This window comes from Kitasatospora sp. NPDC088160, assembly GCF_044741445.1.
GTDB lineage: Bacteria > Actinomycetota > Actinomycetes > Streptomycetales > Streptomycetaceae > Kitasatospora.
On record NZ_JBIUSS010000030.1, the window covers coordinates 1 to 56,974 of the forward strand.

Here is a 56,974-nt window from a genome sequence, read left to right on the forward strand (position 1 = left end):
TCACAGCACACGACTACCGGGACCAACCCTCCAACGGCAGGCGAACGCTACTGCTTCACCCATCCGAGCGACATCACGAATTCAACTTCAGTAGCCGAGCTCACGACCGGACGTGAGCTGGTTGTTTCCACCATCAGCCAGGCACCCAAACCGTCAAGGATGACCTTCCAGGTCAGTGTGCGTGATGGTGCAGCTGAGACCTCCGTCGACCGACAGGGGCACGGCTTCCAACGAGCCTTGATCATTGCTGCCCTCAAGCTGCTTGCCAAGCGGAAGAGCCCTAACAGCGGGGCGAAGACACTCTGTCTGGCAATCGAGGAGCCCGAGCTATTTCAGCACCCTCCACAGGCCCGGACGTTCGCTGAGGTTTTGCGAAAGCTCGTGACCGCATCAACGGGAGGTCGGACACAGGTGATGTACGCAACCCACAGCCCTGTCTTTATTGATCCGCGAAACTACCACCAGATCCGTCGTCTCAGCCGCGACGGTGGCACAGGACACCCTGTCACGCGGGTATGCCAAGTGTCCGAGGGCGACCTACGCGAGGCGCTGGCCGGTATCGTCAAAGAGAATACGATCAAGAGGAATGCAGGCACTTGGTGCTCAAGTGCGCTCGCCGAGGGATTCTTCGGGCACGCTGCAATTCTTGTCGAGGGACCTACCGATGAGGGCGTTCTCCTCGGCTGCGCAGAGCGGCTGGGGATCAATCTCGGAGCCCAAGGCATCACGATCGTAGTCGCTGGCAGTAAAAGCAATATCCCGCTCAGTCACGCCATCCTTACCGCGCTCGGTGTCCCCTGCTACGTCGTTTTCGACGGAGATGCCGGGATGTTGGAGGAGAAGACCCAGTCGGTGGACCATCTACCCCCGGACAAGCGTGCAGAGAAGGTCGCAGATTTCCAGAACCAGGCCCGCTCCAACGCGATCAAGAATCGTGAACTCCTCCGATACCTTGGGGGAGCATCTGCTTCAGATCCACCCACGACGGTTGACGTCACGTATGCGGTGTTCTCCGACAGACTGGAGACATACCTCGCCAATGAGTGGCCTAGCTGGGGGGAGCGGCGGCGGGAGCTGATCAACGCCGGCGACGGGTTTGAGCAGAAGGACGCAGCCACCTACCGCGAGGCCGCTTTGACCGCCGACTCGGCGCCGCCGTTCCACCTCGCGGGCATACTCGAGTCCGCGCAGCTGATGATCCGGTAAATTGCCTGATCAATTCTGTCTTGATGTCATTCCTTGGATGCTGCCTGCGTGTGGCATTGGTGAGTCTCGTTCAGGGTTCACCGTGTGAGGGCATATCGGTTCCGGCTATATCTCAACTAGACAAGAGGATTTCCATGCACCTTATCCCTGTTCAATCATCAAACCTCGCGGCCGTGGGCTACGAGCCCAGTGAAGGCGTGCTTGAGGTCCACTTCAAAAATGGCACCGCGTACCAGTACCTCGATGTTCCGGCGCTGGTGCACCAAGGGCTCATGCTGGCTTCCAGCAAGGGTGGTTACCTTGATCGCTTTGTAAAGAAGGCCGGATACCGGTACGAGAGGGTGCGCTAGTTGGCGAATGGCAAGCACCTTGGACGATTTGGGTGAATGCCTGGCTTTAGTTGAGTGGTCCGGCTGAGTTTCAATTTCATTCCCAACTTCCGCCTCGTGGCGGTCTCCGCTATAGCAGACAAGGCTAGATAATCCGAAGCGGTGATGTTTCAACGCTGGATTTTTGCAGCCCTCTGCGAGTCGACTCATTTCGTGTCGGCTTTATGGGATTCTTGTGTAAAGTGCGGGGTCGCCTTCGCCGACATGCGTAAACCAGTAAATCCGTGCTGTTGGCGGCTATTCCAGCCAGTCCATGATCCCGCGAGTTAGGGTGAATGCAGAACTTGCCGAGGAGAGCAACTCGCGAATCCGCATCAAGAGTCGATCAACCCGTGCTTGGTCGTGACTGCCGGCTGCCTCGACGAGGTCCTCGGCGTAGCTCCTGGCGACATGGCTTTCGGCGCCAGTGGAGCTTTCCGAGTCCGACCGCAGGGCATCGGCGATGCGGCGATATTCGGCGTGCTGTGCATCCGCCGTATTTGAGCCGCCTGCTTGTGCTGTGGCTCCAGAGCTGTCGATGTTGAATCCTCCGACAAACCCGCCGTGGCTGGCCGAAATATTGAACTGTCTGGATGGTTCGCGCATTACATGGCTCCCGTATACGTCCAGCCCTCGCTCTGTAGGTGCATAGAACTTCGAGAAGACTGGATGCTGCCTCACTAGGGATGGGCAAATCGGGTGAAAGATATTTCGAATGTCTCGCCTGTTCCATCCTCGATTCTTCAGGTATCGCCCCATATGGACCCACCCATCAGGTCCATTTGAAGAGCTGCAAATTACCTCGAATGTCTCACGTGTTAGATGAGGGATGTCTTGTGGGTGTACTGAGAGTTCGGGTAGTCCGCGTTCCTCCTCAGCCGCAGCCCATTCTTGGATGAACTGCCGGAGGGTGGCGAGACCGACTACTGAGATGATCGCTACCAGCAGCGCGCCTAGTAACCCCCACAAGATCAATCTCCCTTCATGGCCGACAGGGTAATCAATGTATCACTTGGAGTAATTGCTAATTTGTTCGCATTGCTCGAGGCGGATTGCAGTGGGTCGATGAGTGTCGTCACCGCATGCAGTCGCCGAACTGCGGAAGGTTGCCTGACCTGCGACAGGGCGGGTTGGGTGGCCTTTAGGCCTGCTGGGGGCCGTAAGCGCACCAACTCCGGCCAATGCGACACCGGCGCAGCGCTCGCCCTCCCCGGGGGTGGAAGCCTTCCTGATGTGGCGAGGTTGGCCTATCGGCGCCTGGGAGCCGTGAGGCCCGTCGCCTATGGAACTGTGTCGCAGATAGGCGCTAGAGGGTGAGATTATCGTGCTCAACTGCTCTTCTGACAAGCCCTTCTGAGGTTGTGTCACCCCTGCTGCTAGCGTCTCCGGTCAGCGACAGCAGCAGGCTCCAACTCCCCACCTCGTCCTGGGCGATGGGCGGCAACGCCGGCGGGTTACGCCGGTACGTCTTGAGGGTGCGACCCGAGTGGGCTGATGCCGCCTCGGACACACCGGGTCCACGCCCGGGCGAGCCGAGGGGGAGAGCGGGGAACAGCGGGACCGATCTCCTCGGATGACCAGAGCGTCCGGGTCACAGCCCGGACAGGGAAACGGAGATTGGAGACCACTGATGGAACCGCCGATCACAGCGGGCGAGACGGTACTTCCCCGCCCGGTTGAGGTGTTGCCGACGCCTGCGCTGGCGTCCGCGACGCGGAAGTTTGCCGACAAGCTCATCGAGCGCTTCAATATGCAGGATCCTGCGGCCTTCGCTCTTGCGCAGGCCGCAGTCGATCCTTCGGCGGCTCGCCAGGCAGCGGAATCTCCTGAGCGCTTGCCGGTGCCGGGTGGGGTCATCCTGGCTATTCGCACTGAGGTGTGGGCGCGCAACATCGTCCCGGATCCGCGGAACCCCCGGACGGGGCCGTCGCGGCGGCATCCAGTGTCGGCCCTGGTCGGCAAGGGCGAGGGCACGCGTTTCCGCCCACTGGCGGAGTCGATCTCTGCGCCGGGCAGTCGGCCTGAGCTCTTCCAGAAGCTCGCGAACCAGGAACACCTCGCGTGGGCGGCGCAGCAGGCCAAGGAGTACGTCCTCGATCGGAACGACTGGCGAGATTCCATCCGTAACCAGGGTGTGATGACCGAAGTATGGCTCGCTGCCACGACGTTCCAGCATGAGGATGGTACGCCTGATGTGACCGTGCCGGTCACCGCTGAAGGGTCGAGCCGCGTGACGTCCGTCCATGACCTGCTCGGCCTCAGGTCTGCCGACGTCCCATACATCCGGGACGCGACGAAGCTGCGCTCCCACATTCGTAAGCTCAACGACGAGATCTCCGCAGCTGAGGATCCGGGGCAGGTCGACCCCGAGGCGGCGATCAGGGCACGCTGTCAGAAGCTGCCAGCTCTGCTCCTGGTCGGCTTCGAGCCGAATAACGGGACCACGGCCGACTTCGGCGTCGCCGTGAAGTCGCTGGTGGCCCTGCGGCATGTGGACTACCCCAAGCCGTGGGGGGAGGCTGCGGAGAACGAGGCGCTCGCCGATGCTGTGGTGGACGAGATTGAGCGACAGGGACTGATCACTCCGGCCAAGGCCGAATGGCTCCGAGGAGCCCTGACGCCCGACCAGGCGAAGGCCGCAGGCTTCAGCGCCGACGCGGCCGTGCGGGCGGCCGCGATCGTGCGGCTGTTCGCCGAGCGTGATCAACGCGTCCACTCGGCTGTCCGGGTTGCCATCACCAGTCAGAGCACGCGCAAGAACATCACGACGAAGCTGCTGCTTGATGTCGCGTCTTCACTGGTCATGCGCTCGGTTGCCGAAGAGGATGACCGTAAGCGGGAGCGCATGCGGAAGTACCTGAAGTCGGCGTTCTCCGGCGAATTGGCAAGGGACTGGGACGCCACCTTCCGGGAGACAGGCGAGCTACGCGCAGCTGCCCTCGTGGAGGTGCAGAAGGGGGAGCCCGGTGTGGCCAGCCGGGAACTTGCGGCGCGGAGCGCCTATCCGCTTGTGGTCAATGGGCAGCTCGTCGGGGACCGTGGCACCCGCAGCAACGATCAGCCCGACCGCCGCCACCCCGGCGAGGTCATCGACCGGATGCGCAGCAGTGCTCACGGCGTTCACCAGCTGACGCAGACCCTGTACGACTTCTCTGCGGGGCGTAAGACCCGCAAGGTTGATGATCTTGGACAGGTTGTCCGGAACGCCGATGGTCGGGACATCCTCGTTTCCGATTCGGATCTGCGGCGCACGTTTCCGCCCGCTGGCGCGGGGCCGTCGCTCGCTCCTGCCCCCGAGAACCCGGCGGAGCTTCTCGGGAATGCATTGAACGGCCTGGCAACGGCGGTTCAAGCACTGGCCACCGCCGTCAAGAAGGTCGAGGCAGTCCAGTCCGATGACGGAACCCGGGTGATCGACTCGCTGGGCGCTGACAAGGGAGATTGCGAGGCGTGGCGGAATATTCTGCAGGACGTCCTATTCAAACTTCCGGTCTGGCAACAGCGGAGCATTCAGAGGCGCGGTACGAATGCCGATGACTCCAGCGATCCGGTTGACGACTTTGAGGACGATGAACTCGAGGACGACTCCGACGATGGGGTGTCCAACGAGGAAGCGTTGACTGACGTCGACGACTAGCGGTCGTGTGGTACCGCTCGGATCACGCGGGCGGTACCACCCCGCGTAGATGCGACACGGATGATCTGTTCAGCACACCTTCTCATTGGGATAGGGCGGCAACGCCGACTCTGCGGGCTACCAGCTCCACGGTCGGTACGTCTTGGTGCTGGCCGTTGCTCCGATGCCGCTTGCAGCCACGCCGGACACAGCCCGGAAGGCATCAAGTGGGTGCGCTGGGCGATTTCCTGCTCACCCTCGTCAATTTCTCGTGGTCGGATTCGACCGCGGGCTTAGTGCTTGGGTGAGGCACCACCTTGCAATTCCTTCATGGCCGTGAGTGGGATCTTCTGGCCCTGATCCAGTCGCGTAACACGTCCGACTTTTCCCAGGCCGCGTGCAGGGACTCGGATGTCGACATCTACCATCCGTCGGACGAGCAGGTGCCCGATGCCGGCGTTCTGGATGAATGTTCCCGCTGCATCGTTCGTATGGATTGTCTTGCGCTTGCGCTGCGCACGGAGGACTCGGAAGCGCGGTCCGGCTGGTACGGCGGATTCGGCCCGGAAGACCGGGACACAATTGCCGGGTTGCTGACAGCGCCTGGCGGCGGCCGGGCGCCATCGGAACTTGCCCTTACGGCCAGGCGCCTGGTTAATGACGGCTGGCGCATCAACGACGTTGCGGAACTGCTCGGCTACTCGCGCCGAACCGTACAACGGTATCTGCGCTCGGTCACCTGAATGGGACCTGCATCCGAGGACGCCATCACATGCCAACCAAGAATTGCCCCTGGCCAAGGTCTTGGGCTCAACCTGTGTGGCGGTGCATCGGTGTTGGTCGCGCCGGGAGGTTACCCAGTCCGCAGACGGTCCGCAGGACGCTCGATTGCGACCGTCGCAAGCCATCGGCGGCCAACCGCGAAGTGCCTGGTCAGCAGCACGTGCGATGCCCCGCCGCAGGTCAGGTTTGGCCGTCAATCGTTCCGCTTCAACGTGTAGCCGTCTGCTTGCCGCGAGTTGACCGGTTGGTCGAATGTGCGGACCGGAAGGGGCCGGGCTCTGTCGAGCCCGGCCCCTTCCGTGTCACCGTGCGGCTGCGCAGCAGGTAGGCGGTCTCCTTGAGGGGCTGGTGGTCCTCCAGTGAGACTGTGACCACCGGTTCGTGTCCGGCGCGAGTGATCACGATCTCCTCGCGGTCGTCCGTGACCGCGTTCAGTACCTCGGCGTAGTGCGCGCGGGAGTCCGAGTAGGTCGTCGTCTTCATGGCTCGACTCCTACGTCTGACTCGTGCGGTGACAAGGGTGACCGGGTCGCCGCCCCGGTCAGGGGCGGACGGTGACGGTCAGGGTGCCGTCCGGTGCGGTGGTCACGGTGACGTCGTCGAGGGTGTCGGCGTGGGCGTCCGGCCGGTGGGCGGCGGCGCGGGGGCCGATGCCGACGACGCGGATGCCGGCGGCGCGGGCGGCCGTGATGCCGGCGTCGGAGTCCTCGAAGGCGAGGCAGTCGGCGGGGGCGAAGCCGAGGGCGGCGGCGCCCTTGAGGAAGCCCTCCGGGTCGGGCTTGCTGGCGCCGACGGACTCGGCGGTCACCAGGACGGGCGGCATCGGCAGGCCGGCGGCGCCCATCCGGACCCGGGCGAGCGGTTCGTCGGCGGAGGTGACCAGGGCGTGCGGCAGGCCGTCCAGGGCGGCGAGGAAGGCGCCGGCGCCGGGGATCGGGACGACGCCGTCGGTGTCGGCGCGCTCGGCGGCGAGCATCCGCCGGTTGTCGGCGAGGTTGAGTTCCACCGGGCGGTCGGGCAGCAGTTCGGCCATCGTCGCGTGGCCCTGGCGGCCGTGGGCGACGGCCAGCACGGCGACGGGGTCGAGTCCGTGCTGCTCGGCCCAGCGGTGCCAGCAGCGCTCCACCACGGCGTCGGAGTTGACCAGGGTGCCGTCCATGTCCAGGAGGAGGGCGCGAGCGGTCAGCTGGAGGGGTGTGGCGGGCATGGGGCTGCTCCTCGGGCAAGGAAGGACGAGCTCTTTGTTCCCTGATGATACAAAAGATCAGCCGAGCAGGTGGGCGTTGACCGCGCGGGCCGCCTCGGCGAGCTCCGGCAGCTCCACCACCTCGACCCCGGCCGCCGCCAGCAGGGCCGTGCCCTGGCAGTCGGTGACGAACAGGTCCGGCTCGCGCCAGGCCACCACCACCCGCGGCACGCCCGCCGCGATCAGCAGCCGGGCGCACGGCGCCGGCCGCGAGGCGCGCTGTCCGCACGGTTCGAGCGAGCTGTAGACGGTCGCCCCGCGCAGCCGCGGGTCGCCGGTCGGCAGCTTGCCGAGGGCCGCCTCCTCGGCGTGGTCGTGCGCGTCGCCCTCCCGGCTGTAGCCCTCCGCCAGCACCTCGCCGTCGGCGCCGACGATCACCGCGCCGACCGAGAAGGCCGTCGCGGACGGCGGGCAGCGGCGGGAGAGTTCGACGGCCCGGCGCAGGTGGTCGAGGTCGGCGGTCACGGGACGGGCTCCGGTCACGGGGCGGGCTCCTTCGGGGCGTACCTGAGCAGGACGACGTCGTCCACCGTACGTGCCTCCAGCAGGCGCATCCGCCGGGCCGGGCCGCCCGGGAACGCGGCCGGGCGGACGAACCGCGGCGCCTCGGCCTGGCCGACCAGTAGCGGGGCGACCGCCAGCTGGAGCTCGTCCGCCAGGCCCTGGGCCAGGAACTGGGTGTGCACGCCGCCGCCGCCCTCGACCATCAGCCGGCGCACCCCGCGCGCGCCCAGGTCGTCCAGCACCGCGCCGAGGTCCACCGCGCCGCCGAGCGCGACCACCTCGGCCAGCCCGTCCAGGCGGGGCCGCAGCACGGTCGCGCCGGCGTCCGTGGTGTAGGCGAGCCGGGCGCCGCCGGTGTGCCAGAAGCGCAGGTCGGCGTCGAGCGCGCCGCTCGCGCTGAGCGTCACCTTCAGCGGGTACTCGGCGCGGCCGTCCGCGAGCCGGGCGGCCCGGCGTGCGGGGTCGTTGACCAGCAGGCGCGGATTGTCGGCGCGCAGCGTGTTGCCGCCGACCAGGACGGCGTCGGCGGCCGCGCGTTCGGCGTCGACCCGGTCGAAGTCGGCCCGGTTGGAGAGCAGCAGGCGGTCGGGGGAGGCGTCGTCGAGGTGGCCGTCGAGGGACATCGCGGCGCTCAGCAGGACGAAGGGGCGCTGGCCGGGCATGGGCGGGGGGACCGTTCTCTCGGGTGCGCCCCACGGTACGGCCGCCGGGGGTGGCGCGGTCGCGGGGTGATCGACAGGTGAGACGAATCTTCTCGGAATGCGGAACGTCCACTAGCGTCGAAGGCGTCGCGGAAACCGACCACTCCCCAGGGGGACACCATGACCGGACAGCAGCCCGCCACCGTCTACACCCACGGCTACCAGGAGGCCGTGCTGCGCTCGCACCGCTCCCGGACGGCGGCCGACTCGGCCGCCTACCTGCTGCCCGAACTGCGCCCCGGGCAGGCGCTGCTGGACATCGGCTGCGGGCCCGGCACGATCACCGCCGACCTGGCCGAGCTGGTCGGCCCGGGCGGTCGCGTGGTGGCAGTGGACACCTCCGCCGAGGTGCTGGAGCAGGCCGCCGCGTACGTGGCCGGCCGGGGCCTGTCCAACGTCGTGTTCGAGGTCGCCGATGTCCACGAACTGCCCTATCGAGAGGGCGAGTTCGACGTGGTGCACGCTCACCAGGTGTTGCAGCACGTGGCCGACCCGGTGGCCGCGCTGCGCGAGATGCGCCGGGTCGCGGCGCCGGGCGGTGTGGTCGCGGCCCGGGACGTCGACTACGCGTCGATGACCTGGTTCCCCGAGGCGCCCGCGCTGGACCGCTGGCTGGAGCTGTACGAGCGGATCGCCCGCGCCAACGGCGGTGAGCCGGACGCCGGGCGGCGGCTGCTGTCCTGGGCGCGGGCGGCGGGCTTCACCGACATCGCCGCGACCGCCACCACCTGGACGTACGCGACGCCCGAGCAGCGCGCCTGGTGGGGCGGGATGTGGGCGGACCGGGTGACCGGCTCCGCCATCGGCCGGACGGCGGTGGAGCGGGGCTTCGCGGACCAGGCCGAACTGGCGCGCATCGCGGCCGGCTGGCAGGAGTGGAGCGCCGCCGGGGACGGCTGGTTCTCCATGCTGCACGGCGAGATCCTGGCGCGCGGCTGACCGGGGGCCGGGCCGGCGACGGGCCGAGGGCGAGGCCGGGCGGCGGGATGGGCGGCGGGGCGGGCGAAACGGTCGCGCGGGCGTTCGGAAAGATCGGGTAAAGTCGCGCGTCCGCTCGTACCGGGGCCGTTCGGGCCCGTCCGGCCCGTTGCTGGAGGGGGCGAGCCGACGAGTCGAGCTGCCGAGTCGATGCCCGTACCGGCGGGCCGGGGGAGTCCACGTGTCCAAGCCTGCGTCCGAACCGCCCGCGCCGGGGCCGGAGTCGCCTGCGGCCGATCCCCGCACACCGGCCCACGAGGCCGCGCCGGCGAAGCGGGCCGAGCGGGCGGGGCAGTCGGAGCGGGCGGACCAGCCGGAGCAGCAGGCGCAGGCCGGGCAGCCCGAGCCGGTCACGGTACCCGGACAGCCCGGCCCCGCCGCCCCGTCCGCGCCCGCCCCGCCCGTGCCGCCCCTCCCGCCCGCGCCCGCCAACCCGTGGGCCGCGCCCCTGCCGTCGCAGTCCCGGTCGCAGGCCCCGCCGCAGCCCCCGCCCCCGCCGCTGCCCGCCGGCGGCTGGGCGTCGGTGCCGCCCGCCGCGCAGTCCGGCCTCCAGCCCGGCTTCCCCTACCCCCGGCCCGCCCCCGTCACCAACGGCTTCGCGGTCGCCGCCCTGGTGACCGGCCTGGTCGTGGCGGCGCCGGTGGCCCTGGTGTTCGGCATCATCGCGCTGGTCCAGATCAACCGCCGCAAGGAGCGCGGCTTCGGCATGGCGGTGACCGGGCTGGTGCTCGGCGTGGTCGGCACGGTGCTGCTGTCGCTCGTCGTGTCCGGTTCGACCTTCGAGTCCCCCGATGGCGGCCGGTTCGGCCAGTCCACGAAGGCTCCGGCCGGGTCCGTCCCGTGGGCCGCGCTGAAGTCCGGGGACTGCTACAACACCCCCGACAACGGCAGCCGGGCCGACCCCGAGGGCGGCGACGAGACGCTCTACTGGGTCCGCCGGGTGCCGTGCTCGGTCCCGCACCACGGCGAGGTGGCCGGCACCGCCCGGATCCCGGCGGGCGACGGCCCGTCCTACCCGGGCGAGGCGACGGTCCGCCTGCGGGCCGCCGAACTGTGCCGCACGGTGCTCGACGACTACGCCCTCGACCAGTGGGCGATCCCGGACGGCATGGACGACGTCTACCTCTACCCGACCCGGGGCAACTGGAGGTCCGGTGACCGCTACGTCACCTGCGCGTTCGAGGACCGCGACGGCGAGCACCTGGGGACGGTCCGCACCGACCGGGGCAGCCTGAACCCCGCCCAGCTGGCCTACCTGGAGGCCGTCCGGGGCTTCAACGACGCCTACGCGGAGCAGCCGAGCAAGGGCTTCGCGGACGCGTCGTCCGAGTACCGGACCTGGGCCCGGCGGATGTCCACCGCCTCCCACGCGGAGGCCGCGGCGCTGAACAAGGCGTCGGCGGCGTGGCCGGCCGAGGTCAAGCCGGCGGTCCGCAAGCTGGCCGCGGCCCAGGAGGCGGCCGCCACCGCCTGGGACGCGGCGGCCTCCGGCGACGACCTGGAGGGCGACGTCCGGCGGGCCCGGGCGCTGGTGACCAAGTCGGTGCCGCTCAGCATCGAGATCCGGCGCGGGCTCGGCCTGTCCACCGGCGAGCAGGTGCCCGACCTCCAGGTCTGAGCTGCCGACGGGTCCGGGCCGCCGGGCGCGGCCGGGTTACCCGCCGTTAACCGCACCCGTACCTGCCGGTAGCGAGCCGCCCGTAGCGTCGTGGGGGCGGATCCCCGGCCCGACCCCCACGCAGGCCGGGGATACGCTCCCCGCCATGAGCGCCTTTCGGGTGATGCGGCAGGACGACAACGGCAACCGCTTCCTGGTCGCGGCCGGGCTCGACCGCGTCGCGGCGGAGCGGCTGGCGGTCGAGTTCGAGGCCCGCGGCCACAAGCAGCTGTACTGGGTCGAGGCCGAGGCCGCCGCTGCGGACGGCGCGGGGCCGGACAGGACCTAAGGTCGGGCCCATGGACAAGGCGAGCGAGAACCCCGTCGAGCCCCGGATCGTCGTCGGCGGCGCCCTTATCCACGGGGGCCGGGTGCTCGCCGCCCGGCGCAGCGCGCCCGCGGCGGTGGCTGGGCGCTGGGAGTTCCCGGGCGGGAAGGTCGAACCCGGCGAGACCGAGGCGCAGGCGCTGGAGCGGGAGCTGCTGGAGGAGCTGGGCGTCCGGGCGCGGGCGCTGGAGCGGCTGCCGGGCGCGTGGAGCGTCCGGCCGGGTCTGGAGCTGCGCTTCTGGGCGGCCGAGCTGCTGGCCGGCGACCCCCGTCCACTGGAGGACCACGACGAGCTGCGCTGGCTCGGCCCGGCCGAGCTGGACAGCGTCGACTGGATCGAGCACGACCGCGACGTCCTGCCGCACGTCGCCCGGTTGCTCCATGCATAGGGCGGCCTGAGCCGGTGTGCGACGCGCGGGGTACGGGGTAGGTCAATCAGACAAGACGACCCGGCGGCCGGGATAGCCTGGGTTCTGCTGGGTATGTCACTTTTCGGCACTATTCGTCACCATCGGTGAGCCGTCCCAGCCGGCGACGCCGATCCCGACCAGAGCCGGAGGCCCCGTCGGTGTCGAGTACCGGGAACGGCGGCGGAGGAGCACCGCGGACAGGCGCCGCGGGGAGCGCAGCCGCCCGCGCCCGGCTGCGCCGGGGCGCCCGGCCCGCCGCCCCGCAGCCACCGGCCGGCCGCCGTCGGCGGGACGCCGCCGATGCCCCCGAAGCCCCGCGGCCCGACCAGCCGGCGCCGACCCTGGCCGTCCCCGTCTCCGACCCGGGCCCCCAGCCCGGCCTGCGCAGCCGGCCCGCCCGGCCGTTCCCCGGTGGGCCGTCCGACGCCCCGTACGGCCCCGGCGTGCCGGCCGAGGGCAGCCTGCTCGACATGCTGAAGGTCGCCATCGCGATCCTGGACACCGCGGGCCGGGTGGTGCTCTGGAGCCCGGCCGCCGAGGAACTGCTCGGCTGGCCGAACGAGCTGCTGGTCGGCCGCCGGATCGACGAGCTGATCCCCGACCAGGAGCAGGTCGGCCGGATCCGGGCCGCGATCCAGGACACCCTGCGCCACGGCCGCTGGGCCGGCAACGCCGAACTGCGCGACCGGGACGGCGTGCCGATCGCGGTGGACGCCAGGATCTCCCTCCTGGTGGACGGCGACGGCACCCCGTTCCTCCAGGTCAACATGGCCGAGGCGGCCGCCGTCCGGGCCGTCGAGCGCGACCTCGCCGTCCGTGACGCGCTGTTCGAGCAGTCCCCGCTGGGCATCGCGATCATGGACACCGAGCTGCGCTACACCGCCGTCAACCAGACCCTGGCCGAGATGAACGGCGTCGCCCTGGCGGACCACGTCGGCCGGACCACCGGCGAGACCCTGCCCGAGCGGGCCGCCGACGAGGTCACCGCGATCCAGCGCCAGGTGCTGGCCACCGGCGAGCCGGTCATCGACGTCACCCTCGCCTCCCCGGTCACCGCCCGCTCCGGCTACCGCTCGATCTCCTACAGCCGGATGACCGACCGCTCCGGCCGGGTGCTCGGCATCTCCGGCACCGTGATGGACGTGACCGAGCGCTACCGCGCCGTCGCCAAGGTCGAGCACGCCCGGCGCCGGCTCTCGCTGCTCAACGAGTTCGGCTCCCGGGTCGGCGACCTGCTCGACGCCGCCCGGATCGCCCAGGAGCTCGCCAGCTCCGTCGTCCCCCGGCTCACCGACCACTCCGCGGTGATCCTGCTGCAGGCCGTCGCGCACGGTGACGACCTGCCCCGGCACGGCCACGACCGCCGCACCTCGCTGCTCCAGCTCGGCACCGCCTCCGTCCAGGACGGCCCCGAGGTCGAGGTGATGCTCCGCCGCGGCGCCCGGATCACCTTCGCCGAGGACTCCGCCTGCGGCCGGGTGCTGCGCACCGGCGTCCCCGAACTGCTCTCCGGCGCGGACCAGCTCGACGACGTGACGTACCCCGGCGACCCGAAGACGCAGGCCGCCCACGACCTGGGCGTGCACTCCATGCTGGTCGTCCCGCTGCGCGCCCGCGGCATCGTGATCGGTCTGCTGCTGGTCAGCCGGGGCGGCTACCGGGAGGGCTTCGACCGGGACGACCTGGCCTTCACCGTCGAGCTGGCCGACCGGGCCGGCAGCTCGCTGGACAACGCCCGGCTGTACGCCCGCGAGCGCACCGCCGCGCTCACCCTCCAGCGCACCCTGCTCCCGCAGCAGGTCCCGCAGCCCACCGGCGTCGAGGTCGCCTACCGGTACGTGCCCGGCAGCAGCGGCGCCGAGGTCGGCGGCGACTGGTTCGACGTCATCCCGCTGCCCGGCGACCGCACCGCGCTGGTGGTCGGCGACGTGATGGGCCACGGCCTGCGGGCCGCCGCCACCATGGGCCGGCTGCGCACCGCCGTCCGGGTGCTGGCCGCCCTCGACCTGCCGCCGGACGTCCTGCTGCGGCACGTCCACGAGCTGGCCGACGACCTGGCCCAGGGCCCGGACGAGGCGCTGCTCGCCACCTGCGTCTACGCGGTGTTCGACCCGGGGACGGCCAGACTGACCGTCGCCAAGGCCGGGCACATCCCGCCCGTCCTGGTGGTGCCGGGCGAGGAGGGCGGGGAGCCGACCCGGACCGGCGGCCCGCTGCGCGGCGGCGCCGGCCGGATCCTCGACCTGCCCTCCGGTGCCCCGCTCGGCGTCGGCGGCGTCCCGTTCGAATCCGTCGAGCTGAAGATCCCCGAGGGCAGCCTGCTCGCCCTCTGCACCGACGGCCTGGTCGAGTCCCGGGACAAGGACCTCGACGTCGGCCTCGGCCGGCTGGTCACCGTGCTCCAGGAGCCGCACGCCTCCATCCAGGCCGCCTGCGAGGCCGTGCTCGACACCATGGAGCAGGGCCGCGAGCCGGACGACGTCGCGCTGCTGCTGGCCCGGCTCGGCCACGGCCAGGCCGGTACCCCGACGGCCGGCTGGACCCTGCCCGCCGAGCCCACCGCCGTCTCCCGGGCCCGCCGGCTGGTCCGCTCCACGCTCGCCGAGTGGGGCGTCGAGGAGCTCACCGACACCGCGGAGCTGCTGGTCAGCGAGCTGGTCACGAACGCCGTCCGGTACGCCAGCGCCCCCATCGGCGTGCGGCTGACGCTCGGCGAGACGCTGCTGGTCGAGATCTCCGACCCGCTGCCCGAGCCGCCCCGGGAGCGGCACGCGGCCGAGGCCGACGAGGGCGGCCGGGGCCTGGAACTGGTCCGCCGCCTGGCGCTGCACTGGGGTGCCCGGGCCGAGGGCATCGGCAAGGTGGTCTGGTTCGAGCAGGCGCTGCCGGGTAGTGAGCCCGAGGAGTCATAGGGAGCGCAGCGGGTCGGGGGCGCGAGCCCGAGCGGGGGCGAGGAGGGCGGGACCGCATATGCCAGCAGATGGCCGGGGGGAGCGCGCAGCCCGGAAGGGGGCGCGGACGTGGCATTGTGGTTGCGCGGGCGGTAGGACAAAAACCTTCGCCCGATCTGATGTTGTGATGTTGAGGGCGTGTGAACGTACCCCTCGATGATGAATACTCGGTCTTCTCGACATCCGGACGGTCGCGGGTTGGAGGGGTCGGTCCGTTGAACAGCACCCCGGCGCGGAACGCGCCGAGCAGCAGCGGTCATGCTGTCGTGCCCGGGCAGGCCGGTTCACCGCACCTGCCCGCGCCGGCGGACCCGCCCGGCGCAGGCCCCGTGGGCCTCGGTCACCACCCCGGGGCCGCGGACCACCCGTGGGGCGCGGGCGGCCCCGGGTCGATCTACGACTACATCCGGGTCGCCACCTTCACCATCGGCCCCGACGGCCGGATCAGCCAGTGGAGCGAGCGCGCCGCCGAGTTCTTCGGCGTCCCCGCCCCCGACGCCGTCGGCGCCGACCCGATCACCACCTTCGTCCCCCGCGAGCTCTGGCAGCGCGGACGCGCCCGGCTGGAACGCGCCCTGGCCGGCGAGGAGTGGGTCGGCACCACCCCCTACCGGGACGCCGTCGGCGGCGAGGGCCTCGCCGAGCTCTACCTGATGCCCGACAGCGCCCTGCCCACCGCCGGCGCCACCTGCCTGGCCGTCGACCTCGGCCGGCTGCGCCGGGTTGAGACCGACCTCGCCGCCTCCGAGGCCGTCTTCGGGCAGACGCCCACCGGCTTCATCCTGTTCGACGACCGGCTGCGCCTCCAGCGGGTCAACGACGCCTTCGCCTCCGGCATGGGCCTGGCCCCCACCGACCTCGAAGGCCTCACCCCGCACGACCTCTTCCCGCCGTCCGAGGCCGACCGCCTCACCGCCGCCCTGCGCAAGGTCCTCGCCACCGGCGAGCCCGTCTTCGACCTGCGTTTCCACGGCGCCGTCCCCACCCGCGAGGGCAACCGGCTCTGGGCCGTCTCGCTGTACCGCCTCAACGGCGCGGCCGGACAGCCGATCGGCGTCGCCGGGCAGGTCTCCGACGTCACCAGCCGGCACGTCGCCGAGCGCGAGGCCGACGGCGTCCGCCGCAACCTCGCCCTGCTCAACGAGGCCAGCGCGCACATCGGCTCCACCCTCGACCTGGAGACCACCGCCAAGGAACTGCTCGACGTCGTCGTCCCGCCGTTCTGCGACCTCGCCACCGTCGACCTGTACACCGCGCTGCTCTCCGGCGAGACCGTGCCCAGCGCCGGCCGGCTCGGCGACACCGTGCTCACCGACGGCAGCGGCGAACTGCGCCGGGTCGCCGTCTCCAGCGTCATCGGCGGCGCCTCCTCGGTGCTCGGCTCGGTCACCGGCCTGCCCATCGCCGAGGCCGGCGGCACCCTCTGTTACCCGCGACGCTCCCCGCACGCCCGGGCGCTGCGCACCGGCCGCAGCGTCGTCCCCGAGCCCGGGCCCGACCCGCTGCTGCGCTCCACCCTGATCGTCCCGCTGGTCGCCCGCGACCAGGTGCTCGGCCTCGTCCAGCTCTCCCGCGCGATCGGCAGCGAGCCCTTCGACGCCCGCGACGTCGCCATCGCCGAGGAACTCGTCGCCCGCGCCGCCGTCTGTATCGACAACGCCCGGCTCTACCGCCGCGAGCACGAGCGCGCCCTGATCCTCCAGCGCAGCCTGCTGCCCCCGGGCAACCCGGCCGCCAGCGGCCTGGAGATCGCCTGCCGCTACCTGCCCAGCAACAACAACACCGAGGTCGGCGGAGACTGGTTCGACGTCATCCCGCTGCCCGGCAACCGCACCGCCCTGGTCATCGGCGACGTGATGGGGCGCGGTCTGCGCGCCGCCGTCGCCATGGGCCAGCTGCGCACCGCCGTCCGCACCCTCGCCATGCTCGACCTGGAGCCCGGCGAGGTGCTCACCGCCCTCGACGAGATCGCCCGCGGCCTCGGCGGCGACACCGTGCCGGCCGGCCCGCCCACCCCGTACGGCCGGCTCACCTCCGCCGCCGACGAGGAGGCCCGCGAGGTCTACCTGGCCACCTGCGTCTACGCGGTCTACGACGCCGTCACCCGGCGCTGCTGGATCGCCAACGCCGGCCACCTGCCGCCCGTCCTGCTCAGCCCCGGCGAGCCCGCCCGGATGCTCGACGTCCCGCCCGGCCTGCCGCTCGGCGTCGGCGGCGAGCCCTTCGAGGAGGTCGAGCTGACCCTCCCGGACGGCGCCATCCTCGGCCTCTACACGGACGGCCTGGTGGAGAGCCGCAAGCACCAGCTGGACGAGGGCCTGCGCGGCTTCCGCACCGCGCTGTCGGCCAAGGGCAAGGGCCTCGAAGAGCTCTGCGAGCACGTTCTCGGCGAGCTCAACCCGCACCACGGCGAGGACGACATCGCCCTGCTGATGGCCAAGGTGCACGCCTTCCCCGAGGACGCCGTCGGCAACTGGTTCCTGCCGCCCGAGCCCACCTCCGTCGCCAAGGCCCGCGAGCTGGCCTGCAGCTGGCTGCTGACCCGCGGCCTGGAGGAGCTCGTGGACACCACCGAGCTGCTGGTCAGCGAACTGGTCACCAACGCGCTCAAGCACGGCCGGGGCGAGATCCGGCTGCGGCTGCTGCGCGATCGCGGCCTGGTCTGCGAGGTCTGGGACGACGGCTACGCCCAGCCCCGGCAGCGGCGCGCCCAGGAGACCGACGAGGGCGGGCGCGGCCTGCAACTGGTCAGCCTGCTGGCCGAGCGCTGGGGCAGCCGGCGGACGCCCAAGGGCAAGATCGTCTGGTTCGAGCTGGGCCTCTAGGCCGGTCGCGGTTCGGCCGTCCGGGTGCAGTCGGCGGGCGGTTCGCCGTGTCGGCCCGGGCCCGGGCGCCCGGACGGCGTTCCATGGCCGCCATGCGCGTCCGCCAGCTCACCTCCGCAGCCGTCGCGCTGCTGCTCGCCGCCGGCCTCGGCGGCTGCTCCGACGGCCCGGATCCGGCCCGTACCCCCGACCCCGCGCCGGCCTCGGCCGACCCCACCTCCGGCACCGGGGATGTCCGGGCCGCGGACCGCACCGCCGTCCGGGGCGGCGGCAGGCTGCGCTGGGCCGTGGACGGCGTCCCGGCCACGCTCAACGTCTACCAGGGTGACGCGACCGCCGACTCGGCACTGCTCGCGCACGCCCTCTACCCCTCGCTGTTCCGGCCCGACGGGCACGGCCGGCTCGTCCCCGACCCGGACTACCTGGCCGGCGCCGAGTCCACCCCGCCCGGGCAGCAGCCGCAGGTCGTCACCTACCGGCTCAACCCGCGCGCGGTCTGGAGCGACGGCACCCCGCTCACGGCCGCCGACCTGACCGCCCAGCGGGCCGCCCTCTCCGGCCTCGACCCGACCTACCAGGGCGGACGCCCGGCCGGGTACGACGCCATCGACGCGATCGCCCAGGGCGCCGACCCGCACGAAGTCCGGGTCACCTTCCGGCGCCCGTACGCCGAATGGCGCTCGCTGTTCGGCCCGCTCTACCCGGCGGCCGAGACGGCCACCCCGGCCGCGTTCAACCGGGCGCTGACCGGCGGAGAGCACCTGAGCGCCGGGCCGTACACCGTCTCCGGGTACGACGCCGCAGGCGGGCAGGTCGTCCTCGCCCGCAACCCGCGGTGGTGGGGGGACCAGCCGAAGACCGACCGGATCGAGTTCATCGCCGCGCCGCCGGAGGGCCGGCTGGACGCGCTCGACCAGAACCGGCTGGACATCGCCCCGCTCACCGCGGCGGTGGACCAGGCGGTGCCCGCCCCCGCCCCGGCCGCCTCCGCCACGCCCACCGCCTCCGCCACACCGACCGCCACCCCGGGCGCCTCCGATACGCCGACCGCCGAGGCGGCGCCCCCGCCCGCCGCACCCGAGGCCGCGGCGCTGGCCCTGCGGCGGGCCGAGGGACTGCACGGCGTCATCGTGCACCGGGCCGTCGGCGCCTCGCTCACCCAGCTCACCCTCAACTCCGCCCACGGCCCGCTCGCCGACCCGGCCCTGCGGCTCGCCCTGACCCGCGCCGTCGACCGGCGGCGGATCGCCGACGCCGCGCTCACCCCGCTCGGCCTGCCCGGCGCCCCGCTGGGCAGCCACCTGCTCGCCGGCGACCAGGACGGCTACCGCGACAACAGTGCGGCCGCCGGCCCGGCCGACGCCGCCCGGCTGTTCGACGAGGCGGGCTGGAAGCGGCCCGACACCGGCGGCACCCGCACCAAGGACGACAAGGAGCTCACCCTCACCCTGCTCGTCCCGGCCGGCTCCGCGACCGCCAAGCGGACCGCCGACGCGCTCACCGCCGACCTCGGCGAGTCCGGTGTCGAGGTGAAGGCCGTGACCGCGTCCGCCGACACCTTCGTCCAGGACCAGCTGGCCGCCGGGGAGTACGACCTCGCCCTGTTCTCCTGGCCCGCCGGCACCAGCCCGGCGAGCGAGCAGCGGCCCGTCTACGCCAAGCCCCGGCCCGACGCCGACGGCACCCTCGACCCCGGCAGCAACTACGCCCGCAGCGGAACCGAGGAGATCGACCGGCTCTTCGACCGCGCCACCGCCGAGCTCGACCCGGCCGCCCGGCTCCGCCTGCTCCAGGAGGCGGACGTGCGGATCTGGCAGCTCGGCCACTCGGTGCCGCTCTACCAGCGGCCCGAGCTGGTCGGCGTCCGGGCGGGCGTCGCGGGCGCCGGGGTCTGGGGGTACGGCTGGCCGCGCTTCCAGGACGTGGGGTGGAGCGCTTGAGCCCGTTCCCCGGGCCCGCCGGAGCCGGTCGGGGAGCGAACAGCGGGTGACGAACGGGTGGCCTGCCTGTGATCTTGATCCCGCCCGACCTGCCCGTTTCTGCTCACCTGGGCGCTTCCCCGTACGATAGGAGGAAGCCGGGGCATGTCCGTTGCCACGGCGGGTGGACCGGTAGTAGCAGGCGGAACGGGCGGCGGCGATCCAGCAGGGATCGCTGGTCGGCGTCTCGCGGCCGGGCGCCGTAACCCACGATTCCAGGAGAATCAGCTAGGCATGCCCACGCGCAACGACATCCGCAACGTCGCTATCGTCGCCCACGTCGACCACGGCAAGACCACTCTGGTCGACGCCATGCTGAAGCAGGCCGGCGCCTTCGCCGCCCACCAGCACCTGGACGACCGGATGATGGACTCCAACGACCTGGAGCGCGAGAAGGGCATCACCATTCTCGCGAAGAACACCGCCGTCAAGTACCACCCGAAGGATGGTGGCGCGCCCATCACCATCAACATCATCGACACCCCGGGCCACGCCGACTTCGGTGGCGAGGTCGAGCGCGGTCTGTCGATGGTGGACGCGGTCGTCCTGCTGGTCGACGCCTCCGAGGGCCCGCTGCCGCAGACGCGCTTCGTGCTCCGCAAGGCGCTCACCGCCCGGCTGCCCGTCATCCTCTGCATCAACAAGACGGACCGCCCGGACTCCCGGATCGACGAGGTCATCAACGAGACCTACGACCTGTTCCTGGACCTGGACGCCGACGAGGACCAGATCGAGTTCCCGATCGTCTACGCCTGTGCCCGTGACGGCGTCGCCTCGCTGACCAAGCCGGAGAACGGCACCGTCCCGGCCGACAGCACCAGCCTGGAGCCGTTCTTCTCCACCCTGCTGGAGCACGTCCCGGCCCCGACGTACGAGGCTGACGCGCCGCTCCAGGCCCACGTCACCAACCTCGACGCCGACAACTTCCTCGGCCGCATCGCGCTGCTGCGCGTCGAGCAGGGCGAGCTGCGCAAGGGCCAGACCGTGGCCTGGATCAAGCGCGACGGCACCATCTCCAGCGTCCGCATCTCCGAGCTGCTGATGACCGAGGCGCTCACCCGCAAGCCGGCCGAGGTGGCGGGCCCGGGTGACATCTGCGCCGTCGCCGGCATCTCCGAGATCATGATCGGCGAGACCCTCGCCGACCCGGAGAACCCGATCGCGCTGCCGCTGATCACGGTGGACGAGCCGGCCATCTCGATGACCATCGGCACCAACACCTCGCCGCTGGTCGGCCGTGGCGGCAGCGGCAAGGGCGCGGACGCGAAGTCCAGCGGCAAGGTGGACCGCAAGGTCACCGCCCGCCAGGTGAAGGACCGCCTGGACCGTGAGCTGATCGGTAACGTCTCGCTGCGCGTCCTGGAGACCGAGCGCCCGGACGCCTGGGAGGTGCAGGGCCGCGGTGAGCTGGCGCTGGCCATCCTGATCGAGACCATGCGCCGCGAGGGCTTCGAGCTGACCGTCGGCAAGCCGCAGGTCGTCACCAAGCAGGTCAACGGCAAGACCCACGAGCCGGTCGAGCGCCTCACGGTGGACGTGCCGGAGGAGCACATGGGCGCGGTCACGCAGCTCATGGGCGTCCGCAAGGGCCGGATGGACAACATGTCCAACCACGGCTCGGGCTGGGTCCGGATGGAGTTCGTCGTCCCGTCCCGCGGTCTGATCGGCTTCCGGACCGAGTTCCTCACCAGCACCCGCGGCACCGGCATCGCGCACTCGATCCACGAGGGCCACGAGCCGTGGTTCGGCACCCTGACCACCCGCAACAACGGTTCGCTGGTCGCCGACCGGTCCGGCGTGGTCACCGCCTTCGCGATGACCAACCTCCAGGAGCGCGGCGTGCTCTTCTGCGAGCCGGGCACCGAGGTGTACGAGGGCATGATCGTCGGCGAGAACTCGCGCGCCGACGACATGGACGTCAACATCACCAAGGAGAAGAAGCTCACCAACATGCGTTCCTCGAACGCAGACGTGGCCGAGTCGATCGTCCCGCCGCGCAAGCTCTCGCTGGAGCAGTCGCTGGAGTTCTGCCGCGAGGACGAGTGCATCGAGGTGACCCCGGAGACGGTTCGCATCCGTAAGGTCGTCCTCGACGCGAAGGACCGCGGCCGCACCGCCTCGCGCGCCAAGAAGGCGTGATCCGGACGGCTTGACCGGCCTTTGGCCGGAATGCTTCGCCCCCCTTTCCCATGGAGAGGGGGGCGAACTTTTTCAACTACTCCAAGTTGTCGACGGGCGTATTAACGGAATAGCGCTCATCACTCCCAGGTGTCCGCTGAGCGAACGTGACAGTTCGTCATTCATGACGACTGTCCGTTTGGTGCCTGTCTGGCTATGTCTCTTATGTCCGGTTTTCGAAACTTACCGACTGTTCATGTGACCTAATTGAGATCGTCACTGGTCACTTTCGTGTCCGTGCGTGACGGATAGTGGGTGCAGTCAGGCTCGGGTCAAGGGTGACGCGCAGGGGTGCGCGCCGAAACCACGAGCGCGGACGGCACAGCGGGCCAGGTAACACCCGTCCGCAGTGCCCTCCTCGTTGCAACGTCGAATTCAGGAGGCACACCGATGCGTGGTGGGAGCCAGGCCAAGTGGGTTGTCGCAGCTGTTGCGGTCGCCCTCGCCGCGACTGCTTGTAGCAGTGGCGGTTCCACCGGTGGGAGCAGCTCCGATGGCGCTGCGGTCAACGCCCAGGGCGTGTTCAGCTACCAGAGCGGCGAGCCGCAGCGTCCGCTGCAGCCGGCCAACGCCATGGAGAACCAGGGCGGCCGCATCGTCAAGCAGCTCTTCCAGGGCCTCGTCGACTACGACCCCGCCACCGGCGCCCTGCGTAACCAGGTGGCCGACAAGATCGAGACCACTGACGCCAAGAACTACACCGTCACGCTGAAGTCCGGTTGGACCTTCCACGACGGCACCCCGGTGACGGCCAAGTCCTTCGTGGACTCCTGGAACTGGTCGGCGAACACCAAGAACAACCAGATCAACTCGGACTGGTTCTCCGACATCGTCGGCTACGACGCCGTTCACCCGGAGAAGGGTGACCCGACCGCCGACACCATGTCCGGTCTGAAGGTCGTCGACGACACGCACTTCACCATCGAGCTGAGCAGCCCGGTCTCGTACTTCACGTACAAGCTCGGCTACTCGGCCTTCTACCCGCTGCCGACCGGGTTCTTCTCCGACCCGGCGGGCTACGGCCAGAAGCCGGTCGGCAACGGCCCGTACAAGTTCGTGTCGTGGGAGCACAACAAGGCCATCACCCTGGCCGCCTTCGACAAGTACGCGGGCACGAACAAGGCCAAGAACGGCGGCATCGTCTTCCGGAACTACACCGCCGGTGAGGCCGCGTACAAGGACCTGATGTCGGACACCCTCGACGTCCTGGACCAGGTCGACTCGACCGACCTGCCCAAGTACAAGGACGACCTGGGCAAGCGCGCGGTCGACCAGCCGCAGGGCGCCATCCAGAACATCTCCTTCGCGCTGTACAACGCCGACTGGAACGCGCCGGAGAAGGCCAAGGTCCGCCAGGGCCTGTCGATGGCCATCGACCGCGACACCATCACCAAGACCGTGCTGAACGGCACGCGTCAGCCCGCCGACGGCTTCGTGGCGCCCGGCGTCATGGGCTACAAGGCCGGCGCCTGCGGCGACGCCTGCAAGTACGACCCGGCCAAGGCCAAGCAGCTGATCGCCGAGGGCAACGGCGTGCCCGGCAACAAGATCACCATCCTCTACAACTCCGATGGTGGTCACAAGGAGTGGGTCGACGCGGTCTGCAACTCGATCCGCCAGGCCACCGGCGTCGAGTGCCTCGGTGACCCGAAGCCGGACTTCAAGACCTCGCGCGACATCGTGACCAAGCGTCAGGTGTCGAGCATGATGCGTACCGGCTGGGTGCAGGACTACCCGCTGAACGCCAACTTCCTGCGCGACGTCTACGGCACCGGTGCGGCGGCGAACGACGCCGGCTACTCCAGCCCGGAGTTCGACAAGCTCTCGAAGGAGGCCGACGCGGCCACCACGGTGGAGAAGACCACCGAGCTCTACCAGCAGGCCGAGGCCGTCCTGGCCAAGGACATGCCGGCCATCCCGCTCTGGTACTACAAGACCAGCTCCGGCTGGTCCAACAACGTCCAGAACGTGAAGTTCGACTCCTTCGGCAACCCGGTCTACACCGACGTCGAGGTCAAGAAGAAGTAATCGGTCGGCACCGCCTGACCCGGTGACAACGGCCGGTGCCCGTCCCATCCCCACAAGGGCGAGGACTGGCACCGGCCGTTGGCACGCCGACTTATCTCTGGCCGGGATGACGGGCCCGGCAGAGTCATACATGGAGGCACGATGGGGCGCTTTGTCGCAAGGCGACTGCTCCAGATGATCCCGGTCTTCCTCGGAACGACCGCGCTCATCTTTTTCATGGTGCACGCGCTGCCGGGTGACCCGGTGGCCGCGATGTGGGGCGACAAGGCGCCGGACCCGGCCCAGCTCGCCGCTCTGAGGCACCAGATGGGCTTCGACAAGCCGCTGGTCCAGCAGTACCTCGACTACATGGGGAAGCTGCTCACCGGTGACTTCGGAACCACCCTGGACCAGCGGCCGGTGCTCGACGTGATCACCGATGCGCTGCCGGTCACCACCCGGCTGGCGCTGTTCGCGTTCGCCATCGAGATCGTGCTCGGCGTCACCATCGGCCTCTTCGCCGGTCTGCGCCGCGGCAAGGCGTTCGACAAGAGCACCCTGGTCCTGACCCTGCTGCTGATCTCGATCCCGGTTCCGGTGCTGGGCTTCATCTTCCAGACGGTCTTCGGGCAGAACCTGAAGTGGGTCACGCCGACCGTCCAGGACAGCAACGACATCACCCAGCTGGTGTTGCCGGCGTTCGTGCTCGGCTCGCTGTCGCTGGCGTACGTGGCGCGTCTCACCCGTACCTCCATAGCCGAGAACATCAAGGCCGACTACGTCCGCACCGCGGTGGCCAAGGGCCTGCCCCGGCGCAAGGTGATCGGCACCCACCTGCTCCGCAACTCGATGATCCCGGTGGTCACCTTCCTCGGCACCGACCTGGGCGCCCTGATGGGTGGCGCGATCGTGACCGAGGGCATCTTCAACGTCAAGGGCATCGGCAACGCGCTCTACGCGGCGATCAACCACAAGGAGGGCCCGACGGTCGCCGGCTTCGTGGCCTTCCTGGTGCTCGTATACCTGGCCGCCGGCCTGATCGTCGACCTGCTTTACGCGGTCCTGGACCCGAGGATCCGTTATGCCTGACCTGACCGAGAAGAAGACGGCCGAGGAGATCCCGGCCCAGCGTGGCGCCGACACCCCGGCGGCCAAGCCCGAGAAGGCCCGCAGCCTCGGCTCCGACGCCTGGCACGACCTGCGCCGCAAGCCGATCTTCGTGATCTCCGCGCTGCTGATCCTGCTGCTGATCGTCATCGCGATCGCCCCCGGGCTGTTCACCTCGGCGGACCCGCGCGCCGGCGACCTGCGCGCGCACTACCTGACGAAGCCGAACTACAGCCACTTCTTCCAGGCGGACTGGTTCGGCTACGACCTCCAGGGCCGCAGTATCTACGCCCGGGTGATCTACGGCGCCCGCGCCTCGGTCGTCGTCGGCATCTGCGTCACGGCGGGTGTGACCATCCTCGGTGGCATCACCGGCATGCTGGCCGGCTACTTCGGTGGCTGGGTCGACACGATCATCTCCCGGGTCACCGACATCTTCTTCGGCATCCCGCTGCTGCTCGGCGCCCTGGTCATCCTCAACGCCTTCACCTCGCGCACCATCTGGAGCGTGGTCTTCGCGCTGGTCTCCCTGGGCTGGACCCAGATGACCCGTGTCATGCGCGGTTCGGTCATCACGGTCAAGCAGGCCGACTTCGTGACGGCCGCCAAGGCGCTCGGCGCAGGCACCAGCCGGATCCTGTGGAAGCACATCCTGCCGAACGCGGTCGCCCCGGTGATCGTCGTCGCCACCATCGCGCTCGGCGGCTACATCGCCACCGAGGCGACGCTGAGCTTCCTCGGCATCGGTCTGCAGGACCCGACCATCTCCTGGGGCATCGACATCAACACCGCCCAGAAGGTGATCCGGACCGCCCCGTTCGCCCTGTTCTTCCCCGCCGGAATGCTGAGCCTCACGGTTCTGGCCTTCATCATGCTCGGCGACGCGGTGCGCGACGCCCTCGACCCGAAGCTCCGCTGAGAGAAGAGGTGACGACCCGATGACCACCGTGATCGAGAACAACAACCAGAAGAGCGGCCGACTCGAAGTTGGCACCCCGCTGCTGGAGGTCAAGAACCTCCACGTGGAGTTCCACACCCGGGACGGCATCGCGAAGGCCGTGAACGGCGTCAACTACTCCGTCGCGGCCGGCGAGACGCTCGCCGTGCTCGGAGAGTCCGGCTCCGGCAAGTCCGTGACCGCCCAGACCATCATGGGCATCCTGGACATGCCGCCCGGCAAGGTGACGCAGGGCGAGATCCTGTACCGCGGCCAGGACATGCTCAAGATGGGCAACGAGGAGCGGCGCAGGATCCGCGGCCAGAAGATCGCGATGATCTTCCAGGACGCGCTGTCCTCGCTCAACCCCGTGCTCAGCGTGGGCTACCAGCTCGGCGAGATGTTCCGGGTGCACCAGGGCGCCTCCAAGAAGGATGCCAAGGAGAAGGCCATCGAGCTGATGGACCGGGTGCGCATCCCGGCCGCCAGGCAGCGCGTCGGCGACTACCCGCACCAGTTCTCCGGCGGCATGCGCCAGCGCATCATGATCGCCATGGCGCTCTCGATGCAGCCCGACCTGATCATCGCGGACGAGCCCACCACCGCCCTGGACGTCACCGTCCAGGCCCAGGTGATGGACCTGCTCGCGGAGCTCCAGGCCGAGTACAACATGGGCCTGATCCTGATCACCCACGACCTCGGCGTGGTCGCCGACGTCGCGGACAAGATTGCCGTGATGTACGCCGGCCGGATCGTCGAGACCGCCCCGGTGCACGACCTGTACGCCAACCCGGCGCACCCGTACACCAAGGGCCTGCTCCGCTCGATCCCGCGCCTGGACCAGAAGGGTCAGGAGCTCTACGCGATCCAGGGCCTGCCCCCGAACCTGCTGAAGGTCCCGGCCGGCTGCGCGTTCAACCCCCGCTGTGACGTCGCCACCGACCTGTGCCGCACGGAGATCCCGGCGCTGCACCAGGTGACCGACAAGGACGGCAAGGAGCTCACCGGCCGCCGCAGCGCGTGCCACCTCTGGAAGGAGACCCTCCATGGCTGAGCCCATCCTGGAGGTCAAGGACCTGGTCAAGCACTACCCGCTGAGCCAGGGCATCCTCTTCAAGAAGCAGGTCGGCGCGGTCAAGGCGGTCGACGGCATCTCCTTCGAGCTGGCGAAGGGCGAGACGCTCGGCATCGTCGGCGAGTCCGGCTGTGGCAAGTCCACGCTGGCCAAGGTGCTGATGAACCTGGAGCGGGCGACCTCCGGCCAGGTGCTGTTCAAGGGCGAGGACATCTCCAAGCTGTCCGGCCAGGCCCTCAAGGCCGTCCGCCGGAACATCCAGATGGTGTTCCAGGACCCGTACACCTCGCTGAACCCGCGCATGACGGTCGGCGACATCATCGGGGAGCCCTTCGAGATCCACCCCGAGGTGGCGCCCAAGGGCGACCGCCGCAAGGCCGTCCAGGACCTGCTGGACGTCGTGGGTCTGAACCCGGAGTACATCAACCGGTACCCGCACCAGTTCTCCGGCGGCCAGCGCCAGCGCATCGGCATCGCCCGCGGTCTCGCGCTCAAGCCCGAGATCATCATCTGCGACGAGCCGGTCTCCGCCCTGGACGTGTCCGTCCAGGCGCAGGTGATCAACCTGCTGGAGAAGCTGCAGGGCGACTTCGGCCTGTCGTACATGTTCATCGCGCACGACCTCTCCATCGTCCGGCACATCTCCGACCGCGTCGGCGTGATGTACCTCGGCAAGATGGTCGAGATCGGCACCGACGAGCAGATCTACGACAACGCCACCCACCCGTACACCCAGGCGCTGCTCTCCGCGGTGCCGGTGCCGGACCCGACGGCGCGCGAGAACCGCGATCGGATCATCCTGACCGGTGACATCCCCTCGCCGGCCAACCCGCCGTCCGGCTGCCGCTTCCGCACCCGCTGCTGGAAGGCGGAGGACCGCTGCGCCGAGGAGATCCCGCTGCTCGCGGTGCCCTCGGTGCTGAAGGGCCCGGCCGCGCACGAGTCGGCCTGTCACTTCGCCGAGGTCCGGGAGCCGGCCGCCGCCTGACTCCCCGTGGCATCCCCGGAAGGGCCCGTGGCTTCGCGCCGCGGGCCCTTCCGTCGTTCCGTCAACTCACGGGGCGTCCGGTGCACCCGTCCGGGTGCACCTGACTCGCGCCGTCGTCCGGGCGCGCTTCTCATGGGGTGTGATGCGACACACACCACGAGGAGGGACTTCCATGCCCGTAGCCGCCCGTGCTCGCTGGGTCCTCGCCGCTGCGACATCCGTGGCCCTGGTGGCCACCGGGTGCAGCAGCGGCGGCGGCGGAAGCAGCAACAGCTCGTCGGACAGCAGCAAGAGCTTCAGCTACCAGAGCAGTGAGCCGCAGAACCCGCTGCAGCCGGCCAACGCGAACGAGGTCGGCGGTGGTCGCATCATCCAGAACCTCTTCAAGGGGCTGGTCGACTACGACCCCGCCACCGCCAAGATCCGGATGCAGGTCGCCGACAAGATCGACACCAGCGACTCCCAGACCTTCGACGTCACGCTGAAGGACGGCTGGAAGTTCCACGACGGCACGCCGGTGCACGCCAAGAACTTCGTGGACTCCTGGAACTGGAGCGCGACCACCAGCAACAACCAGATCAACAGCTCCTGGTTCTCCGACATCGAGGGCTACCAGGACGTCCACCCCGGCAGCGGCCAGCCGACCGCGACCAAGATGTCCGGCCTGACCGTGGTCGACGACCTGCACTTCACCGTCAAGCTCAGCAACAAGGTCTCGTACTTCGAGTACAAGCTCGGCTACATCGCCTTCTCCCCGCTGCCGGACGCCTTCTTCAACGACCCGACCGGGTACGGGCAGAAGCCGGTGGGCAACGGCCCCTACCAGTTCGTCAGCTGGAACCACAACACCGAGGTCGTCACCAAGGCCTTCCCGGACTACCAGGGCGTCGACAAGCCGAAGAACGGCGGCATCGTCTTCAAGATGTACACCACGTCCGAGGCCGCCTACGCCGACCTCCAGTCCAGCAACCTGGACGTGATGGACCAGGTGCCGCCGTCCGCGCTGGCGACGTACAAGAGCGACCTCGGAGACCGGGCGATCGACGCCCCGCAGGGCGCCATCCAGAACATCGGCTTCACCCTCTACCAGGCCGACTGGGCCGCGCCCGACAAGGCCAAGGTGCGCCAGGGCCTGTCCATGGCGATCGACCGCGACACCATCACCAAGACGGTGCTGCAGAACTCCCGCAAGCCGGCAACCGCCTGGGTGGCCGAGGGCGTCGAGGGCTACAAGGACGGCGCCTGCGGCGACTTCTGCAAGTTCGACCCCGCCAAGGCCAAGCAGCTGATCAGCGACGGCGGCGGCGTCCCCGGCAACAAGCTGCTGATCACCTACAACTCCGACGGCGGCCACAAGGAGTGGGTCGACGCGGTCTGCAACTCGATCCGGCAGAGCACCGGCGTCGAGTGCCTCGGAGACCCGAAGCCCGACTTCAAGACCGCCCGCGCCGCGATCACCGGGCACCAGGTCAACGGCGCCTTCCGCACCGGCTGGGTGCAGGACTACCCGCTGAACGCCAACTTCCTGTCCGACGTGTACCGCACCGGCGCCGCGGCCAACGACTTCGGCTACAGCAACCCGCAGTTCGACCAGGCGGCCACCAAGGCCGACGAGGCCGCCAGCGTCGCCGACACGGTGACCGGCTACCAGCAGGCCGAGGCGGTGCTGCCGAGCGGGATGCCGGCCATCCCGCTCTGGTACTACCGCACCAACTCGGGTTACTCGACCAAGGTGCAGAACGTGAAGTTCGACTCCTTCGGAAACCCGGCCTGGACCCAGGTCGAGGTCAAGGGCTGATCCCCCGACCCCTCGCGCCGGCCCCGCCCTTCCCGCACGGAGGGCGGGGCCCGGCCCTCCCGGCCGACCGTCCCCGGCCGGCCGTGCACCCAGGGCACGTCTAGGAAGGAGGCTCGGATGGGCAGTTACGTGCTGCGGCGGGTGCTGCAGATGATCCCGGTGTTCTTTGGCACCACGCTGCTGATCTTCCTGATGGTCTACACGCTGCCGGGCGACCCGGTGTCGGCGCTGTTCGGCGAGAAGGCCGCCGACCCGGCCATCGTGGCCAGCATCAAGCACAAGTACTTCCTGGACCAGCCGGTCTGGAAGCAGTACCTGCACTACATGGGGAACCTCTTCCAGGGGGACTTCGGGACGAGCTTCACCGGCCGCCCCGTCTCCGAGATCATGGCGACCGCCTTCCCGGTCACCATCCGGCTCGCGTTGATGGCCTTCGTCTTCGAAGTGGTCCTCGGCCTCGCCCTGGGTATGGCCTCCGGCCTCCGGCGCGGCAGCGTCCAGGACACCCTGGTGCTGATCCTCACCCTGGTGGTGATCTCGATCCCGGTCTTCGTGCTGGCCTACATCGCGCAGACGATCTTCGCCACCAACCTCGGCTGGGTCACCCCGACGGTGCAGGACTCCACCGACCTCTCCCAGCTGATCCTGCCCGCGATCGTGCTGGGCTCGCTCTCGCTCGCGTACGTCGCCCGGCTCACCCGGACGTCCATCGGCGAGAACCTGCGGGCCGACTACATCCGCACGGCGGTCGCCAAGGGGCTGCCCCGGCGGACCGTCATCTCCCGCCACCTGCTGCGCAACTCGCTGATCCCGGTGGTCACCTTCCTCGGCACCGACCTCGGCGCCCTGATGGGCGGGGCGATCGTCACCGAGGGCATCTTCAACGTGCAGGGCGTCGGCAACGTCCTGTACCGGGCGATCAACCAGAAGGAAGGCCCCACCGTGGTCGGCATCGTGACCGTCCTGGTGATCGTCTACCTCGTCGCCAGCCTGCTCGTCGACCTGCTCTACGCGGTCCTGGACCCGAGGATCCGCTATGCCTGACGTCCACGACGAGAACTCGTACGAGCCGCGCCCCAAGCCCGGGGTCTCGCACCTCGACTACGCCGGGGAGCAGGGCATGGCGGTCGAGCAGGAGACCCTGGTCGAGCCCGACCCGGCCAAGCGGGAGGAGGCCCGCAGCCTCTGGGGCGACGCCTGGCGGGACCTGCGCCGGCGGCCGATCTTCCTGATCTCCGCCGTGCTGATCCTGCTGCTGGTCGTCATGGCGGTCTTCCCCTGGGCGTTCACCGACGCCGACCCGCGCAAGGCCGACCTGATCCACGACTACCTCAGGCGGCCGGACTGGACGGACTTCTTCGGTGCCGGCTGGTTCGGCTACGACGGGCAGGGCCGGTCGATCTACGCCCGGGTGGTGTACGGCGCCCGCGCCTCGATCACCGTCGGCATCTGCGTGACCCTGTCGGTCACCGTGCTCGGCGGACTGGCCGGCATGGTCGCCGGCTACTTCGGCGGCGCCGTCGACGCGGTGATCTCCCGGATCACCGACATCTTCTTCGGCCTCCCGCTGCTGCTCGGCGCCCTGGTGCTGCTGAACGCCTTCACCACCCGAACGGTGTGGAGCGTGGTCATCGCGCTGGCCTTCCTCGGCTGGACCCAGATCGCCCGCGTCATGCGCGGCGCCGTGCTGACCGTCAAACAGTCCGACTACGTGGTGGCCGGCCGGGCGCTCGGCGCCGGTACGGGGCGGCTGATGTTCCGGCACATCCTGCCGAACGCGATCGCCCCCGTGATCGTCGTCGCCACCATCGCGCTCGGCGGCTACATCGCCACCGAGGCGACGCTGAGCTTCCTCGGCATCGGTCTGCAGGACCCGACCATCTCCTGGGGCATCGACATCTCCTCCGCCCAGAAGGTGATCCGGACGGCGCCGTACGTGCTGTTCTTCCCGGCCGTGGCGCTCTCCGTCACCGTGCTGGCCTTCATCATGCTGGGCGACGCGGTGCGCGACGCCCTCGACCCGAAGCTTCGCTGAGCGAGGGGAGCGCAACGTGAGTACAGCTGTGGACGCCAGCAGGTCCGAGCGGGCCGCGTCGTACGAGGGGCCGCTGCTCGACGTCCGCGACCTGCACGTCGAGTTCGTCACCCGGGACGGCGTGGCCAAGGCGGTCAACGGGGTCGACTACAGCGTCCGGGCGGGGGAGACGCTCGCGGTGCTCGGCGAGTCCGGTTCGGGCAAGTCGGTGACCGCGCAGGCGATCATGGGCATCCTGGACATGCCGCCGGCCCGGATCCCGCGCGGGGAGATCCGCTTCCGCGGTCGGGACATGCTGAAGATGGGCAACGAGGAGCGGCGCAGGATCCGCGGCCAGAAGATCGCGATGATCTTCCAGGACGCGCTGTCCTCGCTCAACCCGGTGCTGACGGTGGGCTTCCAGCTCGGCGAGATGTTCCGCGCCCACCGGGGGGCGTCCCGCAAGGAGGCCAAGGACAGGGCCGTCGAACTGATGGACCGGGTGCGGATCCCGGCGGCCAAGCAGCGGGTGAACGACTACCCGCACCAGTTCTCCGGCGGCATGCGCCAGCGCATCATGATCGCCATGGCGCTGGCCCTGGAACCGGACCTGATCATCGCGGACGAGCCCACCACCGCGCTGGACGTCACCGTCCAGGCGCAGGTGATGGACCTGCTCGCGGAGCTCCAGGCGGAGTACAACATGGGCCTGATCCTGATCACCCACGACCTCGGCGTGGTCGCCGACGTCGCCGACAAGATCGCCGTGATGTACGCCGGCCGGATCGTCGAGACCGCCCCGGTGCACGAGCTGTACGCGCGCCCCGCGCACCCGTACACCCGCGGCCTGCTGGACTCCATCCCGCGGCTGGACCAGAAGGGCCAGGAGCTCTACGCCATCAAGGGCCTGCCGCCCAACCTGCTGCGGATCCCCCAGGGCTGCGCCTTCAACCCGCGCTGCCCGCGGGCGCAGGACCGCTGCCGGGCCGAGGTGCCGGAGCTGTACCCGGTCGCCGAGGACGACGGCGCCCCGCTGGCCGGGCGGGGCAGCGCCTGCTTCTTCTGGAAGGAGACCCTCCATGGCCGCTAACGGGTCCACCGCACTGGGTGCCGCGGTGCCGGAGGAGGCCGCCTTCGCCCAGGAAGTGCCGCGCGGCGAGCCGATCCTCGAAGTCCGGGACCTGGTCAAGCACTTCCCGCTGACCAAGGGCGTGCTGTTCAGGAAGCAGGTCGGCGCCGTGAAGGCCGTCGACGGGATCTCCTTCGACCTGAGGCAGGGCGAGACGCTGGGCGTCGTCGGCGAGTCCGGCTGCGGGAAGTCCACGCTGGCCAAGGTGCTGATGAACCTGGAGCCGGCCACCGGGGGATCGGTCCGCTACAAGGGCGAGGAGATCTCCCGGCTGTCCGGGTCGGCGCTGAAGGCCGTCCGCCGCAACATCCAGATGGTGTTCCAGGACCCGTACACCTCGCTGAACCCGCGCATGACGGTCGGCGACATCATCGGGGAGCCCTTCGAGATCCACCCCGAGGTGGCGCCCAAGGGGGACCGCCGCAAGGCCGTCCAGGACCTGCTGGACGTGGTCGGGCTCAACCCCGAGTACATCAACCGCTATCCGCACCAGTTCTCCGGAGGGCAGCGCCAGCGCATCGGCATCGCAAGGGGGTTGGCGCTCAGGCCGGAGATCATCATCTGTGACGAGCCGGTCTCCGCGCTGGACGTGTCGGTGCAGGCGCAGGTGATCAACCTGCTGGACAAGCTGCAGGGGGAGTTCAACCTCTCGTACATGTTCATCGCGCACGACCTCTCCATCGTCCGGCACATCTCGGACCGGGTCGGCGTGATGTACCTCGGCAAGATGGTCGAGATCGGCAGCGATGCCGAGATCTACGACCACGCCACCCACCCGTACACCCAGGCGCTGCTCTCCGCCGTCCCCGTGCCGGACCCGACGGCCCGGGAGTCGCGGGACCGGATCGTGCTCACCGGGGACGTGCCCTCGCCGGCCAACCCGCCGTCCGGCTGCCGCTTCCGCACCCGCTGCTGGAAGGCGCAGGACCGCTGCGCGGCCGAGATCCCGCTGCTCGCCTCGCCGTCCTGGCTGGGCGGGGCGGCCCGGCACGACTCGGCGTGTCACTTCGCGGCGGAGCGCGAAATCGGGCAGAGCGCGGCGGAGCGCGAGATCGGGCAGAGCGCGGCGGAGCGCGAGATGGGGCAGAGCGCGGCGGAGCGCGAGGTCGGGCAGGGCGGTACCGAGCCCGGTTAGCGGCTCGCGAGACCCAGGGCGCGCCCCCGCACCGGGGGTGCGCCCTTTCTTGTGATGGAAAAGAGACGTGCCGCGCGATTCCGCAAGTGGGGTCGGGTCGTTGATAGTTGCTCTGCGCGTACAGGTGCTCGCCGCTGCGCTGGGGGAGGGCTGCTCGGATGGACATGGTGGAGGTGATCGGCGGCGGTCGGGAGAACCTGGTGCCCGGGACCCCGCTGCTGGAGGTCGACGACCTGCACGTCGAGTTCCGTACCCGGGACGGCGTGGCCAGGGCCGTCAACGGGGTGAGCTACTCGGTGTCGGCCGGGGAGACGCTGGCGGTGCTGGGTGAGTCCGGTTCGGGCAAGTCGGTGACCGCGCAGGCGATCATGGGCATCCTGGACACGCCGCCCGGGCGGATCACCGGCGGGCGGATCCTCTACCGCGGCGAGGACCTGCTGACCATGGGCTCCAGGGCCCGGCGGTTCGTCCGGGGCCAGAAGATCGCGATGATCTTCCAGGACGCGCTGTCCTCGCTCAACCCGGTGCTCAGCGTGGGGTACCAGCTCGGCGAGATGTTCCAGGTGCACCGCGGCGCCAGCCGCAAGGAGGCCAGGGAGAGGGCCATCGAGCTGATGGACCGGGTGCGGATCCCGGCGGCCAGGCAGCGCGTCGGTGACTACCCGCACCAGTTCTCCGGCGGCATGCGCCAGCGCATCATGATCGCCATGGCGCTCTCCATGGAGCCGGACCTGATCATCGCGGACGAGCCCACCACCGCGCTGGACGTCACCGTGCAGGCCCAGGTGATGGACCTGCTGGCCGAGTTGCAGCACGAGTTCCACATGGGGCTGATCCTGATCACCCACGACCTCGGCGTGGTCGCCGACGTCGCGGACACGATCGCGGTGATGTACGCGGGCCGGATCGTCGAGACGGCCCCGGTGCGCGACCTGTACGCGCGCCCCGCCCACCCGTACACCCGGGGACTGCTCGACTCGATCCCGCGGCTGGACCAGAAGGGGCAGAACCTCCACGCCATCAAGGGCCTGCCGCCCAGCCTCCTGGAGATCCCGCAGGGCTGCGCGTTCAACCCGCGCTGCGACCGGGTGCAGGACCGCTGCCTGAGCGAACTCCCGCCGCTGGTGCCGATGGTGGACGCCGAGGGCGCCGAGCTGCCGGGCCGTCGCAGCGCCTGCCACTTCTGGCGGGAGACCCTGCACGGCTGAGGGCGCCGGGGCGCCGCCGGCGCCTACCGCTCGAAGCCGACGTTCTCCCAGACGATGTCGGACAGCCCCTGGGCGCCGATGTTGGCGAGGTTGGCGCGGGCGCCGTACAGCTGCGGGCGCTGGTAGAGCGGCAGCACGCCGGCCACCTTCCACAGCTCGCCGTCGGCCTGGTTGATCGCCTCGGAGGCGGTGGCCGCGTCGGGCGCGGCGGCGGCCCGGTCGAGGGCGGCGTCCACCGCCGGGCTGCCCGCGCCGACGTGGTTGGTGCCGCCGTTCTGGACGAAGTCGGCGCGGTTGCCGCTGGCCGGGAAGGGCGTGCCGAGCAGCGAGTACGCGGTGATGTCGAAGTCGCCGCGGTTGACGTACTTGTCGAAGAACTCGTTGGCGGCGGAGGTGACCGTGGTGACCTTGATGCCGATGTCCTTGAGCGTCCTGGTGGCGCTGTCGGCCTCGCTCTGCGCCTGGGTGACGCCGGCCGGGATGACCATCCGCAGGTTCAGCTCGCGGCCGTTGCGCTTGCGGACGTCGCCGTCGAGCCGCCAGCCGGCCGCGTCCAGCTTGCGGGCGGCCTCGGCGGGGTCGTAGCGGCTGAGGCCGAGGGAGTTGTCCCGGTAGGCGTTCTGGTTGGCGACCAGCAGGTGGTTGTTGAGCGGGGCGGCTGGCCAGTCCAGGCCGTTCAGGTCGGAGCGGATGACGGCGTCCCGGTTGATGGCCTGGAAGACGGCCTGGCGGACGGTCGCGTCGCTGAGCGCCGGGGTGCGGGCGTTGAGGGTGAGCTGGCGGAAGTCGGGCCCGCCGGCCCGGCGGACGGCGGCGCCCTTGGTGCTCTTGATGGTCTGGTAGCCGGCGACGTCCGGGCCGTTGTTGAAGAGGTCGATCTCGCCCTTGGCGAAGGCGGGGGCCATGGCGTTGGGCAGCATGGCGTGGAAGACGATCCGGTCCAGCATCGGCTTGTCGCCCCACCAGGCGGGGTCGGCGACCAGTGTGATGGTCTGGGCGGCGCGGTCCAGCCGTTCGACCTTGAACGGGCCGGCGGTGACCGGGATCGCGTCCAGGTAGGCGGAGTTGAACAGCTCCGGGGTGGCGAGCCGGCTCGCGGGCAGCAGCGGGGCGTTGGCGGCGCCGTTGAACATCGACTGCCACTCGGAGAACGGCCGGTCGAAGGTCATCACCGCCTGGAAGTCGTCCTTGCCCCGCTCGACCGAGGAGACCTGTTCGAAGCCGGTGTTGCTGGCGGGCCGGTAGGCCGGGTCCTTCCCGTTCAGCGCGCGCCAGTTGGCTTCGAGGTCGCGCCAGGTGATCGGGGTGCCGTCGGACCAGTGGGCCTTCGGGTTGAGCGTCCAGACGACGACCTGCCGGCCGTCCCGCAGCTCCGCGTGGGCGTCTTGCAGGTAGGCCGGGTTGACGGTCTGGGTGCCGGCCGCGTCGGAGCGGAAGAAGGTCGGCAGCAGCGGCTTGCTGACGCTGATCGTCGAGGACTCGCTGCCGTCGGTCTGGATCGGCGACCACTGGCGGGAGAACTGGGCGATCGCCAGGTGCAGGGTGCCGCCCTGGCGCAGCTGGGAGCGCTCGCGCGGGTTGACGTCGATCGAGGTGAGCTTGGGGGCCCCGGTGGCGGACGGCCCGTCCGCGGCGGCGCCACCCTGGCCGGAGGCGCACGAACAGAGCGTCAGTGAGAGCGACAGGGCGGTGAGACCGGCGAGCAGAGCCGTCCGGTGCTGGAGGCGGCGGCTCATCGGCGTGCTCCCCGAGGTGGCTGTGGCGGAAGGTGTGGCGTCACATCTTGCTGACCGGGAGGGGGAGTTGTCGAGGGGCGGGCCGGATGCCGGCCCGCCCCCCGATCGGTGCGGTCGCTGCTCAGGCGACGGTGAACTTGAAGGTGCGGTCCTTCTCGCCGGTCTTGTCGAGCAGCGAGGTGACGGCGTCCGCGACGTCCTGCGGGGTGATCGCGGCGTTCTGGCCGTTCTTCTTGACCTTCACCTTGTCGAACACGCTGCCCAGCTGGCCGTTCAGCGCGTCGAGGTCCCACTTGGGCACGATCTTGCCGGAGGCGTCCGGGACGAGCGTGAGCGTCTTGGCGGCGACCTGCTTGCCGAAGATCCACTTCTTGGCGCCGGCCAGGACGTACACGTTGCCGTTGAGCGCGGACTTGCCGAGGCTGTCCGCGGCGGCTTGCAGGGCCTGCGGGGAGACCTTGGGCTGGGCGGCCGTCACGGCGAGCGCGATCGGCTGCTCGGGCTTGCCGGCGGCGCGGTCGCGGTAGGCCTGCTCGACCACGTCGAGGGCGCTCGCCGAGTCGACGGCCTGGCCGGCCCGGCCGGGCACCACGACCGGGTCGCCGTTGTCGGCGAACTTGACGTAGCCCTCCTGAAGGCCCTGGCCCGAGCCGGAGGCCAGGGTGTCCAGGGCGGCCTTGAGCTTGGCCCGGTCCACCTTGACGTCCGGTGCGACCGCCTTGGTGCCGCCCTTCAGCGACTTGATGACGTCGACCGGGCTGTAGCTGTGCTGGGCGAGGCCGTCCACGGTGCCCGTGGTGTCGAAGCTCAGCCCGGCGACGGTCGGGTCGAGGTTCAGCGCCTGGTCGCCGACCTTCAGCTTGAGCGGCTGCTGGCCGGTCTTGCCGACGGTCTCGTCGAGCTGGTGGATCGCCTGGTCGCGGCTGTTGCCGCCGATGTCGGTGCCGAGCACCACGGTGCCCTTGGGGATGTCGGACTGGTTGAGCATCAGGCCGGTGCCGTACGCGGCGGCGCCGAGGAACAGCACGAAGCCGAAGCCGTACACGCCCAGCTTGACCAGCTTCTTGCCGGCGCTGGCCTTCGGCTTGGCCTTGCCCTTGGTCTTGGCGGGCGCGGGCGCGGGCGCGGGCGCGGACTCGGTCCTGGCCGGCTGCGGTGCGGGCCGGGGGCCCGGGGCGGGGGTCGGCAGCGGGGTGAACTCGGTGGCCTCCGGGTCCGGTCCGGGCTGCTGCGGGTGCCCGGGGGCGGTACCGGGGGCGCCGGGGAAGAGCCCGCCGGGGGCCGGGTGGGCGAAGGTGTCCTGGCCCGGCGCGGCGGGGCGCTGGGCGGCGAACGGGTCGGCACCGGCCGGGGCCGAGGCGAACAGGCCGGGCTGCGGGCGGACTTCGCCGCCGTGCGCGGCGCCGTTCTGCGGAAGGCCCGGTATGGCGGCGGGCGGCGGGGTGCCCTCGCGGATCGGCTCGAAGCCGTCGACCGAGGTGTCCTCCGGGTCCGTCGCGCCGGCCGCCGGGCCCTGCGGGCGGGCGCCCGGGCGCGGGCCCTGCTGCGGCCGTCCGTCGGACTGCCGGCCGTTGCGCCGGCCGCCGTTCTGCTGGGCGTCCTGCTGCGGGCGGTCGTCGCGCCGGCCACGGGCTCCGGCCGTGGGCGCCATCGGGGCGAACGGGTCGGCGGTGGGCGGCGCGAAGGGGGAGGCGGCCTCGTACACGCCGGGCTCCTCCGCCGGGGCCTGCGCACCGGGGCCGGCGGGGAACGGCGCACCGTTCGGATTCGGGGCCGGGTTCGGGGCCTGGGCCTGGGCGGGCACCGGTCGGCCGTTCGGACGGGCCGCGCCCTGGGCGGGGCGGGCACCGTTCGGGCGGGCGCCGGGGGCCGGGGCGGCCGTCGGCCGGGGCTCGGCGGCGGCGGGCGCGGCCGGGGCCTCCGGCGCGCCCGGGGTGTTCGGGGCACCGGCCGGTACGGCGGTCGGCGCCGGCTCGGCCTTCTTCTGCCGGGGCCGGAACCAGGCGCCGGTGGACTCGGCCTCGGACGTCGCCGGCGGGATCGGCGGGACCTGCCACTCCGGCGGCAGTTCCGGCGGGGTGGCCGTGCGGGCGCCGCCCTCCATCACCCCGAGGACGGGGGAGGAGGGCGCGGACCGGTGCCGCGGGCCGCCCGGCTCGGGGACGGCCGCCGGGGCCTCCTCGCCCGGGCCGTCCTCGTTCTTGACGGTGCTGCGGACCACGACCGGCGGGATCGGGCGCGACCCGGGGATGTTGATCCGGACCCGGGTCGTCAGGGTGGTCTCGGTCTTCGGGCCGTCGTCCTCGCCGCCCGACGCGGCGCCCTGGGCGGCACCGGCCCGGTCGCCGCCCGGGAGCCCCGGTGTGCCGTAGGGCGGGGTGCCCGACGGGTAGGCGTCCGGACCCGTACGCCGGGGCGTCGGGTGGGCGTTGTCAGATTCGCGGCTGCTCAATGCTGCTCTGCTCCGGGTTCGCGGGCGGGCCGTGCGGCGCGACCGCGGTTCGTGGTCGCCGGGCCTGGGCGGGCGGCGGTCGGGTACGGCGTTCTGCGGGACCACCATACTGGGAAGAACAGAGCGGCGAACGGCTTCGGACAGATCCTGATACGTCCGGTTCCTCCGGTATGAGAGTACGGCCGCGCGCTCCTGACTGCGCGTCGTGCGCGGTGCGTACGTGCCCCGCGGGCGGGTTCAGCGCGGCGGGCCGGGCACGCCCGGGAACCAGCTGCCGCGGGTCGGCAGGGTGGCGCAGATCACGCCCAGGACCGAGCCGCCGAACAGCCAGCCGAGCGAGGTGGCGTTGGACCACAGCACGTTGTCGCCCTCCGGCCGGGGCACGATCACCAGCAGCATCGCCATGAACCAGCCGGCCGCGGGCAGTGCCGCGCCCAGCCGGGTGCCGGTGACCCGTAGGCCGCCGTAGAAGGTGGCGCCGGTCGCCGCGAGCGCCAGCAGGACCCCCACGGGCGGCCACAAGGCCTGCACGAAGGATCCGCAGACCGACACCGCGACACCCAGCAGGAAGAACAGGACGTAGGCCGCGATCCGGGCGGCGCGCGGGGGCTGAGGCTCGGCCAGCCGTTCCCCGCGGGTGCCGAGGACGGCCGCCGGGAACGAGCGGCGCGGCGGCCGGGCGGCGGCGGGCTCGGTCATCGGACGCTCTCCTCGGCGGTGGCGGTGGCGGTGGCGGTGGGCAGCGGGTCGGCGGCGGGCGACAGCCCCGCGAACAGGTCGTCCTCGGGCCGCTCCGGCCCGGCCTGGCCGCGTACCAGCTGGTAGTACTCGGTGGCGACCAGCGGCTGGCCGAGGTCGTTGGAGAGCGCGAAGAAGGCGCCGTCCACGGTGATCTGAGTGGCGTGCGCGGCCATCGCGGCGGCCTTGCGCCCGGCGTACGCGGAGCCGTCCAGCACGGTGGTGACCACCTCGTCGGCCACCACCCCGGGAACGTCGGCGGGCCGGGCCGTCCCGGGGAAGGACGCCCGGGCGGCGGTCTCGGCGAGCCCGGCCTCGATCACCGAGCGGGGCATCCGGTTCCAGTACACCTTGGCGATCCGCCAGGCCGGGCCCAGCTCCGGGCGGTGCGCCGGATCGGCCGCCAGCTCGTACGCGCGCATCGCGACCCGGTGCGCCTGGATGTGGTCCGGGTGCCCGTAGCCGCCGTTCTCGTCGTAGGTGACCAGCACCTGCGGCCGGACCTCGCGGACCACCGCGACCAGGTGGCCGGCCGCCTCGTCGAGGTCGGCCCGCCAGAAGCAGCCGGGCACGTCGTTGTCGGGCAGGCCCATCATCCCGGAGTCGCGGTAGCGGCCAGGGCCGCCGAGGAAGCGGAGGTCGGTGACGCCGAGCGCGCGCATCGCCGCGGTCAGCTCGCCGATCCGGTACGCGCCGAGGGTGCCTTCCCGATCGGCCGTCAGATGGGCCAGCCCGGGCGGGATCACCTCGCCGCCCTCGCCGAGGGTGCAGGTCACCAGGGTGACCTGGGCGCCCTCGGCGGCGTACCGGGCCATGGTGGCGCCGTTGCCGATCGACTCGTCGTCGGGGTGGGCGTGCACCAGGAGCAGGCGGCGGCCGGTAGTCGCGGTCATGGGAGGAAGCCTAACGACCGCCGTGGCGGGGTCAGAGCTTCAGGCCGTTGATCATCCCGGCGAGGTTGCTGGTGACCTGGCTGATCGACGGCGCGATCGAGCTGGACGCCAGGTAGAAGCCGAGCAGCGCGCAGATGATCGCGTGCGCGAGCTTCAGCCCGGAGCGGCGGATCAGTACCACCACGATGACCAGCATCAGCATGGCTGCGGAGACGGACAAAGCCATGTCGGCTCACACCCCTTCTCGGGTGCGCCACCCCCTGGGGAGGGTGACGGTGGGACCGTACGGGACTTGCGGTCGGGCGACCGTGGCCGGGACGGGCCCGACGATCACTCGCCCGACCAGTCATACCCGATGAGTAAGGGGATCATTACATTCGGTGAGTCTCCACACGCCGGGGTACGGAGGCACTCGTAGGGCGCATGGGCCGGTCGGAGGGGGTATGGGCGCCTTTGGGGCGTACTCGGGAACGATGCTCCGAACGAGTGATCACCGGCGCCCGGCAGCGGGAGTACGGCGTCGTAGGGTCTGGTGCCATGACCTCCCACACCCCTGCGGACACCTTCCCCCGGCAGTACGCGCGGACCCTGCGCTACACCGTCGGCGCGCCCCGCTCCTTCTCCGTCGCACCGGACGGCTCGCGGGTCGTCTTCCTGCGCTCCCGATCGGGCGGCGACCGGGCCAACCTGCTCTGGACCCTCGACACCGCCACCGGCGAGGAGCGGATCGCCGCCGACCCGGCCGTGCTGCTCGGCGGCGGCGAGGAGGACCTCTCGCCCGCCGAGAAGGCCCGCCGCGAGCGCAGCCGCGAAGGCTCGGCCGGCATCGTCGGCTACGCCCTGGACGCGGCCGGCCGGCTGGCCGCCTTCGCCCTCTCCGGCCGGCTGTTCACCGCCGACCTGGCCACCGGCGCCACCGCTGAACTGCCCGCCCAGGGCCCGCTGCTGGACCCGCGGGTCTCCCCGGACGGCAGCCACGTCGCCTACGCCAACACCGCCGGCGAACTGCGCCTCACCCGCGCCGACGGCACCGCCGACCGGGTGCTCGCCGAGCCCGACGGCCCGAACGTCACCTGGGGGCAGGCCGAGTTCATCGCCCAGGAGGAGATGAGCCGCGACCGGGGCTTCTGGTGGTCCCCCGACGGCGACCGGCTGCTGGTCGAGCGCGCCGACGACACCCCGGTGCGCCGCTGGTGGATCGCCGACCCGGCCAACCCGCAGCGCGAGCCCGCCGAGGTCGCCTACCCGGCCGCCGGCACCGCCGACGCCGAGGTCGGCCTCTGGGTGCTCGACCTGGACGGCGGCCGCACCGAGGTGGTCTGGGACCGCACGGCCTTCCCGTACCTCGCCCGGGTGCACTGGTCCGCGGGCGGCGTGCCGCTGCTGCTCGTCCAGGCCCGCGACCAGCGCAGCCAGCTGGTCCTCGGCCTCGACGTGGCCACCGGCGCCACCGAGGTGCTGTTCGAGGAGCGCGACGACGCCTGGCTGGAGCTGTTCCAGGGCGTCCCGGCCTGGACCCCGGACGGCAAGCTGGTCCGGATCTCCGACGAGGGCGGCGTGCGGGCGCTGGTGATCGGCGACCAGGCCGTCACCGGGGCCGACCTGCACCTGCGCTCGGTGGTCGCCGTCACCGACGCCGAGGTGCTGTTCACCGCCTCCGGCGGCGCCGCGGAGACCGACCCCGAGCCCGGCTGGATCGCCGTCGGCCGGATCAGCCACGACGGCAAGCGGCTCGGCTGGGAGTCCGCCAACGGTCGTCCGTTCACCTCCGTCACCAGCGCCGTGCACGCGGGCGGGATCACCGTGCGCGCCACCGCCGAGCCCGACCTGCCCGGCACCCTCGTCCAGGTCGCCCGCGACCTGCCCGAAGGCGTGGTCGTCGACGACGTCGCCACCATCGCCTCCTACGCCGAGACCCCGGTCATCACCGCCCGCCCGGTGTTCCGCTTCGCCGGCGAGCGCCGCATCCCGGCCGCGGTCTTCCTGCCCACCGGCTACGACCGCGAGCGGGACGGCCTGCTGCCCGTCCTGATGGACCCGTACGGCGGCCCGCACGGCCAGCGCGTCGTCCAGGCGCACAACCCGCACCTCAACTCGCAGTGGTTCGCCGACCAGGGCTTCGCCGTGGTCGTCGCCGACGGGCGCGGCACCCCCGGCCGCAGCCCGGCCTGGGAGAAGTCCATCGCCTTCGACTTCGCCGGGGCCACCCTCGACGACCAGGTCGACGCGTTGCAGGCGCTCGCCGAGGAGTTCCCGCTGGACCTCGGCCGGGTCGCCATCCGCGGCTGGTCGTACGGCGGCTACCTCTCCGCGCTCGCCGTGCTGCGCCGCCCCGACGTCTTCCACGCGGCCGTCGCCGGCGCGCCGGTGACCGACTGGGAGCTGTACGACACCCACTACACCGAGCGCTACCTCGGCCACCCGGCCGAGCGGCCCGAGGTGTACGCGGCCAACTCGCTGACCGGCTACGCCGCCGGGCTGGAGCGGCCGCTGATGATCATCCACGGCCTGGCGGACGACAACGTGGTCGCCGCGCACACCCTGCGGCTGTCCTCCGCGCTGCTCGCGGCCGGCCGCCCGCACACCGTGCTGCCGCTGTCCGGTGTCACGCACATGACGCCGCAGGAGGAGGTCGCGGAGAACCTGCTGCTGCTCCAGGTCGACTTCGTGAAGCGCGCGCTGGGCCTCTGACACCCAGCCTGACCTGCGGTCGTGCGGCCGGTACCCCTGACCCGGGTACCGGCCGCAGCCATGACATCCGTCATACCGAAGGCACGACGGCGGACACTGCCGCCGCACCCCGCCCGCACGGGACTCTGAGGTGGTGCGAACGACACCGATCGCGACACCGATCGCGACCACGGGCGCGACACCACCAGGGGAGAAGAACGGGACGATGAGCACCGAAGTGGCCGCCTTCCGCGGCGTCGGCAAGAGCTACGGGCGGGTGTGCGCCGTGGACGACCTCAACCTCGTGCTGCGCCCGGGCGAGACCGTCGCCCTGCTCGGCCCGAACGGCGCCGGCAAGTCCAGCAGCCTTGACCTGCTGCTCGGCCTGCGCCAGCCCGACCAGGGCAGCGTCACGCTGTTCGGCGGCACCCCGCGGGAGGCGATCGCGGCCGGCCGGGTCGGCGCGATGCTGCAGAGCGGCGGGCTGATGGCCGACGTCAAGGTCCGCGAACTGGTCGAGCTCGCCCGCGACGTGCACCCGCGCGGCCGGTCGGTCGAGGAGGTGCTGGCCGATGCCGGGATCACCGAACTGGCCGAGCGCCGGGCCGACAAGCTGTCCGGCGGCCAGGAACAGCGGGTCCGCTTCGCGCTCGCGATCGCGGGAGACAGCGACCTGATCGTGCTGGACGAGCCCACCACCGGCATGGACGTCACCGTCCGGCAGGCGTTCTGGGCGAGCATGCGGGCGCAGGCCGACGCCGGGCGCACGGTGCTGTTCGCCACCCACTACCTGGAGGAGGCGGACTCGATCGCCGACCGCGTCCTCGTCCTGCACCGGGGCCGGCTGATCGCCGACGGCAGCTCCGCCGAGATCAAGGCGCGCGCCGGAGCCCGTCGGGTCGCCTTCGAACTCCACGACGTGGACGGTGAGTTCGACGAAGGCGTGCTGCGCCTGCTGCCGGGCGTGCAGTCCCTGGACGTCACCGCCCGGGTGCCGGGCGTGCGGACCGTCCGGATCCGCACCGCGGACGCCGACGCCAGCGTCGCCGGGCTCTACCGGGCGGGCCTGTACCCGCGCGGGCTGGAAGTCACCGGCCTCGGCCTGGAACAGGCCTTCCTGACCATCACCGGCGCGCAGGACCAGCGCGAGGACGCGAAGGAGACCGTGCGATGACCACCCTGATCCGGCTGGAGATCCTGCGGACCTTCCGCAACCGGCGCTACCTGGTCTTCACCATCGCCTTCCCGGCGCTGATGTACTTCTTCTTCACCCACGCCTACGGCTCCTCCCCACTGGCCGGCGGCCTGTCGGCGAAGACCTACTTCATGGTCTCGATGGCCACCTTCGGCGCGGTCGGCGCGGTGCTCACCGGCAGCGCGCAGCGGATCTCGCTGGAGCGCAAGAGCGGCTGGGTGCGCCAGCTGCGGCTCACCGCGCTGCCCGGCCGGGCGTACACCCTCGGCAAGATCGCCGCGAGCTCGGTGACCACGCTGCCGGCGATCCTGGTGGTCTTCGCGCTCGGCGCGGTCCAGGGCGTGTCGCTCGGTGCGGCGCAGTGGGCCGGTCTGGCGGCGGCGCTGTGGCTGGGCAGCTTCGTGTTCGCGGCGCTCGGGGTCGCGCTCGGGTACGCGGCGGCGCCGGACTCGGTGCAGACCATCGTGATGATCACCTACATGGTGATGGCGCTGTTCGGCGGGACGTGGTTCCCGGTGAGCGGCTCGCTGGAGAAGTTCGCCCGGTTCAACCCGGTATACCTGTACAACCAGCTGGCCGCGTTCACCCAGCCCGGGCACTCCCTGGACACCGGCGCGGTCGCCGGGCTGGCCGCCTTCCTCGCGGTGTTCGTCGTCGCCGCGGCGGCGCTGTACCGCCGCGACACCCGCCAGGCATGATGACCGGCATGACCGAGCCGCGCCAGACCCGCCGATCCGACGAGCAGCCGGAGGCGGGTCCGGCGCGCACGTCGTTCATGACCGTCCCGGGCTCGCCGATCGAGACCAGGCGGCAGCTGCTGGTCAAGGTCAGCTGGATGCTGCTGTGGACGATCTACCTGGCCTACCCGGTGGGCAACCTGCTGCACGGCGGGCACGGGACGGCCGCCCGGGTGTTCGGCTGGCTCTGCCTGGCGGTCTTCGTCGGCAGCTACGTCCTGCTGGTGATCTTCCGCTCGATGGTCGGGATGCGGCCCCGGGCCTGTCGGCTGATCGTCGCGATGATGGTCGTGCTCGCGAGCGTCTCGGCCTTCGTCCTCGGTGAGGCCTTCCTGACCCTCTTCACCTACGCCTCGGTGTGCGTCGCCGTGATCCTGCCGGTGCGCTACGCGCTGCCCGGTGTCGCCGCCATGGCCGCGCTCACCGCCACCGTCGGCGTGCTGAGCCACGCCGGCGGCGACACCATCCCCACCCTGGCCCTCACCTCCTTCCTCGCCGGCGCCGCGATGACCGGCATGCAGCGGCTGGTCGCCACCATGAAGGAACTGCGCGAGGCCCGCGCCGCCGTCGCCCACCTGGCCGCCTCCGAGGAACGGCTGCGCCTCTCCCGCGACCTGCACGACCTGCTCGGGCACTCGCTGTCGCTGATCACGCTGAAGAGCGAACTGGCCGGGCGGTTCATGGACGCCGGCAAGGACGAGGCGGCGCGGGCGCAGGTCGCCGACATCGAGCAGGTCGCCCGGCAGTCGCTGATCGACGTCCGGGAGGCGGTGACCGGCTTCCGCCGCCCCACCCTGCCGGTCGAACTCGCCGCCGCCCGCACCGCGCTGGCCGCCGCACAGGTCAGGCTGGAGGCCGCGCCGGAACTGGCCGACACCTGGCCGGGGCTCGCCGACGAGGAGGCGGGCGCGCTGGCCTGGGCACTGCGCGAGGCCGTCACCAACATCGTCCGGCACGGCGAGGGCGCCACCGTCTGCACCGTCACGGCCGACGAGAGCTGGGAGGGCGGCGGCGAGCGCTACGCCGTCCTGGAGATCGCCGACAACGGGCGCGGACCGGGCAAGTCCCAGCCGGGCAATGGGCTTTCGGGCCTGGAGGAGCGGCTGGCCCTGGTCGGCGGGCGGCTGGAGGCCGGGCCGGGCGAGCGGGGCCGGGGCTTCCGGCTCCGGGCCTTCGTCCCGCTGCGGGTGGTCACCGCGCCGGCCGGTACGGAACCCGGCCGGTCGGGTTGACCGTCCTCCCCGGCATGGCTACCGCACTCATCCTCGGTTTCGACCCGCACACCGTCCCCGGCATGGACGGCGACGGCCTGCGGGCCGTCCTCGACGCCGAACTCGCCCGCTTCGCCGACCACGGCATCGACGCGTCGATGGCCCTGGTCGCGCCCGACGAGACGGCCGGGCCCGTGATCATCGCCGCCCTCGCCGGCCGGGACTGGGATGTCGTCGTCATCGGCGGCGGCATCCGCAAGCCCGAACCCGCCCTGCCCTTCTTCGAGCTCGTCGTCAACCTCGTCCGCCGCCACGCCCCGCAGGCCGCCATCGCCTTCAACACCAGTGGCTCCGACAGTGTCGAGGCCGCGCAGCGCTGGCTCTGACCCGCGTCCGGCGCGGGAAGTCGGCCTGGCCGACTTCCCGCGCCGGTTTCCTATGCCGACGGCCGGCCGTCGGCGAGGGCGCGGCCGAACCGGAGCGCGGGGCGGTCGTCGAGGGTGAGTTCGGCGACGACCGCGAAGCCGTTGCGGGTGAGGACGGTCTGGGAGGCGAGGTTGTCGAGGGTGGTGACGGCGGTCAGCGACGTGAGGGCGTAGTCCGCGGCGGCCAGCCGGCAGAGGTGGGCGACGGCGGTGGTGGCGACGCCCCGGCCGGTCGCGTGTTCGCCGACGCGGTAGCCGAGTTCGGCGGTGCCGTCGGTGATGTCGACGAGGTTGACGCGGCCGAGGACGGCGCCGGCCGCGTCGAGGACGACGTGGAACCGGCAGACGCCGGAGTCCTGTTCGGCGAGCAGGGCGGCGTGGCGGGCCGGGAAATCGGCGAAGTAGGCGTCACCGCGGTCCGGAACGGTCCGCGCGAACCAGGCGCGGTTGGCGCGCTCGAAGGCCAGCAGGGCGTCGGCGTGGTCCGGGCGGAGGCGTTCCAGGTTCAGCATGCCGCCAGTCTGGCCCGCAGGCCTTCGGCGAGCCAGGCGAATACCTTCCGCGGCCTCTCCGGCGCCCCTCTAAGGTCGTGGCCATGAGTGACATTCAGAACGGGGCCCTGATCCGCGTGCTGCTCGCCGAGGACCAGGGGATGGTCCGGGAGGCGCTGGCGGCGCTGCTCGGGCTGGAGGGGGACATCGACGTCGTCGCGCAGGTGGGGCGCGGGGACGAGGTGGTGGCGGCGGTGCTGGCGCACGAGGTGCAGGTGGCCGTGCTGGACATCGAGATGCCGGGGATGACGGGCATCGAGGCGGCCGCCGAGCTGCGTCGGAACGCGCCGGGGACGAGGGTGGTGATCGCGACGACCTTCGGCCGGCCGGGGTACCTGCGGCGGGCGATGGAGTCGGGGGCGGACGCGTTCCTGGTGAAGGACGCGCCGGCCTCGGAGCTGGCGGAGGCGATCCGGCGGGTGCTGCGCGGGGAGCGGGTGATCGATCCGGTGCTGGCGGCGGCCGCGCTGGCGGAGGGGGCGAATCCGCTGACGGCGCGCGAGCGGGACGTGCTGGGCGCGGCGGCGGACGGGGCGGTGAACGCGGACATCGCGCGGCGGCTGCACCTGTCGGAGGGGACGGTCCGCAACTACCTGTCGATGGCGATCCAGAAGACCGAGGCCCGCAACCGCACCGAGGCGGTGCGGATCGCCCGGGAGAAGGGCTGGCTCTGAGCGCGCCCCGGCTGACTCCGAGCGCGCCCCCGGCTGGTTCTGGGCGCGCCCCCGACTGGCTCCGAGCGAGTTCCCGGGCGGTCGTCAGTTGAGCCGGTGCCGGGCGGCCCGGGCCTCCTGGCGGACCTTGGCGGCGGTGTCGGGGTCGAAGGTGTCGAGGATCTGCGCGAAGGCGTCCATCTCGGCCGAGCCACCGAGGAAGTCGCCGGTGCGGACGAGGAGTTCGGCGCGTTCGAGGCGAAGCTGGGCGGGGTGGCGGGGCAGCAGGAGGGCGAGTTCGGTGGCCCAGAGCTGGGTGCGGGCGTGTTCGGGGCGGTCGGCGGCCCAGGCGCGGATGTTGCCGAGCACGCGCAGCACGAGGTCGAGCGGCTGGGCGGGGGTGAGCAGGTCGGGGCTGAACTCCTGCCCGGCGCCGCGGACCAGGCGTTCGGCGTCGTCCGGGTCGAGCAGCCGCCCGCCGTGGAAGGGGTCGGCGAGCACGTACTCGTCGCCGCCGCCCGGCCCGCCGACGGCGACGATGACGTGGCCGGGCAGCGCGATGCCGTGGACGGCGAGCCCGGCCCGCCGCCCGACCGCCATCCACACCAGGGACAGCATGATCGGCAGTCCGCGCCGCCGCCGCAGCACGTCGGGCAGCAGCGAGGATTCGAGCCGCCGGTAGTCGGACTGCCGCCCGTGGAAGCGTTCCCGCCCGCCGAGGACGGCGGCGAGCAGGGCGGCGGTCTCCTCCGGGCCGGCGGGGGCGCGTTCGGCGACGGCGAGCCGGACGGCGCTCGCGTGCCGGTCGAGGGCGGCCTCGCAGGCGGCGAGCAGGGCGTCCACGCTGGGCGGTTCCCCGGGGTCGTCCGGGTCGAGGACCGGGCCGTGTTCGGCGGCGGCGAGCAGGCAGAGCAGCACCGGGTCGGGATGCTCGGCGCGGGCGGCGGTCCGGAAGCGGTCTCTGCTCTGCTCGGTCACGGTGACGGCGACGGCTTTCGTACGACGGGCGGGCGAACGGCGGGCGAGGAGCGGCGGGCGGGCGGGGCGGCGGTGCGGGCGGGCGGTGCTACCCCTGGGGGAGAAGGGCGTAGTGGTAAGTGTGACTGGTCGTGAAGCCGAGTCCGTCATAGAGCGCGATCGCCCCGGTGTTGTCCGCCTCGACCTGGAGGTATCCACCGGTCGCCCCCTCCTCGGCGGCCCGGGCGGCGAGCACCGCCATGACGGTCGTGGCCAGCCCGGCCCGCCGGGCGTACGGCGCGACCTCGATCGCGCCGAAGCAGGCCCAGGGCCCGTCGACGACGCAGCGTCCGATCGCCAGCGGCGGCTGTCCGGGGGCGCCCGGCACGGTGGCGAACCAGACCGACGGCCCGCCGTGCAGCACCTGCCGGGCGGCCCGTTCCAGCGCCTCGTCCTCGCCGACCCGGCGGTAGAGCGAGAGCCAGGCCGGGTCGGCGGTCCGGGCGAGCCGGACCCGCTCGGGCCCGGAGCCGGCCCGGGCGAGCCCGGCCAGCGGGGCGGTGCGCACCAGGGTGGGCGCGTAACGGGCTCCCAGCCGGTCGAGCTCGGCCCGCAGCTCGTCCGGCGAGCCCGGGGTGATCACCTCGACGTACGCGGGAAGGCCGCGCGCCGCGTACCAGCGGTGGACGGCGGTGAGCGCGTCGGGCAGCGGCAGTCCGGGGTCACCGAGTGCCTGGACGGAGTTGGCGCGGCGGGTGAACCCGGCCGAGGCGCGCAGCGTCCACGCGCCGAGCGGCTCCTGTTCGACGGCGGGCCAGCCGCGGGCCGCGATCCGCTGGAGTTCGACGGGCGTGGCGGCGGGCAGCGGTGCGCGCCGGGCCGGGAAGAGCGGCACGACCTTGCCCGCGACCAGCAGCTTCTCGGGGAAGGAGACGGGGTCGCCGGTCCGCGGAGCGACCGTCAGTCCATGATCGTCCCACGATGTGAGCACGCCGATCGAATCCCGGAACACCGGCCGGTCGTCCACGAACCCCGAGAGGCGCCGGACGGACACGCGTCGTCCCACGTCAGAGCGATCTATCCGGACCTCCGGACGGTCCTGGGCCGGGCCGCCTGCCGTCATCTGGGCACCTCCTGTGCATTTGCGGTCTCCGACCCGCGATACTAGGGGCGGGCATCGACGACGCCGCGCTCACCGCGCACGCGAGCAGAACAGAACGGGCCGCCACGGCCCTTCCGAGGAGGAACGACAGCGTGACCTACGTCATCGCGCAGCCTTGTGTCGACGTGAAGGACAAGGCGTGCATCGAAGAGTGCCCGGTTGACTGCATCTACGAGGGCGAGCGATCGCTCTACATCCACCCGGATGAGTGTGTCGACTGTGGCGCTTGCGAGCCGGTCTGCCCGGTCGAGGCGATCTTCTACGAGGACGACACCCCGGAGGAGTGGAAGGACTACTACAAGGCGAACGTCGAGTTCTTCGACGATCTGGGTTCGCCCGGTGGCGCCTCGAAGCTGGGCCTGATCGAGCGCGACCACCCCTTCATCGCCGCTCTGCCGCCGCAGAACGCCGACCACTGACGATCGGTGGCATCTGAGCTGTGAACACCAACAGCACGCGCGCGCCGTTCCCGGGTCACCCGGGGGCGGCGCGCCGCCCATCTGGCCGAGGAAGGCTGTCCGACCTCCTGCCGGTCTTCCCCTGGGACAAGCTGGAGCCGTACAAGGCGACCGCGCTGGCCCACCCGGGCGGTCTCTGCGACTTCTCGGTGGGCACCCCGGTGGACCCGGTCCCCGAGGTGATCCAGAAGGCGCTGGCCGCCGCCACCGACACGCCGGGCTACCCGACGGTGTGGGGCCCGGTGGAGCTGCGCGAGGCGATCGCCGGCTGGCTGCACCGCCGCTGCGGCGCCGAGATCGGCCCGCAGGCCGTGCTGCCGACCGTCGGCTCCAAGGAGCTGGTGGCCTGGCTGCCGACCCAGCTCGGCCTCGGCCCGGGCGACCAGGTCGCCTACCCGCGGCTGGCCTACCCGACGTACGAGGTGGGCGCGCGGCTGTGCGGCGCGGAGCCGGTCGAGTACGACTCGGTGGACGAGCTGGACGGTTCGCGGGTCCGCCTGCTCTGGGTGAACTCGCCGTCCAACCCGACCGGCCGGGTGCTCGGCGCGGACGAGCTGCGCCGGGCGGTCGCCTGGGCCCGGGAGCACGGGGCGCTGCTGGTCAGCGACGAGTGCTACCTGGAGCTGGGCTGGTCCGCCGAGCCGGTCTCGGTCCTGCACCCGGACGTCTGCGGCGCGGGCCACGAGGGCCTGCTGGCCGTCCACTCGCTCTCCAAGCGCTCCAACCTGGCCGGCTACCGCGCCTCCTTCGTGGCGGGCGACCCGGTGGTGGTCAGGGAGCTGCTGGAGGTGCGCAAGCACGGCGGCATGATCGTGCCGGCGCCGGTCCAGGCGGCGACGATCGCGGCGCTGTCGGACGACGCGCACGTGGCGGAGCAGCGGGAGCGGTACGCGGCCCGGCGCTCGGCGCTGCGGGCGGCGCTGGAGGCGTACGGCTTCCGGGTCGAGCACTCGGAGGCGAGCCTCTACCTGTGGGTGACGCAGGACCGCCCGTGCTGGGAGACCGTGGCCGAGCTGGCCGGACTGGGCATCCTGGTGGCGCCTGGCGACTTCTACGGGCCGGCCGGCGAGTGCTTCGTCCGGGTCGCGTTCACCGCGACCGACGAGCGGGTGGCCGCGGCCGTGGAGCGGCTGAACGCGGCCCGCTGACCGACGCCGAAGGGGCCGGTGTTCCGAGAGCGGAACACCGGCCCCTTCGCCGTACCCGGGGCGGGTTACAGCGGCAGGCCGCTGATGCTGCCGCCGTTCACGCCGCCCAGCAGGCCGCCGATCGGGCCGAGCGCGCCGGTGAGGCCGGACAGCGGGTTGTTCGGGCCGAGGTCGGCGCCGCCGAGGCGGTTGGCCGAGCCGTGCTCGGCCAGGCCCAGGACGTCGGTGCCGGGCAGGGCGGGCAGCGCGCGCGCGACGGAGCCGAGCGGCAGCGCGTCGGTGACGGCGTTGGTGCCGGGGACGGCGCCGGCGAGCTTGTCGGCGCCGGGCAGGCCCTTGGCGATGGCGCCGGTCTGGGCGAGCCCGCCGACCGGGCTGGCCGCGGCGCTGCGGGTGCCGACGCCCTTGCCGGTGACGGCCTCGCCGAGCTTGCCGGCCAGTGCGGAGGCGACCTTCGGGGTGACGGCGGAGAGCTGGCCGGTGGTGGCGGCGGTCTGGTCGACCGGGGCGGTCAGCGAGCTGGCCTTCTCGTTCGCCTCGGGGAGCTGGTGGGCGACGATGTTGCCGGCGGCGTCGGCGGAGGCCGGTACGCCCGCGGCGACGGTGGCGGCGCCGGTGCTGCCGGCGGCCTGGCCCAGCTGGTGGGTGGTGTGCTGGAGGGTGGAACCGGTGTCGGTGTTGGTCAGCTGGCCCAGCGGCGCGGCCAGGTCGCTCTTGGGCAGCAGGGCGTCGCCGCCCAGGGCGGACGCGGAGCCGGCCGCGACCAGCGGGGTCGCGCCGGCCGCCACGAGCAGCGCGGCGCTGGCGATCCGTCGCGTGAGGGGGTGAGACATGGGGCTCCTCGGAGGGTCTGGGTCCGTCACGTCCGCCGGGCGGACTGACGGTGTTACCGCTTGAGAAGCCAGATGGTTTCGGCCTGGACCAGGAAAGTGTCTGACCGACCATCGGATCGTAGGACCGCCGTGACGGCGCCTGGCGGGGTCCGTACGGCCCCGTGGGCCCGGCGCCGGGCAAGGGGAGTGACGGTTCTCCGGCGGGGCCGCCACGGCGGGCTCCCGGTCCACCGGGGTTGACCGGATTCACCCGTCCGGCGGCCACCCGAACGTCAGTGCGTCAGCCCTTGTCGGACGTGGCGAGGGTGACCTGAACGAGCTTGGTCGACGTCCCGGAGGTCTGCGGCTGCCAGCCGTCCTCCGACTTGGTCTTGCGCCAGATCTTCCCGTCGTAGGCGACCGTCGCGATGCCCAGCTGCTGGGCCTGGGCGACCGCCCAGTGGGCGACCTCCCAGCCGCTCGCCCGCTCGGCGGTGATTCCGTCGTCGGTTCCGTCGGTCGAGGAGGTCAGCGCGGCGGCGGACGGGTCCGGGGTGAGCGAGACCGCGTTCTCGGCGCCCTTGATGGTCGAGGCGTACCCGGTGGCCGGGGTCACGGTGCGGCCGAACTCGCGGCGCACCCGGTCGGACAGCACCTGGGCCCGGTCCGCGGCGGTGGGCTGGACGGCGGCCGGGGAGACGGTGGAGCCCGCCGTGGGGGAGGGCGAGTCGACCGGATCCGGCTTGGCGTAGTCGTGCACCACGCAGGAGAACGAACCGGGCTCCCGGCCGGCCAGCGCCGAGGTGAGCAGCGTCGCCTTGGTCTCGTGCTTGGCGTACGCCTGCGGGTAGCCGCTCTTCTGCACGGCCTGGGCCGCGTCGGTCAGCGGCAGCCGGGTGTAGCCGGGCACCTTGACCAGGCCGTCCAGGAACTTGTTGGTCGCGTAGACCGGGTCCCCGATCTGCTGCGCCGTGCCCCAGCCCATCGAGGGCCGCTGCTGGAACAGGCCGATCGAGTCCCGGTCGCCGCCCGCGAGGTTGCGCAGCTTGGACTCCTGCATCGCGGTGGCCAGCGAGATCGTCGTCGCCCGGTCCGGCAGTCCGCGCGAGCGCGCCACCGCGGCGATCGTCGCGGCGTTGGCCGCCTGCGGGAGCTCCAGCGTGCCGCTGCCGGCCGCGGTCTTCACCGAGCAGCCCTCGGGCTCGCCCTGTTTGAAGCCGAACCACCAGATGCCGACCACGGCCAGTCCCGCGACCAGCGCGAGGCCGAGCAGGCCGACGATCACGAGCAACAGCGCGCGCAGTGGACCGCGGCGGGGGGGCGCCAACTCCTCGCCCAGCTCCTCGCCGCTCTTTCTCCTGGCCACCGTCGCCCCTCTCGCGCCTTGCTTCTTGATCCGACACCGTACCCACTCGGACGGGTGTGCGGCGCCACCCGGTTGCGGTTGCCGGTCCGCTCGCTCCGGGGCGGGCCCGCGCGCGCCGCGTCACGGAAGCGCCACACGGGGTGCACGCCACGCGGACTAGGCTGGCGCCATGAGCAGCCCGAACCCGACGCCCCTGGACCTCACCCTCGACGGCGGCGCGCTGACCGCCCGGCTCGTCGACTTCCCGTCGGTGAGCGGCGACGAGCAGGCGCTCGCCGACGCCGTGGAGACCGCGCTGCGCGGCTACCCGCACCTGACCGTGGACCGGTACGGCAACAACGTGGTCGCCCGCACCACCCTCGGCCGCCCCGAGCGCGTCCTGCTCGCCGGCCACCTGGACACCGTGCCGATCGCCGACAACGTGCCCTCCCACGTCGAGGGGGACCTGCTCTACGGCTGCGGCACCTCGGACATGAAGTCCGGCGTCGCCGTCCAGCTGCGGCTCGCCGCCACCCTGCCCGAGCCCAACCGCGACCTCACCTTCGTGTTCTACGACTGCGAGGAGGTGGAGGCCCACCGCAACGGCCTCGGCCACCTCGCCAGGGAGCGCCCGGACTGGCTGGCCGCCGACTTCGCGGTGCTGATGGAGCCGAGCGGCGCGGTCGTCGAGGGCGGCTGCCAGGGCACCCTGCGGGCGCAGATCCGGCTCACCGGCGTGCGCGCGCACTCGGCCCGCAGCTGGCTCGGCGACAACGCCATCCACCACGCCGCCGAGGTGCTCACCCGGCTCGCGGACTACCGGCCGCGCCGGGTGGAGATCGACGGCCTGGAGTACCGGGAGGGCCTGAACGCCGTCCGGATCGACGGCGGCGTGGCCGGCAACGTCATCCCGGACGAGTGCGTCGTGACGGTCAACTTCCGCTACGCGCCGGACCGCAGCGAGGCGGAGGCGGAGAAGCACGTGCGCGAGGTCTTCGACGGCTTCGAGCTGACCGTCACCGACTTCGCCCCGGGCGCGCTGCCCGGGCTCGCCCAGCCGGCCGCCCAGGCCTTCCTGGAGGCCACCGGCGGCCAGGCCCGCGCCAAGTTCGGCTGGACCGACGTCGCCCGGTTCAGCGCGCTGGGCGTCCCGGCGGTCAACTACGGCCCCGGTGACCCGAACCTCGCGCACAAGCGGGAGGAGCACTGCTCGCTGAGCGCCATCGCGGAGACCGAGGAGCGGCTGCGGGCCTGGCTGACCAGCTGAGGTGCCGTTCCGATGATCGGCCGGTCCGACCGGCCGATCATCGGCTGAGCGCCATCTTCCGGTCGCCCAACCGACCTTCCCCTGTTGCCTGAAAACCGGGATCACCGGACGTAGGGTTTCGTCATGACAGGCACAGGAGACGAGAAGCACTACGGACACGGCCCCGAGCAGGTCGGCGTGCCGCGGAAGAAGAAGGCCTGGCCCGAGAAGCAGAAGGGCCCGGTGCTGGTGCGCCGGGACCAGGTCGGCACGAGCACCACGGACCAGCGGCTGCTGGACACCACCGGCCCGACCGACTGGCTGCACACCGATCCGTGGCGGGTGCTGCGGATCACCTCCGAGTTCGTCGAGGGCTTCGGCGCCCTCGCCGAACTCCCGCCCGCGATCAGCGTCTTCGGCTCCGCCCGGACCCCGGCCGACTCGCCCGAGTACGAGGCCGGCGTGGCCATCGGCCGGGCCCTCGCCGAGGCCGGCTACGCGGTGATCACCGGAGGCGGTCCGGGTGCCATGGAGGCCGCCAACCGCGGCGCCTCCGAGGCCGGCGGCCTCAGCGTCGGCCTCGGCATCGAGCTGCCCTTCGAGCAGGGCCTCAACGAGTTCGTCGACCTCGGGCTGAACTTCCGTTACTTCTTCGTCCGCAAGACGATGTTCGTGAAGTACTCCCAGGGCTTCGTGGTCCTGCCCGGCGGGCTCGGCACGCTGGACGAGCTGTTCGAGGCGCTCACCCTGGTGCAGACGAAGAAGGTCACCCGCTTCCCGGTGATCCTCTTCGGTAGCGCGTACTGGGGCGGCCTCTACGAGTGGCTGAAGAACACCCTGGTCGCGCAGGGCAAGGCGGCCCCGCACGACCTGGAGCTGTTCCACATCACCGACGAGATCGACGAGGTCATGAAGATCCTCGCCGACACCCGCCGGCCGACCAACCAGATCTAGGCCGGACAGGCCTGGGCCCCCGGCCCTCCGGGCCGCCTACGCCAGCCCCCGGCGGGCGACCGCCGGGGGGCGGGTGCCCCGGATCGAGGCGACCATGTCCAGCACCTGGCGGGTCTCCGCGACCTGGTGGACCCGGTAGACCTGCGCGCCCAGCCAGGCCGAGACCGCGGTGGTGGCCAGGGTGCCGAGCAGCCGCTCGTTCACCGGCCGGTCCAGTGTCTCGCCGACGAAGTCCTTGTTGGACAGCGAGACCAGCACCGGGAAGCCGGTCGCGGTCATCTCCGGCAGCCGCCGGGTGGCCTCCAGCGAGTGCCGGGTGTTCTTGCCGAAGTCGTGCCCCGGGTCGATGATCACCGCGTCCCGCCGCACACCCAGCCCCACCGCCCGCTCGGCCAGCCCGACGGTCACCCGCAGGATGTCCGCCATCACGTCCTGGTAGCCGATCCGGTGCGGCCGGGTGCGCGGCTCGGCGCCGCCCGCGTGCGTGCAGACCAGCCCGACGTC

The 56,974-nt window shown here is 71.6% G+C and carries 47 protein-coding genes and 1 pseudogene (1 of these 48 cut by a window edge); 33 read left to right on the plus strand and 15 right to left on the minus strand.

The annotated features are described in order from the left end of the window. Together ACIOGZ_RS35495 and ACIOGZ_RS35500 are read left to right on the plus strand one after the other, a co-directional pair. Positions 1-1,206 (plus strand): ATP-dependent nuclease (locus ACIOGZ_RS35495; protein ID WP_400988978.1); only part of this gene is annotated, 1,206 nt, incomplete at its 5' end. A 134-nt stretch (positions 1,207-1,340) separates the two neighbouring features. Next, positions 1,341-1,556, plus strand: coding sequence for a KTSC domain-containing protein (locus ACIOGZ_RS35500; RefSeq protein WP_400988980.1), 216 nt, complete (start codon positions 1,341-1,343; stop codon positions 1,554-1,556). 276 nt (positions 1,557-1,832) lie between these two features. On the opposite strand, the gene ACIOGZ_RS35505 is transcribed toward ACIOGZ_RS35500, so the two are convergent. Continuing rightward, positions 1,833-2,180: a hypothetical protein gene (locus ACIOGZ_RS35505; RefSeq protein WP_400988982.1), complete on the minus strand. Its 348-nt coding sequence runs from the start codon at positions 2,178-2,180 to the stop codon at positions 1,833-1,835. 1,024 nt (positions 2,181-3,204) lie between these two features. Here ACIOGZ_RS35505 and ACIOGZ_RS35510 point away from each other — a divergent pair. Then, positions 3,205-5,211, plus strand: coding sequence for a hypothetical protein (locus tag ACIOGZ_RS35510; protein ID WP_400988984.1), 2,007 nt, complete (start codon positions 3,205-3,207; stop codon positions 5,209-5,211). Between the two features lie 296 nt (positions 5,212-5,507). After that, positions 5,508-5,933, plus strand: coding sequence for a WhiB family transcriptional regulator (locus ACIOGZ_RS35515; RefSeq protein WP_400988985.1), 426 nt, complete (start codon positions 5,508-5,510; stop codon positions 5,931-5,933). Between the two features lie 247 nt (positions 5,934-6,180). Here the strand turns inward: ACIOGZ_RS35515 and ACIOGZ_RS35520 are convergent, their stop codons facing one another. The 3 genes and pseudogenes from ACIOGZ_RS35520 to ACIOGZ_RS35530 all read right to left on the minus strand — a co-directional run bounded on the left by ACIOGZ_RS35520 (position 6,181) and on the right by ACIOGZ_RS35530 (position 8,385). Next, positions 6,181-6,456: a type II toxin-antitoxin system Phd/YefM family antitoxin gene (locus ACIOGZ_RS35520; RefSeq protein WP_400988987.1), complete on the minus strand. Its 276-nt coding sequence runs from the start codon at positions 6,454-6,456 to the stop codon at positions 6,181-6,183. 58 nt (positions 6,457-6,514) lie between these two features. Next, positions 6,515-7,180 (minus strand): HAD-IA family hydrolase, encoded by a 666-nt coding sequence (locus tag ACIOGZ_RS35525; protein WP_363629566.1) that lies wholly within the window; start codon positions 7,178-7,180, stop codon positions 6,515-6,517. Between the two features lie 57 nt (positions 7,181-7,237). Then, a pseudogene (locus ACIOGZ_RS35530) lies at positions 7,238-8,385 on the minus strand (dihydrofolate reductase family protein). 159 nt (positions 8,386-8,544) lie between these two features. Between ACIOGZ_RS35530 and ACIOGZ_RS35535 the strand changes: the two are divergent. The 19 genes from ACIOGZ_RS35535 to ACIOGZ_RS35625 all read left to right on the plus strand — a co-directional run bounded on the left by ACIOGZ_RS35535 (position 8,545) and on the right by ACIOGZ_RS35625 (position 35,127). Next, the gene (locus tag ACIOGZ_RS35535; protein ID WP_363621405.1) at positions 8,545-9,363 is read left to right on the plus strand and encodes a methyltransferase domain-containing protein; all 819 of its coding nucleotides are present in this window, start codon (positions 8,545-8,547) and stop codon (positions 9,361-9,363) included. A gap of 220 nt (positions 9,364-9,583) precedes the next feature. Next, positions 9,584-11,020: a DUF4190 domain-containing protein gene (locus ACIOGZ_RS35540; RefSeq protein WP_400988989.1), complete on the plus strand. Its 1,437-nt coding sequence runs from the start codon at positions 9,584-9,586 to the stop codon at positions 11,018-11,020. Positions 11,021-11,165: 145 nt separating this feature from the next. Next, on the plus strand, positions 11,166-11,348 hold the full coding sequence (locus tag ACIOGZ_RS35545) for an SPOR domain-containing protein (RefSeq protein ID WP_363585430.1): 183 nt from the start codon (positions 11,166-11,168) through the stop codon (positions 11,346-11,348). Positions 11,349-11,358: 10 nt separating this feature from the next. Continuing rightward, entirely contained in the window at positions 11,359-11,775 is a 417-nt protein-coding gene (locus tag ACIOGZ_RS35550) for an NUDIX domain-containing protein (RefSeq protein WP_400988991.1), read from the plus strand. Between the two features lie 179 nt (positions 11,776-11,954). Continuing rightward, positions 11,955-14,708 carry a SpoIIE family protein phosphatase gene (locus ACIOGZ_RS35555; RefSeq protein ID WP_400988993.1) on the plus strand — a complete coding sequence of 918 codons (2,754 nt, stop codon included), beginning with the start codon at positions 11,955-11,957 and terminating at the stop codon, positions 14,706-14,708. A 254-nt stretch (positions 14,709-14,962) separates the two neighbouring features. Further along, positions 14,963-17,572 carry a SpoIIE family protein phosphatase gene (locus ACIOGZ_RS35560; protein WP_400328365.1) on the plus strand — a complete coding sequence of 870 codons (2,610 nt, stop codon included), beginning with the start codon at positions 14,963-14,965 and terminating at the stop codon, positions 17,570-17,572. Between the two features lie 92 nt (positions 17,573-17,664). Next, entirely contained in the window at positions 17,665-19,512 is a 1,848-nt protein-coding gene (locus ACIOGZ_RS35565; RefSeq protein WP_363629560.1) for an ABC transporter family substrate-binding protein, read from the plus strand. A gap of 273 nt (positions 19,513-19,785) precedes the next feature. Continuing rightward, a complete protein-coding gene (gene typA / locus ACIOGZ_RS35570) occupies positions 19,786-21,690 on the plus strand; it encodes a translational GTPase TypA (RefSeq protein ID WP_063347962.1) in 1,905 nt (634 codons plus the stop codon). Positions 21,691-22,119: 429 nt separating this feature from the next. Further along, entirely contained in the window at positions 22,120-23,757 is a 1,638-nt protein-coding gene (locus ACIOGZ_RS35575; protein WP_363372516.1) for an ABC transporter substrate-binding protein, read from the plus strand. A gap of 141 nt (positions 23,758-23,898) precedes the next feature. After that, a complete protein-coding gene (locus ACIOGZ_RS35580; RefSeq protein WP_363372519.1) occupies positions 23,899-24,825 on the plus strand; it encodes an ABC transporter permease in 927 nt (308 codons plus the stop codon). Continuing rightward, complete coding sequence (locus ACIOGZ_RS35585; RefSeq protein ID WP_363585426.1) at positions 24,818-25,762, plus strand: ABC transporter permease; 945 nt, start codon at positions 24,818-24,820, stop codon at positions 25,760-25,762. Before ACIOGZ_RS35580 ends, ACIOGZ_RS35585 begins: the two co-directional genes overlap by 8 nt. Positions 25,763-25,781: 19 nt before the next feature. Beyond that, on the plus strand, positions 25,782-26,834 hold the full coding sequence (locus tag ACIOGZ_RS35590) for an ABC transporter ATP-binding protein (protein ID WP_363585425.1): 1,053 nt from the start codon (positions 25,782-25,784) through the stop codon (positions 26,832-26,834). Beyond that, positions 26,827-27,843, plus strand: coding sequence for a dipeptide ABC transporter ATP-binding protein (locus tag ACIOGZ_RS35595; RefSeq protein WP_350879925.1), 1,017 nt, complete (start codon positions 26,827-26,829; stop codon positions 27,841-27,843). Before ACIOGZ_RS35590 ends, ACIOGZ_RS35595 begins: the two co-directional genes overlap by 8 nt. A gap of 172 nt (positions 27,844-28,015) precedes the next feature. Then, entirely contained in the window at positions 28,016-29,641 is a 1,626-nt protein-coding gene (locus ACIOGZ_RS35600) for an ABC transporter substrate-binding protein (RefSeq protein WP_400809832.1), read from the plus strand. 117 nt (positions 29,642-29,758) lie between these two features. Next, complete coding sequence (locus ACIOGZ_RS35605; RefSeq protein WP_363585423.1) at positions 29,759-30,685, plus strand: ABC transporter permease; 927 nt, start codon at positions 29,759-29,761, stop codon at positions 30,683-30,685. A gap of 76 nt (positions 30,686-30,761) precedes the next feature. Next, positions 30,762-31,676, plus strand: coding sequence for an ABC transporter permease (locus ACIOGZ_RS35610; RefSeq protein WP_363585478.1), 915 nt, complete (start codon positions 30,762-30,764; stop codon positions 31,674-31,676). A 16-nt stretch (positions 31,677-31,692) separates the two neighbouring features. Then, positions 31,693-32,745: an ABC transporter ATP-binding protein gene (locus ACIOGZ_RS35615; protein WP_363621425.1), complete on the plus strand. Its 1,053-nt coding sequence runs from the start codon at positions 31,693-31,695 to the stop codon at positions 32,743-32,745. After that, complete coding sequence (locus tag ACIOGZ_RS35620; RefSeq protein WP_363585421.1) at positions 32,735-33,919, plus strand: dipeptide ABC transporter ATP-binding protein; 1,185 nt, start codon at positions 32,735-32,737, stop codon at positions 33,917-33,919. Before ACIOGZ_RS35615 ends, ACIOGZ_RS35620 begins: the two co-directional genes overlap by 11 nt. A 158-nt stretch (positions 33,920-34,077) precedes the next feature. Further along, complete coding sequence (locus ACIOGZ_RS35625; RefSeq protein ID WP_363585420.1) at positions 34,078-35,127, plus strand: ABC transporter ATP-binding protein; 1,050 nt, start codon at positions 34,078-34,080, stop codon at positions 35,125-35,127. Between the two features lie 23 nt (positions 35,128-35,150). Here the strand turns inward: ACIOGZ_RS35625 and ACIOGZ_RS35630 are convergent, their stop codons facing one another. The 5 genes from ACIOGZ_RS35630 to ACIOGZ_RS35650 all read right to left on the minus strand — a co-directional run bounded on the left by ACIOGZ_RS35630 (position 35,151) and on the right by ACIOGZ_RS35650 (position 41,172). After that, complete coding sequence (locus tag ACIOGZ_RS35630) at positions 35,151-36,863, minus strand: ABC transporter family substrate-binding protein (RefSeq protein ID WP_400988996.1); 1,713 nt, start codon at positions 36,861-36,863, stop codon at positions 35,151-35,153. 121 nt (positions 36,864-36,984) lie between these two features. Beyond that, a complete protein-coding gene (locus ACIOGZ_RS35635) occupies positions 36,985-39,315 on the minus strand; it encodes a peptidoglycan binding domain-containing protein (RefSeq protein WP_400988998.1) in 2,331 nt (776 codons plus the stop codon). A gap of 237 nt (positions 39,316-39,552) precedes the next feature. Then, positions 39,553-40,014: a DUF6113 family protein gene (locus ACIOGZ_RS35640; protein WP_363585417.1), complete on the minus strand. Its 462-nt coding sequence runs from the start codon at positions 40,012-40,014 to the stop codon at positions 39,553-39,555. Further along, positions 40,011-40,946, minus strand: coding sequence for an N-acetyl-1-D-myo-inositol-2-amino-2-deoxy-alpha-D-glucopyranoside deacetylase (mshB, locus tag ACIOGZ_RS35645; protein WP_363629549.1), 936 nt, complete (start codon positions 40,944-40,946; stop codon positions 40,011-40,013). The genes ACIOGZ_RS35640 and mshB overlap by 4 nt, the downstream gene beginning before the upstream one ends. Before the next feature lie 31 nt (positions 40,947-40,977). Next, complete coding sequence (locus tag ACIOGZ_RS35650; RefSeq protein WP_063347949.1) at positions 40,978-41,172, minus strand: DUF2304 family protein; 195 nt, start codon at positions 41,170-41,172, stop codon at positions 40,978-40,980. A 311-nt stretch (positions 41,173-41,483) separates the two neighbouring features. On the opposite strand from ACIOGZ_RS35650, the gene ACIOGZ_RS35655 reads away from it, so the two are divergent. The 5 genes from ACIOGZ_RS35655 to ACIOGZ_RS35675 all read left to right on the plus strand — a co-directional run bounded on the left by ACIOGZ_RS35655 (position 41,484) and on the right by ACIOGZ_RS35675 (position 47,145). After that, the gene (locus tag ACIOGZ_RS35655; RefSeq protein WP_400989000.1) at positions 41,484-43,637 is read left to right on the plus strand and encodes a prolyl oligopeptidase family serine peptidase; all 2,154 of its coding nucleotides are present in this window, start codon (positions 41,484-41,486) and stop codon (positions 43,635-43,637) included. A 205-nt stretch (positions 43,638-43,842) separates the two neighbouring features. Beyond that, entirely contained in the window at positions 43,843-44,790 is a 948-nt protein-coding gene (locus tag ACIOGZ_RS35660) for an ABC transporter ATP-binding protein (RefSeq protein ID WP_363585414.1), read from the plus strand. Then, the gene (locus tag ACIOGZ_RS35665) at positions 44,787-45,509 is read left to right on the plus strand and encodes an ABC transporter permease (RefSeq protein WP_363585413.1); all 723 of its coding nucleotides are present in this window, start codon (positions 44,787-44,789) and stop codon (positions 45,507-45,509) included. The genes ACIOGZ_RS35660 and ACIOGZ_RS35665 overlap by 4 nt, the downstream gene beginning before the upstream one ends. 8 nt (positions 45,510-45,517) lie before the next feature. Continuing rightward, entirely contained in the window at positions 45,518-46,780 is a 1,263-nt protein-coding gene (locus tag ACIOGZ_RS35670; RefSeq protein ID WP_400989002.1) for a sensor histidine kinase, read from the plus strand. Between the two features lie 14 nt (positions 46,781-46,794). Next, positions 46,795-47,145 carry a hypothetical protein gene (locus tag ACIOGZ_RS35675; RefSeq protein ID WP_400989004.1) on the plus strand — a complete coding sequence of 117 codons (351 nt, stop codon included), beginning with the start codon at positions 46,795-46,797 and terminating at the stop codon, positions 47,143-47,145. Positions 47,146-47,195: 50 nt separating this feature from the next. On the opposite strand, the gene ACIOGZ_RS35680 is transcribed toward ACIOGZ_RS35675, so the two are convergent. Further along, the gene (locus ACIOGZ_RS35680; protein WP_363586761.1) at positions 47,196-47,696 is read right to left on the minus strand and encodes a GNAT family N-acetyltransferase; all 501 of its coding nucleotides are present in this window, start codon (positions 47,694-47,696) and stop codon (positions 47,196-47,198) included. Between the two features lie 83 nt (positions 47,697-47,779). Here ACIOGZ_RS35680 and ACIOGZ_RS35685 point away from each other — a divergent pair, with 83 nt between their 5' ends. Next, positions 47,780-48,409, plus strand: a complete 630-nt coding sequence (locus ACIOGZ_RS35685) for a response regulator transcription factor (protein WP_063347943.1) — start codon at positions 47,780-47,782, stop codon at positions 48,407-48,409. Positions 48,410-48,493: 84 nt separating this feature from the next. On the opposite strand, the gene ACIOGZ_RS35690 is transcribed toward ACIOGZ_RS35685, so the two are convergent. Then, a complete protein-coding gene (locus tag ACIOGZ_RS35690) occupies positions 48,494-49,366 on the minus strand; it encodes a transglutaminase-like domain-containing protein (protein ID WP_350879909.1) in 873 nt (290 codons plus the stop codon). An 88-nt stretch (positions 49,367-49,454) separates the two neighbouring features. Beyond that, complete coding sequence (locus tag ACIOGZ_RS35695; protein WP_400989006.1) at positions 49,455-50,468, minus strand: GNAT family N-acetyltransferase; 1,014 nt, start codon at positions 50,466-50,468, stop codon at positions 49,455-49,457. A gap of 131 nt (positions 50,469-50,599) precedes the next feature. Between ACIOGZ_RS35695 and fdxA the strand changes: the two genes are divergently transcribed. Together fdxA and dapC are read left to right on the plus strand one after the other, a co-directional pair. Continuing rightward, entirely contained in the window at positions 50,600-50,926 is a 327-nt protein-coding gene (fdxA, locus tag ACIOGZ_RS35700) for a ferredoxin (RefSeq protein ID WP_030061559.1), read from the plus strand. A 95-nt stretch (positions 50,927-51,021) separates the two neighbouring features. Continuing rightward, positions 51,022-52,113: a succinyldiaminopimelate transaminase gene (gene dapC / locus ACIOGZ_RS35705; RefSeq protein ID WP_400809891.1), complete on the plus strand. Its 1,092-nt coding sequence runs from the start codon at positions 51,022-51,024 to the stop codon at positions 52,111-52,113. 65 nt (positions 52,114-52,178) lie between these two features. Here dapC and ACIOGZ_RS35710 read toward each other — a convergent pair whose 3' ends face one another. Together ACIOGZ_RS35710 and ACIOGZ_RS35715 are read right to left on the minus strand one after the other, a co-directional pair. Beyond that, on the minus strand, positions 52,179-52,946 hold the full coding sequence (locus ACIOGZ_RS35710) for a hypothetical protein (RefSeq protein ID WP_363586759.1): 768 nt from the start codon (positions 52,944-52,946) through the stop codon (positions 52,179-52,181). Positions 52,947-53,226: 280 nt separating this feature from the next. Continuing rightward, the gene (locus tag ACIOGZ_RS35715; protein WP_363586758.1) at positions 53,227-54,291 is read right to left on the minus strand and encodes a hypothetical protein; all 1,065 of its coding nucleotides are present in this window, start codon (positions 54,289-54,291) and stop codon (positions 53,227-53,229) included. A gap of 169 nt (positions 54,292-54,460) precedes the next feature. On the opposite strand from ACIOGZ_RS35715, the gene dapE reads away from it, so the two are divergent. Further along, positions 54,461-55,537, plus strand: coding sequence for a succinyl-diaminopimelate desuccinylase (dapE, locus tag ACIOGZ_RS35720; RefSeq protein WP_363586757.1), 1,077 nt, complete (start codon positions 54,461-54,463; stop codon positions 55,535-55,537). Between the two features lie 123 nt (positions 55,538-55,660). After that, complete coding sequence (locus ACIOGZ_RS35725; RefSeq protein ID WP_363586756.1) at positions 55,661-56,470, plus strand: TIGR00730 family Rossman fold protein; 810 nt, start codon at positions 55,661-55,663, stop codon at positions 56,468-56,470. A gap of 36 nt (positions 56,471-56,506) precedes the next feature. Here the strand turns inward: ACIOGZ_RS35725 and folP are convergent, their stop codons facing one another. Beyond that, positions 56,507-56,974: the 3' portion of a dihydropteroate synthase gene (folP, locus tag ACIOGZ_RS35730; protein ID WP_363586766.1), read on the minus strand. The gene runs 345 nt beyond the window's last position; only the last 468 of its 813 coding nucleotides appear in the window; its start codon lies off the right edge, out of view; it ends in the stop codon at positions 56,507-56,509.

Excerpts from the sequence above, each read along its gene's own strand:
- ACIOGZ_RS35500 (WP_400988980.1), top strand. The coding sequence starts at position 1,341 with ATGCACCTTATCCCTGTTCAATCATCAAACCTCGCGGCCGTGGGCTAC.
- ACIOGZ_RS35505 (WP_400988982.1), bottom strand. The coding sequence starts at position 2,180 with ATGCGCGAACCATCCAGACAGTTCAATATTTCGGCCAGCCACGGCGGG.
- ACIOGZ_RS35510 (WP_400988984.1), top strand. The coding sequence starts at position 3,205 with ATGGAACCGCCGATCACAGCGGGCGAGACGGTACTTCCCCGCCCGGTT.
- ACIOGZ_RS35520 (WP_400988987.1), bottom strand. The coding sequence starts at position 6,456 with ATGAAGACGACGACCTACTCGGACTCCCGCGCGCACTACGCCGAGGTA.
- ACIOGZ_RS35525 (WP_363629566.1), bottom strand. The coding sequence starts at position 7,180 with ATGCCCGCCACACCCCTCCAGCTGACCGCTCGCGCCCTCCTCCTGGAC.
- ACIOGZ_RS35535 (WP_363621405.1), top strand. The coding sequence starts at position 8,545 with ATGACCGGACAGCAGCCCGCCACCGTCTACACCCACGGCTACCAGGAG.
- ACIOGZ_RS35545 (WP_363585430.1), top strand. The coding sequence starts at position 11,166 with ATGAGCGCCTTTCGGGTGATGCGGCAGGACGACAACGGCAACCGCTTC.
- ACIOGZ_RS35550 (WP_400988991.1), top strand. The coding sequence starts at position 11,359 with ATGGACAAGGCGAGCGAGAACCCCGTCGAGCCCCGGATCGTCGTCGGC.
- ACIOGZ_RS35565 (WP_363629560.1), top strand. The coding sequence starts at position 17,665 with ATGCGCGTCCGCCAGCTCACCTCCGCAGCCGTCGCGCTGCTGCTCGCC.
- typA (WP_063347962.1), top strand. The coding sequence starts at position 19,786 with ATGCCCACGCGCAACGACATCCGCAACGTCGCTATCGTCGCCCACGTC.
- ACIOGZ_RS35575 (WP_363372516.1), top strand. The coding sequence starts at position 22,120 with ATGCGTGGTGGGAGCCAGGCCAAGTGGGTTGTCGCAGCTGTTGCGGTC.
- ACIOGZ_RS35580 (WP_363372519.1), top strand. The coding sequence starts at position 23,899 with ATGGGGCGCTTTGTCGCAAGGCGACTGCTCCAGATGATCCCGGTCTTC.
- ACIOGZ_RS35585 (WP_363585426.1), top strand. The coding sequence starts at position 24,818 with ATGCCTGACCTGACCGAGAAGAAGACGGCCGAGGAGATCCCGGCCCAG.
- ACIOGZ_RS35590 (WP_363585425.1), top strand. The coding sequence starts at position 25,782 with ATGACCACCGTGATCGAGAACAACAACCAGAAGAGCGGCCGACTCGAA.
- ACIOGZ_RS35595 (WP_350879925.1), top strand. The coding sequence starts at position 26,827 with ATGGCTGAGCCCATCCTGGAGGTCAAGGACCTGGTCAAGCACTACCCG.
- ACIOGZ_RS35600 (WP_400809832.1), top strand. The coding sequence starts at position 28,016 with ATGCCCGTAGCCGCCCGTGCTCGCTGGGTCCTCGCCGCTGCGACATCC.
- ACIOGZ_RS35605 (WP_363585423.1), top strand. The coding sequence starts at position 29,759 with ATGGGCAGTTACGTGCTGCGGCGGGTGCTGCAGATGATCCCGGTGTTC.
- ACIOGZ_RS35610 (WP_363585478.1), top strand. The coding sequence starts at position 30,762 with ATGGCGGTCGAGCAGGAGACCCTGGTCGAGCCCGACCCGGCCAAGCGG.
- ACIOGZ_RS35620 (WP_363585421.1), top strand. The coding sequence starts at position 32,735 with ATGGCCGCTAACGGGTCCACCGCACTGGGTGCCGCGGTGCCGGAGGAG.
- ACIOGZ_RS35625 (WP_363585420.1), top strand. The coding sequence starts at position 34,078 with ATGGACATGGTGGAGGTGATCGGCGGCGGTCGGGAGAACCTGGTGCCC.
- ACIOGZ_RS35630 (WP_400988996.1), bottom strand. The coding sequence starts at position 36,863 with ATGAGCCGCCGCCTCCAGCACCGGACGGCTCTGCTCGCCGGTCTCACC.
- ACIOGZ_RS35640 (WP_363585417.1), bottom strand. The coding sequence starts at position 40,014 with ATGACCGAGCCCGCCGCCGCCCGGCCGCCGCGCCGCTCGTTCCCGGCG.
- mshB (WP_363629549.1), bottom strand. The coding sequence starts at position 40,946 with ATGACCGCGACTACCGGCCGCCGCCTGCTCCTGGTGCACGCCCACCCC.
- ACIOGZ_RS35650 (WP_063347949.1), bottom strand. The coding sequence starts at position 41,172 with ATGGCTTTGTCCGTCTCCGCAGCCATGCTGATGCTGGTCATCGTGGTG.
- ACIOGZ_RS35655 (WP_400989000.1), top strand. The coding sequence starts at position 41,484 with ATGACCTCCCACACCCCTGCGGACACCTTCCCCCGGCAGTACGCGCGG.
- ACIOGZ_RS35660 (WP_363585414.1), top strand. The coding sequence starts at position 43,843 with ATGAGCACCGAAGTGGCCGCCTTCCGCGGCGTCGGCAAGAGCTACGGG.
- ACIOGZ_RS35665 (WP_363585413.1), top strand. The coding sequence starts at position 44,787 with ATGACCACCCTGATCCGGCTGGAGATCCTGCGGACCTTCCGCAACCGG.
- ACIOGZ_RS35670 (WP_400989002.1), top strand. The coding sequence starts at position 45,518 with ATGACCGAGCCGCGCCAGACCCGCCGATCCGACGAGCAGCCGGAGGCG.
- ACIOGZ_RS35675 (WP_400989004.1), top strand. The coding sequence starts at position 46,795 with ATGGCTACCGCACTCATCCTCGGTTTCGACCCGCACACCGTCCCCGGC.
- ACIOGZ_RS35680 (WP_363586761.1), bottom strand. The coding sequence starts at position 47,696 with ATGCTGAACCTGGAACGCCTCCGCCCGGACCACGCCGACGCCCTGCTG.
- ACIOGZ_RS35685 (WP_063347943.1), top strand. The coding sequence starts at position 47,780 with ATGAGTGACATTCAGAACGGGGCCCTGATCCGCGTGCTGCTCGCCGAG.
- ACIOGZ_RS35695 (WP_400989006.1), bottom strand. The coding sequence starts at position 50,468 with ATGACGGCAGGCGGCCCGGCCCAGGACCGTCCGGAGGTCCGGATAGAT.
- ACIOGZ_RS35710 (WP_363586759.1), bottom strand. The coding sequence starts at position 52,946 with ATGTCTCACCCCCTCACGCGACGGATCGCCAGCGCCGCGCTGCTCGTG.
- dapE (WP_363586757.1), top strand. The coding sequence starts at position 54,461 with ATGAGCAGCCCGAACCCGACGCCCCTGGACCTCACCCTCGACGGCGGC.
- ACIOGZ_RS35725 (WP_363586756.1), top strand. The coding sequence starts at position 55,661 with ATGACAGGCACAGGAGACGAGAAGCACTACGGACACGGCCCCGAGCAG.